Annotated in this window: 44 protein-coding genes and 4 pseudogenes (1 of these 48 running past the window's edge); 27 read left to right on the plus strand and 21 right to left on the minus strand. The window is 70.4% G+C overall.

Going from position 1 to position 57,671, the window contains the following annotated elements; all coding sequences use genetic code 11:
- Positions 1-3,797 (plus strand): SDR family NAD(P)-dependent oxidoreductase (locus tag ACIBVL_RS19550; RefSeq protein ID WP_399098454.1); only part of this gene is annotated, 3,797 nt, incomplete at its 5' end.
- A gap of 88 nt (positions 3,798-3,885) precedes the next feature.
- On the opposite strand, the gene ACIBVL_RS19555 is transcribed toward ACIBVL_RS19550, so the two are convergent.
- Positions 3,886-4,527 (minus strand): TetR/AcrR family transcriptional regulator, encoded by a 642-nt coding sequence (locus ACIBVL_RS19555; protein WP_399098455.1) that lies wholly within the window; start codon positions 4,525-4,527, stop codon positions 3,886-3,888.
- A gap of 136 nt (positions 4,528-4,663) precedes the next feature.
- On the opposite strand from ACIBVL_RS19555, the gene ACIBVL_RS19560 reads away from it, so the two are divergent.
- On the plus strand, positions 4,664-5,476 hold the full coding sequence (locus tag ACIBVL_RS19560; protein ID WP_399098456.1) for a DUF4097 family beta strand repeat-containing protein: 813 nt from the start codon (positions 4,664-4,666) through the stop codon (positions 5,474-5,476).
- A gap of 90 nt (positions 5,477-5,566) precedes the next feature.
- On the opposite strand, the gene ACIBVL_RS19565 is transcribed toward ACIBVL_RS19560, so the two are convergent.
- Both ACIBVL_RS19565 and ACIBVL_RS19570 read right to left on the minus strand, forming a co-directional pair.
- The gene (locus ACIBVL_RS19565) at positions 5,567-6,760 is read right to left on the minus strand and encodes an FAD-dependent monooxygenase (protein WP_399098457.1); all 1,194 of its coding nucleotides are present in this window, start codon (positions 6,758-6,760) and stop codon (positions 5,567-5,569) included.
- A 49-nt stretch (positions 6,761-6,809) separates the two neighbouring features.
- On the minus strand, positions 6,810-8,309 hold the full coding sequence (locus ACIBVL_RS19570) for a class I SAM-dependent methyltransferase (RefSeq protein ID WP_399098458.1): 1,500 nt from the start codon (positions 8,307-8,309) through the stop codon (positions 6,810-6,812).
- 266 nt (positions 8,310-8,575) lie between these two features.
- Between ACIBVL_RS19570 and ACIBVL_RS19575 the strand changes: the two genes are divergently transcribed.
- The gene (locus ACIBVL_RS19575) at positions 8,576-9,373 is read left to right on the plus strand and encodes a thioesterase II family protein (protein ID WP_399098459.1); all 798 of its coding nucleotides are present in this window, start codon (positions 8,576-8,578) and stop codon (positions 9,371-9,373) included.
- 21 nt (positions 9,374-9,394) lie between these two features.
- Here the strand turns inward: ACIBVL_RS19575 and ACIBVL_RS19580 are convergent, their stop codons facing one another.
- Together ACIBVL_RS19580 and ACIBVL_RS19585 are read right to left on the minus strand one after the other, a co-directional pair.
- Positions 9,395-10,081 carry a 4'-phosphopantetheinyl transferase gene (locus ACIBVL_RS19580; RefSeq protein ID WP_399098460.1) on the minus strand — a complete coding sequence of 229 codons (687 nt, stop codon included), beginning with the start codon at positions 10,079-10,081 and terminating at the stop codon, positions 9,395-9,397.
- A gap of 61 nt (positions 10,082-10,142) precedes the next feature.
- Entirely contained in the window at positions 10,143-12,914 is a 2,772-nt protein-coding gene (locus tag ACIBVL_RS19585) for an AAA family ATPase (protein ID WP_399098461.1), read from the minus strand.
- A gap of 533 nt (positions 12,915-13,447) precedes the next feature.
- Between ACIBVL_RS19585 and ACIBVL_RS19590 the strand changes: the two genes are divergently transcribed.
- From ACIBVL_RS19590 to ACIBVL_RS19610, 5 genes are all read left to right on the plus strand, one after another.
- Complete coding sequence (locus tag ACIBVL_RS19590; RefSeq protein WP_399098859.1) at positions 13,448-14,992, plus strand: acyl-CoA carboxylase subunit beta; 1,545 nt, start codon at positions 13,448-13,450, stop codon at positions 14,990-14,992.
- A complete protein-coding gene (locus ACIBVL_RS19595) occupies positions 14,989-15,222 on the plus strand; it encodes an acyl-CoA carboxylase epsilon subunit (RefSeq protein ID WP_399098462.1) in 234 nt (77 codons plus the stop codon). Before ACIBVL_RS19590 ends, ACIBVL_RS19595 begins: the two co-directional genes overlap by 4 nt.
- Positions 15,223-15,302: 80 nt before the next feature.
- Positions 15,303-17,063, plus strand: a complete 1,761-nt coding sequence (locus ACIBVL_RS19600; protein ID WP_399098860.1) for an acetyl/propionyl/methylcrotonyl-CoA carboxylase subunit alpha — start codon at positions 15,303-15,305, stop codon at positions 17,061-17,063.
- A gap of 259 nt (positions 17,064-17,322) precedes the next feature.
- On the plus strand, positions 17,323-18,111 hold the full coding sequence (dpgD, locus tag ACIBVL_RS19605) for an enoyl-CoA-hydratase DpgD (RefSeq protein WP_399098463.1): 789 nt from the start codon (positions 17,323-17,325) through the stop codon (positions 18,109-18,111).
- Between the two features lie 118 nt (positions 18,112-18,229).
- The gene (locus ACIBVL_RS19610) at positions 18,230-18,838 is read left to right on the plus strand and encodes an NAD(P)H-dependent oxidoreductase (RefSeq protein ID WP_399098464.1); all 609 of its coding nucleotides are present in this window, start codon (positions 18,230-18,232) and stop codon (positions 18,836-18,838) included.
- A gap of 79 nt (positions 18,839-18,917) precedes the next feature.
- On the opposite strand, the gene ACIBVL_RS19615 is transcribed toward ACIBVL_RS19610, so the two are convergent.
- From ACIBVL_RS19615 to ACIBVL_RS19630, 4 genes are all read right to left on the minus strand, one after another.
- Positions 18,918-20,192 (minus strand): sensor histidine kinase, encoded by a 1,275-nt coding sequence (locus ACIBVL_RS19615; protein WP_399098465.1) that lies wholly within the window; start codon positions 20,190-20,192, stop codon positions 18,918-18,920.
- Between the two features lie 192 nt (positions 20,193-20,384).
- The gene (locus tag ACIBVL_RS19620) at positions 20,385-21,722 is read right to left on the minus strand and encodes an FtsX-like permease family protein (protein ID WP_399098466.1); all 1,338 of its coding nucleotides are present in this window, start codon (positions 21,720-21,722) and stop codon (positions 20,385-20,387) included.
- A 3-nt stretch (positions 21,723-21,725) separates the two neighbouring features.
- A complete protein-coding gene (locus ACIBVL_RS19625) occupies positions 21,726-22,517 on the minus strand; it encodes an ABC transporter ATP-binding protein (protein ID WP_399098467.1) in 792 nt (263 codons plus the stop codon).
- A gap of 244 nt (positions 22,518-22,761) precedes the next feature.
- Positions 22,762-23,007 (minus strand): hypothetical protein, encoded by a 246-nt coding sequence (locus ACIBVL_RS19630; RefSeq protein WP_399098468.1) that lies wholly within the window; start codon positions 23,005-23,007, stop codon positions 22,762-22,764.
- A gap of 32 nt (positions 23,008-23,039) precedes the next feature.
- Here ACIBVL_RS19630 and ACIBVL_RS19635 point away from each other — a divergent pair.
- The 3 genes and pseudogenes from ACIBVL_RS19635 to ACIBVL_RS19645 all read left to right on the plus strand — a co-directional run.
- Positions 23,040-23,582 (plus strand): annotated as a pseudogene (locus ACIBVL_RS19635) (Gfo/Idh/MocA family oxidoreductase); the annotation flags it as partial.
- A 13-nt stretch (positions 23,583-23,595) separates the two neighbouring features.
- The gene (locus tag ACIBVL_RS19640) at positions 23,596-24,594 is read left to right on the plus strand and encodes a sugar phosphate isomerase/epimerase family protein (protein ID WP_399098469.1); all 999 of its coding nucleotides are present in this window, start codon (positions 23,596-23,598) and stop codon (positions 24,592-24,594) included.
- Positions 24,595-24,749: 155 nt separating this feature from the next.
- A pseudogene (locus ACIBVL_RS19645) lies at positions 24,750-25,770 on the plus strand (sugar phosphate isomerase/epimerase family protein).
- 51 nt (positions 25,771-25,821) lie between these two features.
- Here the strand turns inward: ACIBVL_RS19645 and ACIBVL_RS19650 are convergent.
- Positions 25,822-28,242: an Orn/Lys/Arg decarboxylase N-terminal domain-containing protein gene (locus ACIBVL_RS19650; RefSeq protein WP_399098470.1), complete on the minus strand. Its 2,421-nt coding sequence runs from the start codon at positions 28,240-28,242 to the stop codon at positions 25,822-25,824.
- A gap of 442 nt (positions 28,243-28,684) precedes the next feature.
- Here ACIBVL_RS19650 and ACIBVL_RS19655 point away from each other — a divergent pair, with 442 nt between their 5' ends.
- From ACIBVL_RS19655 to ACIBVL_RS19670, 4 genes are all read left to right on the plus strand, one after another.
- Positions 28,685-29,026, plus strand: a complete 342-nt coding sequence (locus ACIBVL_RS19655) for an ArsR/SmtB family transcription factor (RefSeq protein ID WP_399098471.1) — start codon at positions 28,685-28,687, stop codon at positions 29,024-29,026.
- Complete coding sequence (locus tag ACIBVL_RS19660; RefSeq protein WP_399098472.1) at positions 29,023-30,723, plus strand: SulP family inorganic anion transporter; 1,701 nt, start codon at positions 29,023-29,025, stop codon at positions 30,721-30,723. Before ACIBVL_RS19655 ends, ACIBVL_RS19660 begins: the two co-directional genes overlap by 4 nt.
- 399 nt (positions 30,724-31,122) lie before the next feature.
- Positions 31,123-32,187, plus strand: a complete 1,065-nt coding sequence (locus tag ACIBVL_RS19665) for a LacI family DNA-binding transcriptional regulator (RefSeq protein ID WP_399098473.1) — start codon at positions 31,123-31,125, stop codon at positions 32,185-32,187.
- A 222-nt stretch (positions 32,188-32,409) separates the two neighbouring features.
- Positions 32,410-34,461: an RICIN domain-containing protein gene (locus ACIBVL_RS19670; RefSeq protein WP_399098474.1), complete on the plus strand. Its 2,052-nt coding sequence runs from the start codon at positions 32,410-32,412 to the stop codon at positions 34,459-34,461.
- Here ACIBVL_RS19670 and ACIBVL_RS19675 read toward each other — a convergent pair.
- Together ACIBVL_RS19675 and ACIBVL_RS19680 are read right to left on the minus strand one after the other, a co-directional pair.
- Positions 34,454-34,837: a hypothetical protein gene (locus ACIBVL_RS19675; protein WP_399098861.1), complete on the minus strand. Its 384-nt coding sequence runs from the start codon at positions 34,835-34,837 to the stop codon at positions 34,454-34,456. The two genes, ACIBVL_RS19670 and ACIBVL_RS19675, sit on opposite strands and share 8 nt — an antisense overlap.
- A complete protein-coding gene (locus tag ACIBVL_RS19680; RefSeq protein WP_399098475.1) occupies positions 34,741-35,292 on the minus strand; it encodes a X2-like carbohydrate binding domain-containing protein in 552 nt (183 codons plus the stop codon). Before ACIBVL_RS19680 ends, ACIBVL_RS19675 begins: the two co-directional genes overlap by 97 nt.
- On the opposite strand from ACIBVL_RS19680, the gene ACIBVL_RS19685 reads away from it, so the two are divergent.
- Positions 35,181-35,864, plus strand: a complete 684-nt coding sequence (locus ACIBVL_RS19685) for a hypothetical protein (protein WP_399098887.1) — start codon at positions 35,181-35,183, stop codon at positions 35,862-35,864. The genes ACIBVL_RS19680 and ACIBVL_RS19685 overlap by 112 nt on opposite strands.
- A 253-nt stretch (positions 35,865-36,117) precedes the next feature.
- Here ACIBVL_RS19685 and ACIBVL_RS19690 read toward each other — a convergent pair whose 3' ends face one another.
- From ACIBVL_RS19690 to ACIBVL_RS19700, 3 genes and pseudogenes are all read right to left on the minus strand, one after another.
- Positions 36,118-37,656 carry a glycoside hydrolase family 43 protein gene (locus ACIBVL_RS19690; RefSeq protein WP_399098476.1) on the minus strand — a complete coding sequence of 513 codons (1,539 nt, stop codon included), beginning with the start codon at positions 37,654-37,656 and terminating at the stop codon, positions 36,118-36,120.
- A gap of 83 nt (positions 37,657-37,739) precedes the next feature.
- On the minus strand, positions 37,740-38,450 hold the full coding sequence (locus tag ACIBVL_RS19695) for a fibronectin type III-like domain-contianing protein (RefSeq protein WP_399098862.1): 711 nt from the start codon (positions 38,448-38,450) through the stop codon (positions 37,740-37,742).
- A 162-nt stretch (positions 38,451-38,612) separates the two neighbouring features.
- Positions 38,613-38,798, minus strand: a pseudogene (locus ACIBVL_RS19700) (hypothetical protein); the annotation flags it as partial.
- A 411-nt stretch (positions 38,799-39,209) separates the two neighbouring features.
- Here ACIBVL_RS19700 and ACIBVL_RS19705 point away from each other — a divergent pair.
- Genes ACIBVL_RS19705 through ACIBVL_RS19715 form a run of 3 tightly spaced genes read left to right on the plus strand, consistent with a single transcriptional unit; the run spans position 39,210 to position 41,087 of the window.
- Complete coding sequence (locus tag ACIBVL_RS19705) at positions 39,210-39,818, plus strand: DsbA family protein (RefSeq protein WP_399098477.1); 609 nt, start codon at positions 39,210-39,212, stop codon at positions 39,816-39,818.
- A 46-nt stretch (positions 39,819-39,864) separates the two neighbouring features.
- Positions 39,865-40,674: an MBL fold metallo-hydrolase gene (locus ACIBVL_RS19710; RefSeq protein WP_399098478.1), complete on the plus strand. Its 810-nt coding sequence runs from the start codon at positions 39,865-39,867 to the stop codon at positions 40,672-40,674.
- A 2-nt stretch (positions 40,675-40,676) separates the two neighbouring features.
- Positions 40,677-41,087, plus strand: coding sequence for a nuclear transport factor 2 family protein (locus tag ACIBVL_RS19715; RefSeq protein ID WP_399098863.1), 411 nt, complete (start codon positions 40,677-40,679; stop codon positions 41,085-41,087).
- A gap of 261 nt (positions 41,088-41,348) precedes the next feature.
- On the opposite strand, the gene ACIBVL_RS19720 is transcribed toward ACIBVL_RS19715, so the two are convergent.
- On the minus strand, positions 41,349-42,158 hold the full coding sequence (locus ACIBVL_RS19720) for an IclR family transcriptional regulator C-terminal domain-containing protein (RefSeq protein WP_399098479.1): 810 nt from the start codon (positions 42,156-42,158) through the stop codon (positions 41,349-41,351).
- A gap of 661 nt (positions 42,159-42,819) precedes the next feature.
- On the opposite strand from ACIBVL_RS19720, the gene ACIBVL_RS19725 reads away from it, so the two are divergent.
- A complete protein-coding gene (locus tag ACIBVL_RS19725) occupies positions 42,820-43,254 on the plus strand; it encodes a hypothetical protein (protein WP_399098480.1) in 435 nt (144 codons plus the stop codon).
- Here the strand turns inward: ACIBVL_RS19725 and ACIBVL_RS19730 are convergent.
- A complete protein-coding gene (locus ACIBVL_RS19730; protein WP_399098481.1) occupies positions 43,181-44,299 on the minus strand; it encodes a LacI family DNA-binding transcriptional regulator in 1,119 nt (372 codons plus the stop codon). The genes ACIBVL_RS19725 and ACIBVL_RS19730 overlap by 74 nt on opposite strands.
- Before the next feature lie 559 nt (positions 44,300-44,858).
- Here ACIBVL_RS19730 and ACIBVL_RS19735 point away from each other — a divergent pair.
- Positions 44,859-46,940 (plus strand): HelD family protein, encoded by a 2,082-nt coding sequence (locus ACIBVL_RS19735; RefSeq protein ID WP_399098482.1) that lies wholly within the window; start codon positions 44,859-44,861, stop codon positions 46,938-46,940.
- Between the two features lie 911 nt (positions 46,941-47,851).
- Positions 47,852-48,117 (plus strand): annotated as a pseudogene (locus tag ACIBVL_RS19740) (transposase); the annotation flags it as partial.
- 357 nt (positions 48,118-48,474) lie between these two features.
- Here the strand turns inward: ACIBVL_RS19740 and ACIBVL_RS19745 are convergent.
- The 3 genes from ACIBVL_RS19745 to ACIBVL_RS19755 form a co-directional block, all read right to left on the minus strand.
- Positions 48,475-48,651 carry a hypothetical protein gene (locus ACIBVL_RS19745; protein ID WP_399098888.1) on the minus strand — a complete coding sequence of 59 codons (177 nt, stop codon included), beginning with the start codon at positions 48,649-48,651 and terminating at the stop codon, positions 48,475-48,477.
- Between the two features lie 573 nt (positions 48,652-49,224).
- On the minus strand, positions 49,225-49,512 hold the full coding sequence (locus ACIBVL_RS19750; protein WP_399098483.1) for a metal-sensitive transcriptional regulator: 288 nt from the start codon (positions 49,510-49,512) through the stop codon (positions 49,225-49,227).
- A 657-nt stretch (positions 49,513-50,169) separates the two neighbouring features.
- Positions 50,170-51,234 (minus strand): LacI family DNA-binding transcriptional regulator, encoded by a 1,065-nt coding sequence (locus ACIBVL_RS19755; protein WP_399098484.1) that lies wholly within the window; start codon positions 51,232-51,234, stop codon positions 50,170-50,172.
- A 574-nt stretch (positions 51,235-51,808) separates the two neighbouring features.
- Here ACIBVL_RS19755 and ACIBVL_RS19760 point away from each other — a divergent pair.
- From ACIBVL_RS19760 to ACIBVL_RS19780, 5 genes are all read left to right on the plus strand, one after another.
- Entirely contained in the window at positions 51,809-52,510 is a 702-nt protein-coding gene (locus ACIBVL_RS19760; protein WP_399097601.1) for an SDR family oxidoreductase, read from the plus strand.
- A gap of 19 nt (positions 52,511-52,529) precedes the next feature.
- Positions 52,530-53,408, plus strand: coding sequence for an alpha/beta fold hydrolase (locus ACIBVL_RS19765; RefSeq protein ID WP_399098485.1), 879 nt, complete (start codon positions 52,530-52,532; stop codon positions 53,406-53,408).
- A 249-nt stretch (positions 53,409-53,657) separates the two neighbouring features.
- Complete coding sequence (locus tag ACIBVL_RS19770) at positions 53,658-54,065, plus strand: winged helix-turn-helix transcriptional regulator (protein ID WP_399098486.1); 408 nt, start codon at positions 53,658-53,660, stop codon at positions 54,063-54,065.
- Between the two features lie 637 nt (positions 54,066-54,702).
- Complete coding sequence (locus tag ACIBVL_RS19775) at positions 54,703-56,046, plus strand: SCP2 sterol-binding domain-containing protein (protein ID WP_399098487.1); 1,344 nt, start codon at positions 54,703-54,705, stop codon at positions 56,044-56,046.
- 57 nt (positions 56,047-56,103) lie between these two features.
- On the plus strand, positions 56,104-57,066 hold the full coding sequence (locus ACIBVL_RS19780) for a PDR/VanB family oxidoreductase (RefSeq protein ID WP_399098488.1): 963 nt from the start codon (positions 56,104-56,106) through the stop codon (positions 57,064-57,066).
- 204 nt (positions 57,067-57,270) lie between these two features.
- Here the strand turns inward: ACIBVL_RS19780 and ACIBVL_RS19785 are convergent, their stop codons facing one another.
- Positions 57,271-57,671 carry the 3' portion of a CocE/NonD family hydrolase gene (locus ACIBVL_RS19785; RefSeq protein ID WP_399098489.1) on the minus strand. Its footprint extends 1,276 nt past the window's final position, so 401 of the gene's 1,677 nt are visible here — the last part of the coding sequence; its start codon lies beyond the right edge, outside the window — the gene reads right to left on this strand; it ends in the stop codon at positions 57,271-57,273.

Consider the following 57,671-nt stretch of genomic DNA (forward strand, 5'->3'; position numbering starts at 1 on the left):
AGGACCGGGTCGGCATCGCGGCCGTGAACGGGCCGTCGTCGGTGGTGGTCTCCGGCGACGAGGACACCATCGCCGTGCTGGAGGGGGACTGGCAGAAGGCAGCGGTCCGTACCAAGCGGCTGACGGTCAGCCATGCGTTCCACTCGCCGTTGATGGATCCGATGCTGGACGACTTCCGTGTCGTCGTCACTCAACTCGTCTTCAATGAGCCGAAGTTGGCAGGTCTGTCGCCGCAGGTGACGGATCCGGAGTACTGGGTGCAGCACGTCCGCCGTCCGGTCCGTTTCACCGACGCGATCACCGCCCTCAACGACGAGGGCGTCACCCGCTGGCTGGAGCTGGGCCCCGACGCTGTCCTCACGGCTCTCGCCCAGCAGATCCTGGACGACACCGAAGGCCACGTCTTCACCCCGTCCCTGCGCGCAGGCCGCCCGGAGACGGAGACCTTCTTCACCGCCCTGGCCCACCTCCACGTCCACGGCACGGACATCAACTGGACCCAGCTGTACACCACGTGGGGCGGCAAGCAGGTCGCGCTCCCCACCTACCCCTTCGAACACCGGCACTTCTGGCTGGAAGCGGGAATGGGCCGCGGCGGTGCCGACGTCGTCTCCGCCGGTCTCGGCAGCACCGACCACCCCCTGCTCGGAGCCGCGGTGCCGTTGGTCGACTCGGACGGCTACCTCTTCACAGGCCGGCTGTCGCTGTCGACCCACCCGTGGCTGGCGGATCACGCGGTCGCGGGAACCGTCCTGCTCCCCGGGACGGCCTTCGTCGATCTCGCGGTCCACGCGGGTGACGCCGTCGGCTTCTCCGTCGTGGAGGAGTTGATGCTGGAGGCCCCGCTCATCCTGGACAAGGACAGGGCGGTCCAGCTGCAACTGGTCGTCGCCGGCGCCGACGAGAAGGGCCGACGTGCCTTCACTGTCGCTTCACGCTGCGAGGACGAGCCGTGGGTGCGGCATGCGAGTGGTGTGTTGGTGGAGGGTGTGCCGTCGGTCGGTGTGGATGTGTCGGTGTGGCCGGTGGTGGGTGCGCGTGAGGTGGTGACGGAGGGGCTGTACGAGGGGTTGGCGGGTGCTGGTCTGGAGTATGGGCCGGTGTTCCGTGGGTTGCGGTCGGCGTGGCGGCTGGGGGAGGAGGTCTTCGCCGAGGTGGGGTTGCCGGAGGAGGCGGTTGTCGAGGCTGGGCGTTTCGGGGTGCATCCGGCGTTGTTGGACGCGGCGTTGCATGCGATCGGTCTGACGGGTGTGGGGGAGGGTGGCGAGGGTCCGTTGCTGCCGTTCGCCTGGTCCGGGGTCGGTTTGCTGGCGTCGGGTGCGTCGGTGTTGCGGGTGCGGTTGACGCCGGTGGGTTCGGGGGCGTTCCGGCTCGTGGCCACGGATCAGGCGGGCACACCGGTCGTGGTCGTCGAGTCCCTGATGCTGCGTGCCGCTCCCAAGGGCGGGATCGGCCGATCTCAGGCCTCCGACGCGTTGTTCGCCGTGGAGTGGGCGGCCGTGTCGGGTGCTGCCGTGGAGGCGGATGCCTCTGTGGCGGTGGTGCCTGTGGGGCTCGGGGTGCATGAGGCCACGGCGTGGGCGTTGGAGACGATGCAGAAGCATCTGGCCTCGGGCGCAGGGGTGCTGGCGGTCGTGACACGGGACGGTGTGTCGGCCGGTGGTGTTGTCGCTGATCCGGTGATGGCTGCGGTGTGGGGTCTGGTGGCTTCGGCGCAGGCGGAGAATCCGGGCCGGATCGTTCTGGTGGACGCGGACGGGGACGACGTTGTGGCCCTGGCTGTGCGGGCGGGTGAGCCGCAGGTGGCGGTGCGGGAGGGCGTTGTTCTGGCGCCGCGCTTGATCCGTGCCGGCGGTGTGACTGCCGAGTTCGGCGGTTTCGGTGGCGGAACGGTGCTGTTGACGGGTGCGACCGGCGCGTTGGGCGGTGTCTTCGCCCGGCATCTGGTGAGTGCTCATGGTGTACGTCGTCTGCTGCTGGTCTCGCGTCGGGGCGGGCAGGCCGCCGGTGCCGCCGACCTCGCCACAGTACTCATCGACTTGGGTGCCGAGGTGGAGTTCGTCGCGTGTGATGTGGCGGACCGTGAGGCGGTGGCTGCTCTGCTGGCGGGCCGGGATGACATCACGGCTGTGGTGCATGCGGCGGGTGTCCTGGACGACGGTGTGGTGTCGGGTCTGACCGCGTCCCGCGTGTCGGGGGTGCTGCGGGCGAAGGCTGACGCGGCCACGCATCTGCACGAGCTGACCGCCAACCTGGCGGCGTTCGTGGTGTTCTCCTCGGTGGCGGGTGTCTTCGGCGCTCCGGGTCAGGGTGCGTATGCGGCGGCCAACCGCTATCTGGACGCGCTGATGGAACAGCGCCGTGCCCAGGGGCTTCCGGCGCTCTCCCTGGCCTGGGGTCTGTGGCAGACCGAGGGCGAGATGACCGACGGCCTCTCTCAGGCGGACCAGGCTCGTATGGCGCGCGGTGGTGTCCTGCCGCTCACCGAGACCGACGGTCTGGCGCTGTTCGACGCGGCGCTGGCCGGGGAGGCTCCGGTCGCTGTTCCGGTACGGCTGGATCTGCGGGGGCTGCGGGCCGCGGACCCGGCGATGGTGCCACCCCTGCTGCGCCGACTGGTGCCCGCAACCCGCCGTAACGCCGCCACGGGCGGCATGACGGGCGCAGCCGCCCCATTGGCGCGGCTCCGCGAACTGCCGGTCGCCGAACGGGCTGCGGCCGTACTGGAGTTGGTGCGCGGTCAGGTGGCCGAGGTGTTGGGGCATGGTTCGGCGGAGTCGATCGACGCCGACCGTACCTTCCAGGACTTCGGGTTCGACTCGCTGACCGCCGTCGAACTCCGCAACCGACTCAACACCCTGACCGGGCTGCGGCTGCCCGCCACCCTCGTCTTCGACCACCGGACCTCGGCCGAGCTCGCCGTCCACGTCGACGAGCAGTTGGGCGACGCGGTGACGCAGGAGTCCTCCGGCGGGACCGGCGCGGGCAGCGGTGGGCCCGGGATGATCACGGAGCTGTTCCGGCGGGCGGTCGCGGACGGTCGTATCGACGAGGCGGGCGAGATGATCGCGGTCGCGTCCCGGCTGCGGCCCACGTTCACGGAGCCCGCGCAGGTGGAACGGCGCCCCGAGCCGGTGTGGTTCGCCTCCGGGCCCGCCCGGCCGGTGGTCGTGTGCTTCCCCGCGTTCAGCGCAATCTCGGGGATCCACGAGTACGCGCGGTTCGCCACCGGCTTCCAAGGGCTGCGCAGTGTCTGCGCGCTGCCGCACCCGGGGCTCGCCGCCGGTGAACCGCTGCCGGACTCCGTCGACGCGCTGGCCGCGCTGCACGCCGAGACGGTGCTCGAACTGGTCGGGGACGCGCCGGTGCTGCTCGTCGGACGGTCGGCGGGCGGCTGGGTCGCGCACGCCGTGGCCGGGGAACTGGAGCGGCAGGGCAGGCCGGCGGCCGGAGTCGTCCTCGTCGACACCTTCCCGAACGCCGGTGACCGGGCCGCCTACGAGGCCATGACGAACGGGATGCTGGAGCGCGACGGACTGTTCATGTCGGTCGACGACCACAGCCTGACCAGCATGGGCGGCTACACCCGGCTCTTCGTGGACTGGCAGGCCCGGCCCGTCGCGACGCCCGAGCTGTTCCTGAAGGCGGCGGACACCTACGCGGGCGGCGCGGGGGCGGGCTCCTGCTGGCTGCTGCCGCACGAGCTGGTCGAGGTGCCGGGCGACCACTTCACCATGCTGGAGGACCACTCCGCGACGACCGCCGAGGCAGTGGAGGCGTGGGCGGCCCGGCTGTAGCTCATCACCGCACGGCACGGCCGCCGTCGTACGGATCCGATCCGTACGACGGCGGCCGCCTCCCGTCGAACGTGCTCGCCGCCGTGCCTCAGGCCTTGTCCGCGCCGGCGATGCCGTGCAGGACGAACGCCGTGAGGGTGTCGATGGCCTCGTCGTCGTCCGGGACCCGGCCGGCCGGGGCGGCGTCCGTGATGAGCCAGCCCCGGGAGAACTCGTTGAGCAGGGCCATCATCGCGGCGGCCACCAGGTCCACCGCACCCGGCAGGGCCACGCCGTTGCGCTCCATGTCGTGCAGGTGCTCGCGCAGGACGCGGGTCTCGGCGAGCTGGAGTTCCGCGAGCCGGCGGGCGAAGTCCTCGTTGACGATGGCGGCTTCCTGCAGGGCCCGGATCTCGGGGCGGTGCTCCTTGTACATGTGCCAGACCACGGCCACGTGCCAGCGCAGGTGTTCCGGGTCGGACAGGTCGTGGCTGTCGCCGTGCCCGGCCAGGCTGCGGCCGGCCTCGCTGATCCAGTCGGTCAGCAGGGCCTCGAGGATGGACTCCTTGCTCGGGAAGTGGTTGTAGAACGAGCCCGACGCGCGGCCGGCCGCCGCCGAGATGTCGCTGATCTTGGCGTTGAGGAAGCCCTTCTCGGCGAACACCTTGCGGGCCGCGTCCTTCAGGGCCGTCTCGGTACGGGCGGCCTGCGCCTTGCGGGAAGTGGCGCCGGCGGGCGACTTGGCCGTCATGAGGGCTCCCTCGGGGTCCGGATCGGGCTTGACAGCGAATGACTCTAACCCCACAATGAATGAAAAGTCACTGAATCGCGAGTCACTGAAACTGAAGTCGCTGAATCGTGAGTCATCCAGGGGAAGGGCCCGCGCCATGTACGAGTTCACTGCGGGCGGGCCGGTCGCGGCCCGCATCAAGCTGCACGGCGGCAGCTGCTCGCTCACGGCCGGCGAGGGCGCCCGGGTGACCGTGCGCGTCGAGCCCGAGACGCCGGGCCGCGAGGCGGACCGCAAGGCCGCCTCCCGGGCGGCGGTCGCGTTCGAGGGCGGGCGGCTGACCGTGCGGGTGCCCAAGGGCGGCGGCGCGGGGCGGTTCGTCGGACTGCCGGGCGGCCGGGTCCGGGTGGCCGTCGAGGCCCCCGCCGGCTCCGCGCTCGACTTCGCGGCCGACTCCGCCGACCTGGCGGTGCACGGCGCGCTGGGCGCCCTCAAGGTGGACACCGGCTCCGGCGACTTCGTCGCCGACCGCGTCACCGGGGACGTCTCGGTCGACACCTCCTCGGGCACCCTCCGCCTCGGCCACGCCGAGGGCACCGTCGACTTCGGCAGCGGCTCCGGCGACCTCCAGGTCACCCACGCCGTCGGTGCGGTGCGGTTCCACTCCTCCAGCGGCGACCTCGTCCTCGGTACGACGGAGGGGGACGTCCGCGTCGACACCGCCTCCGGCGACCTGCGCATCGCCGGAGCCCGGGGCGGCTCCGTGCACGCCCGTACCTCCTCGGGGCGGATCGAGGTCGGCGTCGAGGAGGGTGTCGGGGTGCGCCGGCGCTCCACCTCCGGCGGCAGGTACCGCGGCGACCTCACCGAGGACACCCCCGCCGCGCCCGGCGCCCGCGAACTCCACCTCGACCTCAAGACCTCCGCCGGCGACATCGCCGTACACCGGACCACCACGACCCGAGCCTGACCGCGCTGCCGGGCGAGCCGGCCGTACTCATGGGCCCCGGACATCACCGTGCCCCGCCGGAAACCCGGCGGGGCACGGTGATGTGATCGGTCAACTCGCCGTCAGGAACTCGCTGAAGGTCCGTACCGTCCACGACGTCATCCGCGTGTACGGCACCAGCCCGGGGGCGAACCGCAGGAACCGCGGCGGTGCCGGGCGGTTCTCCGCGCCCTTGGCGATGGTGTGCAGCCGTTGGAGTTTGCGGGCCCGTACCGTCTCGTGCGCACGCAGCCGCTCCTCCGTCGTACCGCCGCCCGGGGCCGTCAGGGCCCGCTGCAGGCTCCACACGTCCTCCAGGGTCTGGTTCACGCCCTGGGCCAGCGTCGGCGGCACGGCGTGCACCGCGTCGCCGAGCAGGGTGACCCGGCCGCGCCCCCACCGGTCCGGGACCCGGTGCAGGATGTGCGGGAAGAGGCCGATCTCGTCGTCCGTGAGCTCCGCCAGCAGCTCCGGAACCGGAGACACCAGATGCCCGAACCGCTCCCGGAGATTGCGCGTGGCGGACACCTCCGAGGCCATGCCGAACTCGCCGGTGCGTTCGTCCCGCACCCCGCGCGGCACCCGGTCGCCCTCCGCCCACGGCGTCACGAACACCCACTGCACCTGGCCGTTGCCGGCGTTGAACATCGTGGCGAAGCCGGACTTGCCGTGGAAGACGAGCCCGTGGTTGCCGTCCGGCAGCGCGACCGGCACCCGGGTCAGACCGTGCCAGGTCGCATAGCCGGTGTACTGGGCGGGGGTCTCCCCGTGCAGGTGCCGCCGGATCGCCGAGCGGTGTCCGTCGGCGCCGATCAGCAGGTCGGCCTCCGCCTTCGTACCATCCTCGAACTCGGCGACGACCGGCCCCGAACTGCCCTCGGGCGGCTCGGTGATGCCGACACAGCGCTTGCCGTAGCGCAGGACCCCCTCCGGCAGCCCCGCGGCCAGTTCCTCCACGAGGCGGCCGCGCGGCACGACGACCGTGGGGTGCCCGAACCGCTTCGCCATCCGGTCCAGTTCGATCCTCAGCAGCGTGTGGCCGTCCTCGGAGAGCGTGTCCATGGCGTCCATACGGCTGCCGAACGACTCCGGCTCCAGGCCGAGATGACGCAGCACACCCGTGCCGTTGGGCCACAGGATCAGCGAGGCACCCTCCACGCGCAGCCGGTCGGCCTGCTCGTACACCTCGACCTCGTGGCCCGCTGCCACCAGATAGCGGGCGATGGCGAGGCCGCCGACGCCGACTCCGATGATCACAGTTCTCATTGGGACATCCCCCAGGCTCTCGCGCGGCGGGCCGCCGCGCAGGCGGTGGTCAGGGCCGGTTCTCGCGAACAGCCGTGATGAACAGGTAGGAGCCCGGACCGGTCTCCTCACGGATCGTCAGACCGGCCTCGGCCAGCCACTTGCGGATCACTTCGCGCGGGTACAGGTGCACACGCAGCGCCTTCTCCTGACGGGCCTGGAACTCCCGGTACAGCGGGTCCTCGTCCGGCAGGAAGGTGAACAGGGTGAACGTTCCGCCAGACTGCAGCACCCGGCCGATCTCCGCGATGACCTGTCCCTGGTAGGGCAGGGTCTGCAGCGCGTTCCAGCAGCTGACGGCGGTCAGCGAGGCATCCGCGAACGGCAGGTTCACCGCGCTGCCGCGCACCGCCGGCAGCTGTGGTCCGGCCGCCTGGAGCGCCGCCAGCATCGAGGTCGACAGGTCCAGCGCCACGACGCGGTCCGGGCCCAGTTCCTCGGCCAGCACCCGGGTGAACCGGCCCGAGCCGGCGGCCAGATCGAGCACGGGGCCCTCGGTGGGGCGCGCGTTGGTGGTGAGGAAGCGGATCTCGTCGTCCACATCGAGCAGATCGTCGAAGTCGCGGCCCATCACGCGCAGGAACGCCGGGCGCAGACCGCGCTCGTAGCGGGAGACCTGGGCGACGTCGTTGAGGATCATCGCCTCCATGCCCTGGCCCGCGGCCGACGACAGGTCCAGCCAGCCGTCGCCGGCCGGGTGCGCCTTGCCGCACGCCGCACAGCGGGCGCCGCCCTCGCCGAACGACAGGGCCCCGGTGCAGTCCGGGCAGGCCAACAGCTTCTCGAACGGGGCGAGCCGCTCGACGGCGTCCACGCCCTGCGAAGCGGCCCGGCCCTGTTCGCGCTCCGGCTCCACGTGGTCCGGCGCCGCCGTGTACGGGGCGGCCGGGGTGTCCAGCAGGGCGATCGCCTTCGAGGCGGCGTAGTCGCGCAGCGCCCGGGTGTCGCTCTGCCACATGGCCTCGAGCTGCTCCTCCGGCATCATGCCGTGCCACTGCCCGTCGGCGGCGCGCTCCGCCTCGGTGACCGCCCACATCGCCGGCGACGGCCACACCCGGGCCAGTACCGCGCCCGGCTGCCGTCGGCCGGCCAGCGAGCGCTCCAGCCGGGACCGGTCGTCCGGACTGAGGGCGAGACCGTCTGCGGCGGCCAGGATCCGCTCGGCGTCCTCGGGGAAGTGCCCGGCGAGGAAGAGCAGCGCCGCCACCGTGCGGCGGTCCCCGGCGGCAAGCTCGAACACCGGCAGGACGTCCGCGAGTCCGTCGCGTACCGCGTCGTGCGCGTCGGTGTCGGCGAGCAGGCCGAGGAGGAGCAGCAGGTGCGGCAGCCGGGACGGCGAGGCCCCGGCCGCCGCTGCCACGAGGGCGGGCACGGCGGCGTGGCCGGCCTCCGTCGCCGTGGCCTGCCCCTCGCCCGCCGGAACGCTGCGGAAGGCCTGGTCGAGCTGCCGGAGGGCGGAGTGCAGATCGGAATCCGGCGCGCCGAGGAAGGCCTCGAGTGCGTCGGTCACTGGGGAAGAGGGCTCCGTGGTTGTCATGCCGGGACCGTAACCGCGCGAGGGACGCCATTTCAGGGGGGCGGAGCCCGGATAGGGGTGGATTCAGGGGGCACCGAGCCAGTAGGGGGTGGGGAGTTGGGTAAAGCGCTTGCGAGCAGGGGTTCAGCGGACCGGCGGACGTTGTTACCTTCAGCGGAACATTCGGAGGGGCGGCCGGACCGTGCGCTGTGCACGGGCTGTGCGACCGGGCCGCCACGGGGGGAACGGAGTGTCGCGGTATGACCGACTCTGCCGGTAGGTTCGACCAGTGGATCAAGTGCTTCCACCCCGGGCCGGACAGTGGAATGCAGCTGATCTGCCTGCCGTACGCCGGGGGTTCGGCGAGCGGCTGGTTCAGGTTGTCCGCCGCGCTGCCGCCGTCGATCCAGGTGTGGGCCGCACAGTATCCCGGCCGGCAGGAGCGGCGCCGGGAGCGACCCATCGAGGATGTACGGGAGTTGGCCGCCGCACTGGTGGACGTGGTGCGCGACCGGCTGGACGGGCCCTACGCTCTGCTCGGCCACAGCATGGGCGCCCTCGTCGCCTTCGAGATGGCGCGGCTGCTGGAGTCCGGACCCGGGCCCGGCCCCGCGGCGCTGGTGGCCTCCGGGCGGCGGGCGCCGTCCACCGTGCGCGACGAACGGGTGCACCAGCGGGACGACGCCGGGGTGGCCGAGGAGCTGCGGCTGCTCAGCGGCACCGACCCGGTCTTCCTGGACGACCCCGAACTACTCGGGATGATCATGCCGGCGCTGCGTGCCGACTACCGGGCGGTGGAGACGTACTCCTGTCCGCCGACGGCCGCCGTCAGCTGCCCGGTGACCGTGCTGGTCGGTGACGACGACCCGCGGACCACCATCGACGAGGCGCGGGCGTGGGAGCGGCACACCGACGGGGAGTGCGACCTGAGGATCTTCCCCGGCGGCCATTTCTTCCTCGACGACCGTGTGCCCGACGTCGCCAACACGCTCTCCGACATCCTGCTCCCGCACTACGCGGGCGGCACGACGGGCGGGCATCTGCGACTGGCGCCCTGACTGCCGTATTCCCCGAGGGAGTTACCCGCCGGCCGGTACCACCACCGCGGTGAGGGCGATACCGTCGCGCACCAGCCAGCGGCCGTCGAAAGCGGCGGGCGCGCCGGGGGCGGTACGCAGCAGACGGGCGCGGAAGACACCCCCTGGTACAGCCTCCGGTCCGGAACCGGGGGTGCCCCGGAACTCGATGTCGGCGTCCTCGAAGTCCAGCCGGGTCCCGGTCAGCGGATACCACGCCTTGTAGACGCTCTCCTTCGCACTGAACAGCAGCCGGTCCCAGTGGACCACCCGGTCCGCGCCGTTGCGCGAGGCGGACAGCACCCGGGCACGTTCGGCGGGCAGGGCGACGGCCGCCAGTACGTCGCCCGGCAGCGGCGCGTGCGGTTCCGCGTCGATACCGAGGGCCCGGACGTCGACCGTCCGGGCCACGGCGGCCGCCCGGTACCCGGCGCAGTGGGTCATGCTGCCCACGACCACGTCCGGCCACCGCGGCTCACCGCGAGGGCCGGACAGCACCGGCACCGCCGGCAGCCCGAGCGCGGCCATCGCCCGCCGCGCACATCCCCGCACCGCGGCGAACTCCCGTTGCCGCCCCACCACTGCCCCGCCGACCAGTGCCGCCTCCTCCGCGAACAACGCCCCGACCGGCGCGTCGTCGGCGGTGGTGTACGCACAGGCCACCGTCGAGGGAAGCAGGTCGGCGATCACGGGATCTCCTGTCGGTGCAGTGGGCACCGGGCCGCGGCGACGGCCCGGTGCCGGCGCCCGCTCAGACCGCGGTGAGGTCGGACTCCTGCAGCAGGAGACTGGTCGGGAGGTCCTGGCGATGGCGGACGTCGAGCTTGCGGTAGACGCGGGTCAGGTGCTGCTCGACGGTGCTGACGGTGATGAACAGCTTGGCGCCGATCTCCCGGTTGGTGTGCCCCTGCGTCGCCAGCGCGGCGACCCGCAGCTCGGCCTCGGTCAGCGAGCCGATGGCGTCGGCCTTGTCCTGCCCGCCCCGTTCCTGACGGGCCGCCTGCCCCGGGAACAGCGACTGGTACAGCGCCTCCGCCCCACAGTCCTTCGCCACCCGCCAGGCCCGCCGGGCGAACGTCCTGGCCTTCGCCGGTTCGCCCAGCTGGTGATGGAGGTGGCCCAGGTCGGCCAGGCCCCACGCCAGCTCGTAGCGGTTGCCACCGGCCTGCAGCAACTCCACCGCCTGGCCCAGCAGTTCGACCCGCCGCACCGGATCCTTGGTCGCCGCGAGGATCCGCAGCGCGACACCACGGGTGCCGGGCCGGCCCGACTCCGCCACCGCGAGATGCTCCTCGATGAGCTGGGCCGCACGCTCCGCGTTGTCGGTACGGAGCCAGATCTTCGCGGCGTTCACCCGCCACGGCACCAACTCGGCCGTGTCCATGCCCCATTCGCGCATCCGCTCGCCGCAGCTGAGGTGGTCGGCGAGCGCCGCGTGTGTACGGCCCTCCATCATGTGGTGGCGGGCCCGGGCGGACAGGTAGTGCAGCCCGAACCGGGTGTCGAGCATGTGCTCCGGCACGGGGCGGGCCACCAACTGGGCGGCCGTCTCGCTGTCGCCCATGCTCAACGCCGCGTTGATCGCGGTGGACAGCGGAATGCCCACCCCGACGCCCCACGCCTCGGCGGGCATGAGTTCCAGCGAGGTCTGGGCGAGCCGGGCGGCTGTCGGCAGGTCCCCCAGGCGCAGCGCGACCACCGCGCGCAGCGAGCCCAGCACCGCCCGCCAGGTGGGTGCCTGCCGTTCGGCGGCTTCGGCCTCCAGCCGTCTGCCCCACTCGGCGGCGACGGTGAGCCGGCCGCCGTAGATGAGCGCCGATACGGCGGCGGTGAGGACCTCCAGCGTGTGGTCGTGCAACCGCACACTCTGCAGTACCTGTTCCGCGGTGTCGGAGACCTCCTGGTGGTTGTGTCCGCGCAGCACCGAGGAGAGCGCCCACAGGGCGCGCCCCGCGGCGGCGGCGGTCGGGTCCGTCGCGGCCTGCGCGGGCGACGCACGCACCGGCAGCGGGGCGGGCTCGTGTCCGGTGCGCCGGGCGATGGCCGGATAGGTGCTGTCGATCCACATCCGCAGTGTGTCGAGCCCCCCGGCGACGGCCGGATCGGTACGGGCGGCGTCCTCGGCGGCACGCAGCGCGGCGACCGCCTCGTCGGCCATGCCGTGCCACAGCAGACCGGGCACGACCGACAGCGTGTGGCCGGCGGGGAGCCGGCCCTCCCCGGCAGGACCCGCGAGGGTACGCAGCTGCTGCGCGGCGACCCCCGGCCGGGTCCGCCAGACCGTGGCGGCCAGTTCGGCGCCGATGCACAGCCGCTCCGCCTCCTCCGCGGCCGTCTTCTCGGCGTGCCGCAGACAGCGCAGGGCCAGTTGGGTGCGGTCGATGCGCTGCGCCTGGCGGCCGGCCTCGGTGAGCACCCGGGTCGCCCACGGCTCGCCGGGCTGACCGGCGGTGAGCAGGTGGTCGGCGATGTCGAGGGCCGGCGCGCCCTCGCTGTAGAGCAGCGCGGCGGCCTGCTGGTGCAGATCGGCCCGTTCCTCGGGCGGCAGGTCGTCGAGTACGGCGTCCCGCACCGCCGTCTGCCGGAAGTGCCGGCCGGTGAGGAGGCCCGCGTCGGTGAGGACGCGCACCGTGCGCTCGACCGTCGCGAGCTCCAGACCGGCCAGCCGGGCGAGCGCGTCGACGGAGCCGTGCCCGTCCAGTACGGCCAGGGCCCGGGTGATCCGCAGCCCGTCCGGGCCGCTGCGGTGGATACAGGTGAGCGCCGCGTGGACGTAGGCGTCCCCGGCCAGCGGGGTGCCGTCGCCCTCGGCGCGCGGGCCGGCCGCCGCCCGGTCCTGCAGCAGCGCGTGCAGCAGGAGAGGGTTGCCGCCCGTGAGGGCGAAGACCTCGGCGGCCCGTGGCGCGTTGCCGGGCTCCGCGAGGGAATGGGTGAGCCGGGCGGTGCCGTTCTTGCTCAGCGGCCCCACCGTGACCCGGCGGACACGGGGCTGGTGGAGCAGTTCGCGCAGTGGCGCCGTCACGGGGATGCCGTACTGCGCTCCATGGCTGACGAGCAGGGACGCGGGTGCGTAGCGGGCCCGGCGGTGCAGGTAGAGCAGGACCCGGAGGGACTGCTCGTCGGCGTGGTGGATGTCGTCGACGGTCAGCAGCAGCGAGCCGCGTGCGCTGAGGGAGACCATCACCTCGTGGAAGAAGCGCAGCAGCGGCGGCGCCGGCACGGGCGCGCCCCTGGCCGCGCGTATCTCGTCCGGCATCAGCGGCAGTTCACCGGCGAGTGCCAGGCCCCGGAAGAGCTGGTCGACCATCGCGTACGGAATGGACTGTTCCATGGACGAGCACTGCGCGCTGAGCACGCGTATTCCGTCGTCTGTTGCGCGTTGTACCACTTCTTCCAGGAGTTCGGTTTTCCCGCAGGCCACAGGGCCGGTGATCACCCCGAGATGGGGACCCTGGGCGGGTTTCTGGTCAATTAGTGGGCACAGTTGTGCGAGTTGTACGTCACGTTCGATGAACAACCTCAATTCGCCTCTCCCCCGTGGGATGTGACGCCGACGGCAGCCGTTCGGGGCTCATAGCGCACTCCATCTTCACCAGCACCGTCAGTCGTTCACATGTTCCGCCGGACTCTAGCAACCTACTCAAAAGTAAGTGGGGCGCGGACTTCAAGAACCAGCAAAGCCGGGCCAACTCCCTTTGCAGTACCTCTAGTTGGGTGAACCTGGGACGAGGCGGGGTGTGGCATCGGTTCCGGGGCCCCGATAAACGCCTTGCGATTAAGGGGTTATAGGGGGTGCGGAACAGGGGGGAACACGCCCGGGACAGGGGCGGACATCGGTGGTGGCGGTATGCGGCCCGCGGCTTCAATGAGGCGCTGTGAGGACGTGGGGTCCTCCGGCCCAAGGGGCCGAACCAAGCGGAACCGGGGGTGACGCACGGCATGTCCATCGTTCACGAGGTTGCCGGAGATACGGGCGAACGAAACGGGCTGCCGCCCGCCGGGGCCGTACCCCAGCAGCGCACGGCGCCGCCGGCGACGGCCACCGCGGGGGTCGACATGCGCACAGCCGCGGCCCGGCTGACGGACATCCGCGAACGGGCCCGCTGCGGGCCCGGCGAGCGGGCCACGCAGGCGCAGCATGCCCGCGGCAAGCTCACCGTCCGCGAACGCATCGCCCTGCTCTTCGACGACGGCGCCTTCACCGAGGTGGACGGCCTGCGCCGGCACCGGGCCACCGGGTTCGGCCTCGAGGACCGCCGCCCCCACACCGACGGCGTCGTCACCGGCTGGGGCCCGGTCCACGGCCGTACCGTCTTCGTCTACGCCCATGACTTCCGCATCTTCGGCGGGGCGCTGGGCGAGGCCCACGCGGAGAAGATCCACAAACTGATGGACCTGGCCGAGGCGGCCGGCGCGCCCATCGTGGGACTGTGCGACGGCGCCGGGGCACGCATTCAGGAAGGCGTCTCGGCGCTGGCCGGCTACGGCGGCATCTTCCGCCGCAACGTGCGCAACTCCGGTGTGCTGCCCCAGATCAGCGTCATGCTCGGCCCCTGCGCCGGCGGCGCCGCCTACTCGCCCGCGCTCACCGACTTCGTGTTCATGGTGCGCGACACCTCGCAGATGTTCATCACCGGCCCCGACGTCGTCCAGGCCGTCACCGGCGAGTCCATCACCCAGGACGCCCTCGGGGGCGCCGACGCCCACGCCACCACCTCCGGCGTCGCGGCCTTCGCCTACGACACCGAGGCCGAGTGTCTGGAGGAGGTCCGCTGGCTGCTGTCGATGCTGCCGTCCAACAACCGTGAGACGCCGCCCGAACTGCCCGTCGAAGACCCGGTGGACCGCCGTACCGAGGCACTGCTCGACCTCGTGCCCGCCGACGTCCGCCAGGCGTACGACATGCGTCTGGTGATCGAGGAGATCGTCGACGACGGCGAGTTCACCGAGGTCCACGCGGGATGGGCGCAGAACATCGTCTGCGGCCTGGCCCGGCTCGGCGGCCGGGTCACCGGCATCGTCGCCAACCAGCCCGCACAGCTGGCCGGCGTCCTCGACATCCACGCCAGCGAGAAGGCCGCCCGCTTCGTGACCATGTGCGACGCCTTCAACATCCCCCTGGTGACGCTCGTCGACGTCCCCGGCTTCCTGCCCGGCGTCGACCAGGAGCACGGCGGCATCATCCGGCACGGCGCCAAACTGCTCTACGCCTACTGCAACGCCACCGTGCCCCGGGTCCAGCTCATCCTGCGCAAGGCCTACGGCGGCGCGTACATCGTCATGGACTCCCGGTCCATCGGCGCCGACATCTCGCTCGCCTGGCCCATCAACGAGATCGCCGTGATGGGAGCCGAGGGCGCCGCGGGCGTCATCTTCCGCCGGGAGATCGCCGCCGCCGACGACCCCGAGGCCGTGCGCAGCGCCCGGATCGAGGAATACCGCGAGCAGCTGATGCACCCTTATTACGCCGCCGAGCGTGGCCTGGTCGACGACGTCATCGACCCCGCCGAGACCCGCGCGCGGCTGATCGACGCCCTGGCGGTGCTGCACGCCAAGCACGCTGCGCTGCCCAGCCGCAAGCACGGGAACCAGCCGCAGTGAGCGCGCCGACCGAGCGTACCGGCGAGCGTCAACCGGTCATCCGTATCGAACGAGGTGTCCCCGACGCCACCGAGATGGCCGCGCTCGCCGTGGCCCTCCTCGCCGCCGACGAGGCACCGGCGCGGCCCGCGCCCCGGCGCAGGCCGGCCTGGCCCCGCCCCGAACAGGGCCATGAGACGGCCGGCTCCTGGTCCGGGCGGCGCCCTCCGCCATGGCGGCCGTCGTGGTGACCGGCGAGGCGGACATCGTGAACGAGACGAGGCAGAGCGTGGGAACCGGGCGTTCCCTCGCGGGAGGTGGACCCTTGTGCATCCGCAAGGTACTGATCGCCAACCGTGGCGAGATCGCCGTCCGGGTGGCCCGGGCATGCCGGGACGCCGGGATCACGAGCGTGGCCGTGTACGCCGAGCCGGACCGGCAGGCACTGCACGTCCGCGCGGCGGACGAGGCGTACGCCCTGGGCGGTGACACTCCCGCGACGAGCTACCTGGACATGGCGAAGGTGCTGCGGGCCGCCGCCGACTCCGGTGCGGACGCGGTGCATCCTGGCTACGGATTCCTGTCGGAGAACGCGGAGTTCGCCCAGGCGGTCCTCGACGCAGGTCTGGTCTGGATCGGTCCGCCCCCGCAGGCCGTCCGGGACCTGGGCGACAAGGTGGCGGCCCGGCGGATCGCGCAGCGTGCGGGGGCGCCGCTGGTGGCGGGCACCCCCGACCCGGTCGAGGGCGCGCACGAGGTCGTCGCCTTCGCCGAACAGCACGGGCTGCCCCTCGCCATCAAGGCGGCCTTCGGCGGTGGCGGCCGCGGCCTGAAGGTCGCCCGCACCCTCGAAGAGGTGCCCGAGCTCTACGAGTCGGCGGTCCGCGAGGCCGTCGCCGCGTTCGGGCGCGGCGAGTGCTTCGTCGAACGCTACCTGGACCGGCCCCGGCACGTGGAGACACAGTGCCTGGCCGACTCCCACGGCAACGTCGTCGTCGTGTCGACGCGTGACTGCTCGCTGCAGCGCCGCCACCAGAAGCTGGTGGAGGAGGCGCCGGCACCCTTCCTGAGCGAGACGCAGAACGCGGAGCTCTACCGGGCGTCCAAGGCCATCCTGAAGGAGGCAGGCTACGTCGGTGCCGGGACGGTGGAGTTCCTGGTCGCCTCGGACGGCACGATCTCCTTCCTGGAGGTGAACACGCGTCTGCAGGTGGAGCATCCGGTCACCGAGGAGGTCACCGGTATCGACCTGGTGCTCGAACAGTTCCGCATAGCCGCCGGCGAGGAACTCGGCTACGACGACCCCCCACCGCGCGGCCACTCCCTCGAGTTCCGCGTCAACGGCGAGGATCCGGGCCGGGGCTTCCTGCCCGCGCCGGGCACGGTCACCCTGTTCGCGCCGCCGGCCGGACCGGGCGTACGGCTGGACGCGGGCGTCGAGACCGGCAGCGTGATCGGGCCGGCCTGGGACTCCCTGCTCGCCAAGCTGATCGTGACCGGCGCGACCCGGGAGCAGGCCCTGCGGCGGGCGGAACGGGCCCTGGCGGAGTTCCGGGTCGAGGGCATGGCGACCGCCCTGCCCTTCCACCGGGCGGTGGTCACCGACCCCGCGTTCGCCGACGGCCCCCTGCGCGTCCACACCCGTTGGATCGAGACGGAGTTCGTCAACACGATTCCGGCTTTCGACACCCTGGCGGCGGACGAGGACGGCACGGACCGGCCCGCCCGCGAGACCGTGGTCGTCGAGGTCGGCGGCAGGCGCCTGGAGGTCTCCCTGCCCGCCGCGCTCGGTGGGCTGCGGACCCGTGGCGGCCCGGGGCCCGGCACCCGGCCCCGACGCAGGCCGGCCGGACGGGCCGCCACCGCCACCGCCACCGGCGACGCGCTTGCCTCGCCGATGCAGGGCACCGTCGTGAAGCTCGCCGTCGAGGAAGGACAGTCGGTCGAGAAGGGCGATCTGGTCCTGGTCCTGGAGGCCATGAAGATGGAACAACCCCTCAACGCCCACCGCTCCGGCACCGTCAAGAGCCTGGCCATCGAGGCCGGCGCCGCCGTGACGGCGGGCGCGCTCATCTGCGAGATCAAGGACTAGTGCCGGCAGGCGACGTCGTCCGGTGCGTGCTCCCGGCGTGCCGGGCGCAAGCCCTCGTACTGGACGTACTTGGGGTTGTGCCCGGTGCGGCGAGTGGGGCGCCCCCTCCGAGGGAGCGTGCCGGGCGTCGCGACGGGGCGAACGTTGCCCGCCGCGGCACTGGGGGACGCCTCACGGTCCCTTTCCCCCGGGAAGCGGCGGACGTGCCCACGCCGTCCGCCGTCCCGCTCTCAGGCGTGGGCGAGAAGGGAAAGCAGCAGTGGCCACCGAGGTCATCTACGAAAAGCGGGGGCACGTCGCCCATGTGACGCTCAACCGTCCCGACTGCCTGAACGCCATGAACCTGGCGATGCACGCCCGACTGGCCGAGGTCTGGGACGACTTCGAGGCCGACGACGACCTGTGGGTGGCCGTTCTGACCGGCGTCGGCGACCGTTCGTTCAGCGTCGGGCAGGACCTCAAGGAGACGGCGGCGCGTGCCGAGGCCAGACCGTCCACCTTCGGCGGCCGGGGCAAGGCGGGCCATCCCCGGCTGACCGAGAGGTTCGGACTGGCGAAACCGCTGATCGCCCGGGTCAACGGCTATGCCCTGGGCGGCGGCCTCGAACTGGCCCTGGCCTGCGACATCGTCGTCGCCGCGACCCACGCCACGTTCGCCCTGCCGGAAGCCCGGCACGGCATGGTTCCGGGCGCCGGCGGCGTCTTCCGGCTCACCCGCCAGCTTCCGCACCGTGCCGCCATGGGCATGCTCCTGACCGGCCGCCGGATCGACGCGGCGCGCGCCCTGGAGTACGGCCTCGTGAACGACGTGGTGCCGGGCGATGAACTGGACGTCTGTGTGCGGGGCTGGCTGGACGACATCCTCGCCTGCGCCCCGCTCTCGGTGCGGGCGGTGAAGGAGGCCGCCCGCGTCTCCGCTCACCTCTCCCTCGAGCAGGCCTTCGCCACTCGCTACGAGTGGGAGGAGCGGCGTATGTGGAGCGAGGACGCCAAGGAAGGCCCGCGCGCCTTCGCGGAGCGCAGGAGCCCGCGCTGGCAAGGCCGTTGACCTGTCCGGCTTGACAGCGGGGCCGTACGGGCAAGACACTGAATCCACATTCACTGAATCTGGAGTTATTGAATGTTGGTTCGCTGAACGAGGAGTCATCGAACCACCGTGTCGGCTGATGAAGGCGGAACAGCAGATGAAGACGATGGTGATCTTCAACCACCCCTACCAGGGCAGTTACTGCGCGGCGGTCCGGGAAGCCGTGGTGTCCGGCCTCAAGCGCGCCAACGCGGAGATCGACGTCCTCAACCTCGACCAGGACGGCTTCAACCCGGTGATGTCCACCGAGGAGCTGGCGGGCTTCAGCCAGGGCATCGCGAGCGACCCCAAGGTCCTCGACTACCAGGCGCGCATCGCCGACGCGGACCACCTGGTGTTCATCTTCCCGATCTGGTGGGAGCTGATGCCGGCGCTGACCAAGGGGTTCATGGACAAGGTCCTGCTCAAGGGCTTCGCGTACGACGAAGTGGGCCCCCCGCCACGGTTCGTGAGCCGGCTGCCGAAGGTCAAGAGCGTCACGCTCATCACGACCATGACCATCCCGCAGGCCATCTACCGCTTCTACTTCGGCAACGCCATCAAGAAGGCCTTCTTCACGGGCGGCTTCCGCAAGATCGGCATCAAGCGGACCAAGTGGATCAGCCTGCCGAGCGTGAAGTCCGTGTCCCAGGAGAAGCGCGAGAAGTGGCTCGCCGACATCGAAAACCGCTTCGCCCAACTGACCTGACCCCGCACACCACCACAAGCGCCGGCCCCTCCCCGCGTTCACGGGGGAGGGGCCGGCACTTGCGCGGGAACCTGCGGCGCTAGTGAGAACGCGTCCCCGAGGGCGTCAGGACACAGGGAATCTCCGCCGAGACCACCGTCGGACCGCCCACCGGGCTGCTGACGGCGAGGACTCCGTCGAAGGTGCCCAGGCGGCGTTCGATGCCGCGGAGGCCAGAGCCCTGGGCGACGGCTCCGCCTCGCCCGTCGTCCGTGACGGCGATGCGCAGCCTTCCCTCCCGGTGGTCGATGTCCAGCCACACCTGCTGCGCCCCCGAGTGCTTGGCCGCGTTCGTCAGCGCCTCGCTGATCGCGAAGTAGGCGGCCGTCTCGACCGACGCCGCGGCCCGCCCGGGCAACTCGATACGCGTCTCGACCCGCATCGGCATACGCAGCGCGAGCGCCTCGGCCGCGTCCGCGAGGCCGCGCTCGGCAAGAACCGGCGGATGGATGCCCCGTACCAGATCACGCAGTTCCTCCAGAGCCTCTGCGGAGTCCGTCCGGGCTTTGGCGAGCAGTTCCCTGGCCTGGGCCGGATCCTTCTCAAGAAGCGCCTCGATGGTGCCCAGGCTCATGCCCATGGCGACCAGCCGCGCCTGCGCGCCGTCGTGCAGATCCCGCTCGATACGGCGCAGTTCGGCGGCGGAGGCGTCCACGGCGTCGTGCCGCGTCCGGGTGAGCTCCTCGACCCGCCGCTCCAACTCCGCTCCCCCTGGGGCGAGTACGGCCCTCGTCACGTCGAAGTGGGCCCGCAGCAGACGCGGGTTGACGAACACGGCGAGGACGAGAAGGGCCGTACCGAGCGCGGCGGCACCGAAGGCGGACGCCTGGCCGGTGACGGGAACGAAGCCGTACCAGTAGCCGGAGTTCTCGCCGGCGTAGGCGCGCCACAGCCCGGCGGCGAGACCGTAGCCCTCCAGGGGATAGACGAGCAGGGCGGCCGGCAGGGCGGCGCTGACGCAGCCGACGGTCATGTCCGAGGCCAGCCACCCCAGGTCCCGCCAGGTCGCCCGGTCACGCAGCATGACCGAGGTCTTCTCCAGGTGCCCCAGCACACCGGGCCGCGGGTCGGCGGGGAAGGGCCGGTAGGCGGACGGGATGGGCACCCCGCCCCACCGCTCCGCCAACTCCCGCCGCCGGTCGGCGTACCAGCGCACCAGCTGGAGGATCCACGGGGTCGTCACCGCCCCGACGCCCAGCACGACGAACCCGATCGACATGACGGCCCCGATGAACAGGGCCATCGACGCGCCCAACGAGATCGCCGACAACACCAGCCCCCGCGACCCGGCCAGTACCGCGCTCCTGATACGCATCCCCGTAACCTCCGTGGTCCCTCGGCCCGTTCTCGCGGGCACGCTCAGAGTCTGCCGGTCCGCTCCCCGCCCGGTCACGGGTCCGAGGACCCCGTCCGCAGGGTGTACCTGGCACCACCCCCGTACCGGAGGGCACGGGAGGAGGCAGCCGCAGTGCGTACGGCCGCCCCTCCCGCATCCGGTGCGCCCGGGTCAGGCGGTCACCGCCGCCGCCTCCACCGCCGGGGCGCGCAGCGTCCGGCGGGCCGTGAGCAGGCTGGTGGCCGACGTCGCCAGGACGGCGACCGCCACGATGCCCAGCCATATCCCCGGCCCCTGGTCCGGCAGGAGTTCATCGGTGCGCACCGAGGTGAACGGCAGGATGCCGGCGACGGCGGCCACGGTGCCGAAGAACACCCCGGTCACCATGAGCACGAGCGCCTCCACACCGACCATGCCCAGCACCTGTCCCGGAGTCGCCCCCGCCAGGCGCTGCCGGCCGAACTCCTGACGGCGGTACGAGGTCGCGGCGTACAGGCTGTTGACGAGCATGACGCAGGAGAAGACCACGATGATGCCGACCACTGTGAGGTTCAGGGTCTCGAGGTTCTTGTCCTCGACGGACCGGGTGAGGCCAAAGGCCTCGATGGTGTCGTTCTCGATCGCCTGCATGTACAGCGTCGCGGTCGCCATGCCGGTGAAGAGGACCAGAGGCATCAGCATCCCGGACAACTCGGCCGCTCGCCGCCGCATGTGATGCACGGCCAGATAACCGCTCGCCCCGAACAGCGTGACCAGCGGCCGCCCCAGCCTGCCGAGGACGGCCCGCAGCAGCAGCGGCGAGAACACGGCCAGACCGACGGAGATCAGGATCGCGCCGTAGGCGGGAGCCGCCATCAGCGCGGGATCCGTCGCGTCGAAGGCGAACGTCGCGCACACCGCCGCCGTACCGAGGACGAGCGCCGCCGATCCGGCGGCCTTCCGGCCCAGCCCGGTGGGCCGTTCACCCACCGCCGCGGCCTTCGTCGCCCGGCGTACGGCGAGGAAGGCCGCGCCCGCCGAGGCCGTCAGGGTGACGCCGAATCCCGCCGCGAGCGCGACCGGCCCGAACACGTGGTCCACGTCCGCCGCGACCTGCCCGCTGTCCTGGAAGGCGTCGAGCAGGGCCCGTCCGCCGAACACCGCGGGCCCGACGGCCACCAGCGCCGCCACCAGGGCGACCACGACCGCCTCGCCCACGACCATCCGCCTCAGCTGTGCCGGGGTCGCGCCGACACTGCGCAGCAGGGCGATCTCCTCGCCCCGCTGCCGTACGTTCACGGTGAGCGTGGACGCGACGGCGAAGAACACCAGCAGCGTGCCGTACCCTCCCACCACTCCCGCGGCGAGACCGAGCGACTCGGCGCTGACGTCGTCCACACCGGGTGCGCCGGCGGTGTCGTGCATCGAGTTGAACGCCATGACGATGGTCGCGCCCAGGAACGCGGCCAGCAGCGTGGCGAGGAAACGTCCGGGACGGAGCCGGACGGAACACAGGGCCAGGGAGAACACTCCTCACACCCCCGACTCGGCATCGGCGCCCGCGCGATCGCCGAGATGCGCGAGCCGCTCGGCGACGGCGTCCACGGTGGGTTCGGCCATCCGCCCGGCCAGCCGGCCGTCGGCGAGGAACAGGACGGAGTCGGCGTACGAGGCCGCCACCGGGTCGTGCGTCACCATGACCACGGTCCGGCCGTGCAGCCGGGCGGCTTCCCGCAGCAGCCGCAGCACGTCCCGCGCACTGCGGGTGTCGAGCGCTCCGGTCGGCTCGTCCGCGAAGACCACCCCGGGTTCGGTGACCAGTGCCCGGGCGATGGCGACGCGCTGGCGCTGACCGCCGGAGAGCTGGTCCGGGAAGTGGCCCAGCCGGTCGCCGAGACCGACCTGGGCGAGGATCTCCCGGGCCCGCTCCCGGTCGACGCGCCGCCCGGCCAGCCTGAGCGGCAGCACCGTGTTCTGGGCCACGGTGAGCGTGGGCAGCAGGTTGTAGTGCTGGAAGACGAAACCGATGCGCCGCCGCCGGAACTTCGTCAGCGCCGTCTCGTCACCGCCCGTCATCTCCTCGCCGTCCACCACGACCGTCCCGCTGTCCGGCCGGTCGAGCCCGGCCGCACACCGCAGAAGGGTGGACTTGCCGGACCCCGACGGCCCCATCACGGCGGTGAAACTCCCCGCCGCCAGCCCCAGACTCACCCCGTCCAGCGCCGTCACCGCCGCCTCCCCGGTGCCGTGGACCTTGCGTACTCCGTCCAGGCGCAGGGCTTCGGCGTTCCGGGCGGGCTCGGGCCTGCCAGTTCGACGAGACATCGTCGGTCCCCTCCATCCGTCCCCGGGCGCTCGCTGCGCCACGTCCACGACGCTATGGCCCGCGGCCCGCCGGCACACTGGGCGTATCACCCGGGTACGGGGGTGGCCCCAGGTACACCCCGCTGCCTTCGGCAGGGCCTTCCCGTGCCCGGTTCGTGTCGCCGCCCGAGCCGCCGGAAGGCCCTGCCCTCTCGTCCGGTCCCTCAAGTGTTTCGGCCGGCGGGGCGCCACCTCGGTGCGTGACTCACGTCTGCTCCGCGAGCGGACGCGCGGTCCCGCCCGCGCCGCCGCGCCCCGGCACGGCCCCGGCGCGCGGCGCCCGGGGGACCAGCGTGATCAGTACGGTGCCGATGACACCGGGTACGGCGAGGGCGTACAAGTTCCACTGGAACGCCAGTCCGGCCTGGATGATGAGGCCGAGCAACGGCGGGGCGAGCATCGAGCCGAGGCGGCCGAAGCCCAGCATCCAGCCCAGAACCGTGGCGCCCATGCGGACCGGATAGTGCTTGGAGGCATGGGCGAGGAGTGTCCGCGCTGACGGAAACCTTCGTACGGGAACGCCCGCTGCCCGTCGGCGCCACCAGCGGCCTGTCCACCGCGTCGTCCGCCGGCAACGGCCAGGTCACCGTGGACGACGCCGCCGTGTTCACCGGCCGCTTCACCTCCGGAGCCCTCGCCTCCTTCGAGGCGACCCGTTACGCCACCGGGCGCAAGAACGCCCTGCGCATCGAACTCAACGGTGAGCACGGCTCGCTGGCCTTCGACCTGGAGCGGCTCAACGAGTTGTCGTACCACGACGGCAGGGAACCGAGCAGCCTTGCCGGCTTCCGCCGGGTCCTCGTCACCGAGGCCGACCACCCCTACCTGCACGCCTGGTGGCCGCCGGGCCACGGCCTCGGCTACGAGCACACCTTCGTCCACCAGGCCCGCGACCTCGTCCACGCGATCGCGGAGGGCCGTCGGCCCGAACCCTCCTTCGCCGACGGGCTGCAGGTGCAGCGTGTGCTGGCGGCGGTGGAGGAGAGCGCCGCGAAGAACTCCGTCTACACCCCCATCGTCGACTGAGAGGGTTTCCCCGATGCCGCGCAGGTTCACACTCTTCACCGGCCAGTGGGCCGACCTGCCGTTGGAGGAGGTCTGCCGCCTCGCCCGCGACTTCGGCTACGACGGTCTGGAACTCGCCTGCTGGGGAGACCACTTCGAGGTCGACAAAGCGCTGGCGGATGCGTCCTACCTCGACTCCCGCCACCAACTGCTGGACAGGTACGGCCTCAAGTGCTGGGCCGTCTCCAACCACCTTGTCGGCCAGGCCGTCTGTGACGCCATCATCGACGAACGACACCAGGCCATACTGCCCGCCCGCATCTGGGGCGACGGCGACGCGGAGGGCGTACGGCGCCGGGCCGCGGCCGAGATCGCCGACACCGCCCGCGCCGCGGCCGCCTTCGGCGTCGACACCGTGGTCGGCTTCACGGGCTCCGCGATCTGGCACCTCGTCGCCATGTTCCCGCCCGCCCCCGAGTCGATGATCGAGCGCGGTTACGAGGACTTCGCCGAACGCTGGAACCCGATCCTCGACGTCTTCGACGCCGAGGGCGTGCGGTTCGCGCACGAGGTCCACCCCAGCGAGATCGCCTACGACTACTGGACGACCCACCGGGCCCTGGAGGCCGTGGGCCACCGTCCGGCGTTCGGTCTCGACTTCGACCCCTCCCACTTCGTCTGGCAGGACCTCGATCCGGTCGGCTTCCTGTGGGACTTCCGCGACCGGATCTACCACGTCGACTGCAAGGAGGCCCGCAAGCGCCTCGACGGACGCAACGGCCGCCTGGGCTCGCACCTGCCCTGGGGCGACCCGCGCCGAGGCTGGGACTTCGTCTCCGCCGGCCACGGCGACGTCCCCTGGGAGGACGTCTTCCGCATGCTGTGCTCCATCGACTACCAAGGCCCCGTCTCGGTCGAGTGGGAGGACGCCGGCATGAACCGGCTCCAGGGCGCGCCCGAGGCCTTGACCCGTCTGAAGGCCTACGACTACGAGCCCCCGTCGGCCTCCTTCGACGCGGCTTTCTCCCACTGACCCACTGCGCCTTCTCCGGGCTGCCGGTCCATCCGGCCGCGCCCGGTTGCGCCTGCGGTCACGGGACGTGACCGCCCCCTCCCTTCGCCCGACTCACACGGCTGGACGTGATCCGCCACGCAGGCACAACGCCCTCCCCTCAAGGAGTTCCAGGAATGAGCCGCACCTGTCACACCGACCCTGAACTGACCCACCGCCTCACCCGGCGAGGCATGCTCGGCGTGGCCGCGGGCGCCTCCGCGGCCGCACTGCTCGGCGCGTCGGCAGCCTCCGCCCCCGCCGCCGGCCGCGGCCAGCCCCTCCTGCCGCCCGGCCGCCTGGGCATCCAGCTCTACAGCCTGCGCGACAAGGTCTCCACTCTCGGCTTCGCGCCGGTCTTCGCCGAGCTGGAGAAGTACGGCTACGACGAGATCGAGTTCGCCGGATACACCCAGGGCTCGGCCGGCCCGATCACCCTCGCACAGCTCCGGCGGCTCGCACGTAACCACGGCCTGACCCCGATCGGCAGCCACTTCGGCCACTACTCCGGCGACCCGAACGCCTACACCTTCGCCCAGAACCTCACCAAGGTCCTCGACGACGCCCAGGCCCTCGGCCTGAAGCACATCGGCACCGCCTCCGGCCCGTTCCGCTACGGCTCCACCGTCGACGCCGTCAAGCGCGCCGCCGAGGAGTTCAACACCTACGGCGCGGCGGCCAGGGCACGGGGCATGAAGTTCTACCAGCACAATCACTCCGAGGAGTTCTCCTTCGCCACCGACAACCCCGGGATCCGCCTCTACGACGTACTGCTCGCCGAGACCGACCCCGGCCTCGTGTACCTGGAGATGGACATCTTCTGGGCCCACGTCGGCCAGTTCCGCTTCTCCCGGCGGCCCGACGGGCACCCCCGCTCCCTTCGAGCCCCTGGACTACGTTCTCAAGCGGCCCCACCGCTACCCGCTCTTCCACGTGAAGGACGGAGTGACTGAGCCTTCCACCGAGTTCGGCTACCGCATGGTCGACGTAGGCGACGGCGACATCGACTACGAGCGGTTCATCTCCGCCGTGACCCGGCTGCGCGGCGAGCGCCTCACCCACCACTGGCAGACCGAGCTGGACAATCCGGCGGACTCCCTCAGCTTCGCCCGCCGCTCCAGCGCATACCTCCACTCACTCCGCGAGAGGTCCCCGTAGTCGTGCCGGCCGTGGGTGAGGATCACCCTGTTCGGTTCTGTGTGGCTTCCGTCAGGTCCGGTGGGACGGCAGTCGGCCGGCGGGGGTGCCCTCGGGTTCCTTCGGGTGACTTCGTTGGGCCGGTGTCAGGGCACGGTGCCGGGCGCTTGTCGCGTCGTCCGCCGTCGGGCGCAGGCATTCGATGAGGTAGTCGCCGGTGTCGGGGTCTGCGGTCACGCCGTGGGTCTCGCTGCGGAATCCAGGGAAGTGGCGGTCGAACGATTCCAGCGCGGTGAGGTAGCGCAGCAAGGGGCCGTCGGGGGCGCCGACGCTCTCGCCGGGCATGAGGACGGGAATGCCCGGAGGGGTGACGGTGACCATCGCGGCGGCCACCTGGCCCGGCGCGTCGGTCAGCCGCACGCGGTGCGTGCCGCCGCGGATCAGCCGCTGATAGCAGTGCTGCGGTGGGGTTACGGGTTCCGGCAACTCCCGGAAGGCGGTGTCCAGCAGGTCTACGAGGCGGGCCGAGCGCAGATGGTCGTGCATGTCCTGGCACAGTTCACGCAGGGTCCGGCCGGCGTAGCGCCTGGGGTGCTCGGCGACCAGCGCGGGCAGCACGCGGTCGAGGGGGGCGTCCTCGTCGTAGAGCGCCTTGAAGTCCATCAGGGCGTCGAGGAGTGTGCCCCACTTGCCCTTGGTGATGCCCATGGAGAAGAGCACGAGCGTGGTGTAACTGTCGGTCTTCTCCACGATGATGTGACGGGTGGCCAGATAGGCGGTGAGCACCCGGGCCGGGATGCCCCAGTCGGCCGTCTCACCGGTCGCGTCGATACCCGGACAGGTCAGGGTGACCTTGATCGGGTCGAGCATGCAGTAGCCCTCGGTCAGCGCGGGGAACCCGTGCCAGGCGGCGCCGGGTTCCAGGTGCCAGCAGGACGGCTGGGTGCGCAGCAGGTCCGCGGGCGCCTCGTCGAACGGCAGTCGCACGCCGGTGCCGGGGTCGGTGACCGTCTCGGGTTGCCACACGCCGAAGAACCATGGCGGCCGGTCGCCCGCCTCCTCGATACGGCGCCGGATGCGCACCATCTCCTGACGGAACCGGACCGCCTCGGTCACGGCCTCCTCCACCAGCCAGCGGCCCTGCGGACCGTCCATCATCGCGGTGGCCACGTCCAGCGAGGCGATCATCGGATAGAGCGGGGAGGTCGTGCCGTGCATCATCAACGCCTCGTTGAACCTGTCGTGTTCGACGGGCGCCCTGGGCGCGGACCTGACGTGGACCATGGCGCTCTGCGAGAGCGCGGCCAGCAGCTTGTGGGTCGACTGGGTCGTGAAGACCGTCGGCCGGTCCGGCCCGGGGAAGGTGTCCTCGTCCACCGACATGCCGTACCGGCCCGCGTACAGGGGGTGGAATCGGGCATAGGCGAACCACGCTTCGTCGAAGTGCAGTCGGGGTGTGCTGGCGGCGAGCGCCCGCGCTGCCACCGAGGCGTCATAACACAGGCCGTCGTAGGTGGAGTTGGTGAAGACTGCGTACTGGGCGTCCCGTGAGACGGCCTGCCCGGTGAGTGGGTTCGCCGCGATGCGGGCCGCGACCGAGTCCGCCGCGAGTTCCGCCGGAGGCAGCGGTCCGGCCAGGCCGTAGCCGTTGCGGGTGGGGATCAGATAGACCGGGCGTGCGCCCGACACGACCAGCCCGTGCAGCACCGACTTGTGGCAGTTGCGGTCCACCAGCGCGATCTCGTCCCGGGTGACGCTGAAGTGACCGACCACGCGGTTGCAGGTGGAGTCCCCGTGCAACACGAAGTACGTGAGGTCGGCGCCGAAGACCCGGGCCGCGTTGCGCTCCGCCTCGCCGATCGGGCCGGTGTGCTCGAACAGCGAGCCGAGTTCCTCGACGGAGATCGACAGGTCGCTGCGCAGCAGCCGTTCCCCGAAGTAGTCGTGGAACGCCCGGCCCACGGGTGACTTCAGCAGGGCGACACCGCCGGAGTGGGCCGGGGTGTGCCAGGAGTACTCGTGCGCGTCGTCGAAACGGCGCAGCGCCCGGAAGAAGGGCGGCAGGACGGCTTCCCGGTAGGCGCGGGCGGCGGTGGTGATCCGGCCCGCGATGAAGCCGGGAGTGTCCTCCATCGGCCACACGTACCCCACGATCAGTTCCGACACCCACAGCGGCAGGTCGCGTACACCGTCGTCCGTCATGACCAGGAAGACCGGCAGATCCTGGAACCGCCGGCCGATCGAGCGCAGCACCGTGGCGCCCCCGGGCTCGCCGTCCGGGCGGCCCCCGCCCGGAAGGTCCCAGGCGACCAGCGCCGCGGTCAGCCCCGCTTCCGTACGCAACACCGCTTCGGCGTCGGCCACACCGACCGCCCACCGGACGTCGAACCCCCGCGCTCCGATCGCCTCACCGATTCCGGCCCACTGTTCCGGGCCGGCCCCCTCGTCCCGAGGGTGTTCCCGCACCGCTACCAGGATCCTGCTGTCCGCCATGAGGTCCCCTTCCGGGCGGCCGTACCGCCGCCCCGGCCCAGTCTCCGAGAGACCCGCCGGTCTCGGCGGCGCGCGGCCGTAAACCACCCGCACGACGGAAAGGCGACGGCTCGTGCCGGTGCGAGGACGTGACAGCGAGCGCTGCGGGTGGGGTCGTGCGTGGCGGTGGCCGTACGCGGGAGGGTGACGCCGTCCCGGCCCCGGTGGTGAGCGCGCTGGACGTGGGCATGCCGTCGGAGCCTGTGACGCGTGAGGAGGCCCCTTCCAGGCGGTCGTGGCCGACGCGCGCGGGCGAACGGGGTGCGGGGTGCCGGTTCAGAGATGACGAATTGCAAAATTCTGCAATTAGTAAGAAGCTTAGGTTGCTGGGTCCGCTGATGATCGCGGGCGCAGCACCTCTGCACCGCCCCGGTGGGGCATTCATCGGGGAAGTCGAGGAGTCGTGTCGGTTCCGCTGTATCAGGCCAAGGCCGAGTTCTTCCGGATGCTGGGGCATCCCGTACGGATACGGGTACTGGAGCTCCTTCAGAACGGCCCGATGCCGGTGCGCGACCTGTTGTCCGCGATCGAGGTCGAACCGTCCAACCTGTCACAGCAGCTGGCGGTCCTGCGCCGCTCCGGGATCGTCACGTCGACGCGGGACGGCTCTACCGTCGTGTACGAGCTGGCCGGCGGGGACGTCGCCGACCTGATGAAGGCCGCGCGCCGGATCCTCACCGAGATGCTCGCCGGGCGCAACGAGCTGCTGGCCGAGTTGAACGACTCCGAGGTCGCCGCGCGATGACCTCGGTGATCAGCCGGGCCTGGACCCGGACCGCGGCACTGCTGCCCGGCCGTGCCGATCTGGCGGATGTGCGGCGTGACCCGCGCCGCGATCTGCTCGCCGGCCTGACCGTGGCGATCGTGGCGCTGCCGCTCGCGCTCGGCTTCGGGGTTTCCTCCGGGCTGGGCGCGGAGGCGGGGCTGGCCACGGCGGTCGTCGCGGGTGCGATGGCAGCGGTTTTCGGCGGGTCGAACCTGCAGGTGTCCGGGCCGACCGGCGCCATGACGGTCGTCCTGGTACCGATCGTCGGAGAGCACGGCCCGACCGGGGTCCTGACCGTGGGGCTGATGGCGGGGGTGATGCTGGTGGCTCTCGCGGCACTGCGGGCGGGGAAGTACATGCAGTACGTGCCCGCTCCCGTGGTCGAGGGTTTCACCCTCGGTATCGCCTGCGTGATCGGCCTGCAGCAGATTCCCGGTGCGCTCGGGGTGGCCAAGCCGGAAGGCGATCGCGTTCTCGTGGTCACCTGGCGGGCGGTCGAGGAGTTCGCCAAGTCGCCGAACTGGACGGCTGTCGGTTTCGCGGCGATGGTGGCGGCGGTCATGCTCGCCGGTGCCCGGTGGTGGCCGACGGTCCCCTTCTCCATCGTCGCGGTGATCGCCGCGACCGGCGTGGCCCAGGTGGCGGGTCTGGACGCGGCCAAGCCCATCGGCGACCTGCCGTCCGGGCTCTCCGCGCCCTCGCTGGCCTTTCTCGACCTCGGTGCGCTGGGCTCCCTGCTCGCCCCGGCGGTCGCGGTCGCGACCCTCGCTGCCCTGGAGTCGCTCCTCTCGGCGTCGGTCGCCGACGGCATGACGGTCGGGCAGAAACACGAACCGGACCGGGAGCTGTTCGGGCAGGGCCTCGCCAACATCGCCGCCCCGCTCTTCGGGGGCGTCCCCGCGACCGGCGCCATTGCGCGCACCGCCGTCAACGTCCGCACCGGCGCGACCTCCCGACTCGCCGCGCTCACCCACGCCGTGATCCTCGCCGTGATCGTCTTCGCGGCCGCCCCGCTGGTGTCGAAGATCCCGCTGGCGGCGCTGGCGGGGGTCCTGTTGGCGACCGCCGTCCGCATGGTCGAGGTCGGCTCGCTGCGGGCGATGGCCCGCGCCACCCGCTCCGACGCGCTGATCCTCGTCCTGACCGCGGTCGCCACCCTCGCCCTGGACCTGGTCTACGCCGTCATCATCGGTCTGCTCGTGGCCGGAGCGCTGGCGCTGCGGGCGGTGGCCAAGCAGGCCCGTTTCGACCAGGTGCCCCTCGACCGTGGCGACCACAGCGCCGAGGAGCACGCCCTGCTGGCCGAGCACATCGTGGCCTACCGCATCGACGGGCCCCTGTTCTTCGCCGCCGCCCACCGCTTCCTGCTGGAGCTGACCGAGGTCGCGGACGTGCGGGTGGTGATCCTGCGGATGTCGCGGGTGTCGACGGTGGACGCCACCGGCGCCCTCGTCCTGAAGGACGCGGTGGAGAAGCTGCGGCGGCGCGGCATCGTCGTGATGGCCTCCGGGATACGCTCCGGCCAGCGTCAGGTCCTGGACTCCGTGGGCGCCCTGGAGCTGCTGGGGCAGGACGGCAGGGAGTACGCCACGACGCCCGACGCGATCCGTGGCGCGCGCGAGCACCTTCAGCTGGCCGGAGTCCTGCCGCATTCGGCGGGCGCCACCCCGGCGTAGGAGCCGGCCCTCCTCGCCCAGTGTATGGAGCCAGGCGGCGGCACCGACCTGCTGTGGACGTTCAGGGCCCGCCGACCGACACGGGACGTGGGCCCCTCGTAGGCCTTCGACCAGAGACTGCGATCGGACAGATCCAATCGGCTGACGCGTCGAAGAGTGAACTTTCCGAAGAGTCGCTGTCAAGACTCTGCGGGGAACAAGCTGGGTGAACCGCTCCTTTTGACGCCGGACGCTCTGTCGGTGGAAGAAATGCTGCGCATGTTCTTGACGCGCCGCTGTCGGGCTGTCTAGATATGACCGCGCGGTCAGTGACCACGCGGTCATATCGCTGACCTCGTCTGATGCAGGCAGTGGGCGGCGAGACGGCAGACAGCGGGAATACGGCCGACAGGGGCTCTTATGACACCAGTGGTGCAGCGCGCTGCGGATACTCCCGCACCGCGCAGCGCGGACGTGGCCCGTGCGGCCGGAGTGTCGCGCAAGACGGTGTCGCGGGTCCTCAACAACGAGCCGTACGTCTCCGACACGGTCCGGCAACGCGTCCACGATGCCGCCGAGAAACTCGGGTACCGGCTGAATCACGCGGCCAGGGCGCTGGCGTCCGGGCGGAGTCGTTCCATCGGTGTCGTCGCTCTGGGGACGGCCGGGTACGGAACAGCCATGCTTCTCGTGGGCATCGAGAGGGCCGTACGCGACGCCGGTTACGCGTTGCGCGTGGTCAACACGGTGGACGGTGACCCCGAAGGCATCGCCGGCGCTGTGATGTCGCTTCTTGAACAGGGAGTTGACGGGATCGTCATCTCCGAGCCCGTCGTGGAGGGAGAGGTCTCCGTCAGGATCGACGTGCCTGTTCTGTTCCTGGGGGCACCGCCGTCCTTCCCCTCGGCCCTGACTCTGGCGGTGGGCGTTGGCGCCCATGCGCTGGCACGGGCGGCCACCGATCACCTGCTGGATCTGGGGCACACGACCGTTCACCACCTGGCCGGTCCGCAACGGTGGTACGCCTCCAAGGACCGTGTCGAGGGCTGGCGGGCGGCGTTGGCGGCACGGGGTGCGTATGAACCACCGGTGGTCCAGGGCGACTGGTCACCCGAATCCGGTTACGTGGCAGGCCGCGAGCTGGCCATGGACAGCTCTGTGACAGCGGTGTTCGCGGCGGGTGACGAGATGGCGATCGGCCTGATCCAAGCCCTGCGGGAGGCCGGCCGCCGGGTGCCGGAGGACGTCAGTGTGGTCGGATTCGACGGCAACCCCGTCTTCGCCTACGTCTCTCCGCCCCTGACCACCGTGCGTCAGCCCTTCGACGCCGCGTCGCGAGAGGGCATCAGGCTGCTCGTCCACGCCGTCGAGCAGCCGGAGAAGGATCTGTGTGCGGCGAGCGAGCCACCCGTCGAACTCGTCGTCCGAGGTTCCACCGCACCGCCGCCCTCCCACAACGGAGAGACGGTGCCTCGCACCATGTGAGCAACCGCCCCCGCCCGCTGCGCCTTGAGAAGTGCGCACGCGTGAGCACCACCTCTGTCGCCCGAGGACCCTCGTTCCGAGGGGCTCGTCGGAGCCGTCGCCGTGACATCGGCCGCTGTCGCGTCGGCTGACCTCTCATCGACTCCGCCGTTCCGCGTCCGGATCAGTCCGGCGTACGGCGGGCACCGAAACACACCTCCATCCCTTCCCCTGGGAGCCGCAATGTCCCCTGCGCAGACAGGCGCCAGACCCGGCGCCGCTCCGCGTTCCCGTCCCCTCTTCCTGCTGACGCTGGTGTTCGCCCTGCTGTCCGCGGTGGCGACGTTGGTCCTGCCGGCCGCGGGCCCCGCGGACGCTCTGGCCCGGGCGTCGCAGACGATGTACACGCCGCCGTCGGACGCGCCCTTGCCCGGGTCGTACTACCCGCGGGCGATGCGACTGCAGCACAACGGCTCGGCCAACGGCACGATCCTGGCGACGTTCGAGCAGTCCACCACGGGCACCCCGGTCTTCCCGATCTACCGCAGCACCGACGACGGCAACTCCTGGACGAAGATCTCCGACGTCGCCGACACCCAGAACGGCTGGGGCATGCGCTGGGAGCCCGAGCTCTTCGAACTGCCCGCGGCGGTGGGTGAGTTCCCGGCGGGCACCATCCTGGCGGCCGGAGCCTCCGTCCCCGCCGACCGCTCCGCCATCAAGATCGATGTCTACGCCAGCACCGACCGCGGGCTGACCTGGACGTTCGTCAGCAACATCGCCACCGGCGGGGCGGCGTTCGACACGAACGGCAACACCCCCGTCTGGGAGCCGTTCTTCCTCTACGCGGGCGGCAAGCTGATCGTCTACTACTCCGACCAGCGCGACCCCGACCACGGGCAGAAGATCGTGCACCAGGTCACCACGGACGTCCGCAACTGGGGGCCGGTCGTGGACGACGTGGCGATGCCCACGTACAGCCAGCGCCCGGGTATGGCCACCGTGGCGAAGCTGCCCAACGGCAACTACATCATGACGTACGAGTACGGCGGCTCCCCGGCCGGCAACTTCGCCGTCTACTACAAGATCTCCGCTGACCCGGAGGCGTTCAACTCCGTCACGGGCATCCCCCTGCGTTCGACGGACGGCGTGGTCCCGACCAGTACCCCCTACATCACCTGGCTGCCCACCGGCGGCCCGAACGGCACCCTGGTCGTCAGCGCCTACAGCACGGGCGACCTGTTCCTCAACACCGCCAACGGCGCCGCGGACACCTGGACGCGCATCAGCTCCAACGTCGCTCCCGGCTACAGCCGCGGCACGCTGCCCCTGCCCGACGGCCACAGCCTGCTGGTGCTCAGTGGAGGAAGCAGCAACGTCCGTAACCCTGTCACGTACGGCACCATCGATCTGGGCGGCGGCATCTCGGACGGTGCCACCTACACCCTGTCGAACGCCAACAGCGACCTGAAGCTCACCATCGCGGGCGGCTCCACCGTCAACGGCACTTTCGCCACCCAGCAGAGCGCCGACAACGCCACCGACCAGCAGTGGCGCTTCGCGGCGCAGCCCTCCGGCTTCTTCAAGATCTTCAACGTCGCCAGCGGCAAGGTCCTCGGCGTGCAGAGCCAGTCCACCGCCGACGGCGCCAGAATCCTCCAGTGGGACGACAACGGCACCCTCGACCACGAGTGGGCCGTCGCCCCGAACCCCGCCGGCGGCTACACCGTCACCAACCGCGTCACCGGCAAGCTCCTTGAGATCCCGGGCGCCTCCACCACCGCCGGCACCACCGCCGACCAGTGGAGCGACACGGGCTGCGCCTGTCAGCGCTGGAACCTCACCCAGACCGCCCTGCCCCCGTTGGGCACCGGACAATACATTCTCGTCAACAAGAACAGCGGCAAGTACCTCGACATCCCCCAAGGCTCGACGGCCACCAATACCGCCGCCCAGCAGTGGCAGAACTCCGCCTGCTTCTGCCAGCTGTACACCTTCCAGTCCGCCGGCGGCGGAGCCTGGACCATCAAGAACGCCAACAGCAACCTCAACCTCGACATCCGTAACGGCTCCACCACCGCGGGAGCCGCCGTCGTCCAGAACACCCCCTCCGCCGCCAACTCACAGAAGTGGACGCTCACCGACGCGGGCAACGGCTACTACGAACTCAAGAACGTCAACAGCGGCCTCAACGCCGGCGTCGCACAGTCCTCCACGGCCAATGGCGCAGCCGTCATCCAGTGGAACGACGTGAACATCGACGACCAACTCTGGAAGATCGTCCGTATCAACTGAGCGGCTCCGCCCAACCGTCGTCGACTCGCGCGAAGGGCCTCCCGGGACTCGGACTCGCGTTGCGAACCGAGTCCCGGGAGGCCCTGGTGACGGGTCTTCGCATCCGGCTTCCGAAGAAGGAGGCGCCCGGGAAGGGGGACGGCGGCCCGCAGCGGAGCGGTCCCAGTGTCGCTGCCCCCCTTGCCCGGAACACCGTTGAGGTCAGGCGGTCGTGCCGGTCGCCGAGGAAGGTGAGCGTCACCCGCGAGTCTTCCTTGAGCGACGTGAAGAAGTCAGGGGTCAGTTTGATGGCGTCGCCGGTGTAGGCGGAGAAGGCGGTGTCCCACTGTTGGTATGGGGCCAGTCGGCCGGACCCGCGTTGCTTCCGTCGTCGTATCTGGCTTCCATCGTCGCCGGCATGTCGCCGCGGAACTGTGTGGGGATGGCGAAGGAGCCGGTGCTCCCGTTGGCGTCCGACAGTAGGGGGTGTCGTACGAGATCACATCGATCGGCCACGGGGCACCCCGGGGAGAACCTGGCCTCCAGGTTCGCCCTGACACCGTACTCCCGGTCGCCCACCAGTCGCCCAAGGGTGCCGGCCGTCAAGGTCAGCCGGTTGCCGGAGAGCGTGTAGTCGGTGCCTCCGGTCAGGTCGCGGCCGTCGTACCAAAGTCCTTGGCAGTCGGTCGTGTTCGGGCTGAGGGTGAGCGTCTGGCCGGCCCGACGAGGCCGCGTCCTGGGTGCGGTACGCGAACGTGACCAAGGGCTACGGGGTGAAGTACTGGGAGATCGGCAACGAGGTCTACGGCAACGGGCACTACGGCGCCACCTGGGAGACCGACCACCACGCAAGCCTCAGCCCCGCCACGTACGCCAACTATGTGGTGCAGTACGCCTCCGCGATGAAGGCTGTCGACCCGAGCATCAAGATCGGTTCGGTGCTGACCACACCGGGATCCTGGCCGGACGGCATCGTCGGCTCCGGTGACTCGATGGACTGGAATCACACCGTTCTGTCGATCGCGGGTTCGAAGATCGACTTCGTGATCGTGCACCACTATCCGTACAGCACCAGCCAGGCGGACCTGCTGGGCAAGCCGCAGGCCGAGATTCCCGGCATGGCCGGCGCCCTGCGTTCGCTCATCAACCAGTACGCCGGCAGCACCGCACCCAACGTCGGCATCGCGGTGACCGAGGGCAACGCCGACGCCTACAAGGTGACCACGGTCGAGGGCGCCACCGACTACGACGACGGAGGCGTGCTGTCCAGGCGCTTCCTGCGAGCCGCCGCTGAACACGCCGTTCGCGCCGTATTACGGCACCCAGATGATCACCAAGCTGGGGTCGCCGGGGGACAGCCTGGTCCAGGCCGACAGTTCGACCTCGCTCATCTCCGGGCACGCGGTCCGACGGGCGAACGGTGATCTGAACGTCATGCTGATCAACAAAGATCCCGGCAACGACACCACGGTGAACCTGGTCCTACAGCGGCTTCACCCCGTCGACCGCCACGCCGAGCGTGTACTCGTACCGCAAGAACGCCACCTCGATCGGCTCGGCCACCACCGGAAGCGCGACCAGTCAGACGGTACCGGCGTATTCGATCGTGGTCGTCCGGCTGCGGCCCCGCACCGCCGGTTGACCTTGGCGAGCGGAGCCGCAGCGGGCGGCTGTCTGTCAGACGGCCCGCAACTCGAACCAGTCGAAGGCCGCGCTGCCCCGGGTGGCGTACAGGCCGAAGACGCGGCCGGTGAAACCGCCGGCGACCTCGGTGGTGAGATAGCGGCCGTCGAGTTCGGCGAGGATTTCGAAGCCGCCGCCCTCCGTCTCGTACCCCAGGCGGAGGGTGTCGGGACCGCCGCCCCGCAGGCCGGAGGCCGGGTCCTCCTCCGGGTCCGTGCTGCGGGCGGTGACCGTGGGCGGCAGCACGTCCGAGGTCCTGACATCGATTCTCAGAGTCAACGGCCCAGCCGATACGGCTCGTTCGGCGACGGCGTGACGGAGGGGGCCGATCCTCGCGACCGCGCGCACCACGCCGTCACCCACCTCGACCTCGTAGTGGTGCGCCTCGTCCAGCCGTACCGCCAGACCGCCCCGGCTGTCTTCAGCGACCTCGATCAGGGTGCGCGCGCTGCACTCGGCATAGCGCTGGCGCCGTCCCACGAAGAGTGCGCCGGGCCTGTCCAGACTGTCCGCGCGAGCGTGCAGCACCAGATGGCCGGGCTGCTCGTCGAGCCGTACGGCCTCGGGGTCCTGTCGCCTGAGGGAGACCCAGGAGGGTGCGAGGGCGGGGGAGTCGAAGTCGTCGCGGTCCGGCTCCTGCGGCCAAGGATGTGGTGGCAACTTCGGTGCGGGGGCGCGCAGTTCGAGCGGCCCGGGCAGCGGCCACCCGTCCTCCCACCGCACCGGTACCAGGAACGTCTCCCGGCCCATGCCGTGGTACATCGGTGTGTCGCCGCGGGGCCTGGTGCCCAGCAGCACCATCCACCAGGTGCCGTCGTGCGCCTGGACCATGTCGCCGTGCCCGGTGTTCTGCACCGGGTGACCGGTACTGCGATGGGAGAGCACCGGGTTGGCCGGGTGCGGTTCGAACGGGCCCGGCAGGGTCCGCGCCCGGGCGATCGACAGGGCGTGGCCGCGTTCGGTGCCGCCCTCCGACAGCAGCAGATACCACCAGTCGCCGACCCGGTACAGGTGCGGCCCCTCGGGGTACTGCAGCCCGCTGCCCGACCACATCGGCACCGGCTCGCCGAGCAGTTCGCCGGACTTCGGGTCGATGCGCACCCCGCGGATCCCGCCCGCCGAGAAGACGCACCAGCAGGTTCCGTCCTCTTCCCAGGACAGGGAGGGGTCGATACCGGGTATGTCGATACGCACCGGGTCCGACCACGGTCCCGCGGGGTCCTCGGCGGTCACCAGGATGTTGCCCGCCCCGGCGACCACGGTCGTGATCAGCCAGAACAGGCCGTCGTGGTAGCGCAGGGTGGGCGCGTACACGCCCGTGGAGGACGGGGCCGTGTCGGGCAGGGCCATCTGCGAGGGCCGGTCCAGAGCGTGCCCGATCAGCCGCCAGTGCACGAGGTCTCGACTGTGCCAGATCGGTACGCCGGGGACGTACTCGAAGCTGGACGTGGCCACGTAGTAGTCGTCGCCTGCCCGGCAGATGCTCGGGTCCGGGGTGAAGCCCGGGATCACGGGATTGTCGTAGAAGGCCATGTCCGTCCTGAGGAGTTCGGTGGTCGGGGGAAGTGCGCCGCGCGGAAGCGTCCGCGTTGGTCAGGGGGTCCGGCGGGCGCGTGTCAGGCTGTGAAGCCGAAGGAGGCCAAGCGGAGTTCGCCGGTGAGTACCACGAACAGATCGTGGGAACCGGCGAGTTGGGCCGCCAGGTCGGCGGTGACCGTGATCCAGGTGTAACGGTCGCCGGTACTCGGCACGGACAGGGCGGCCAGCAGGGTCCCGTCGGGACCGACCTCGCCCGCCCAGAACTCGAGGTGGCCCTCATCCGAGGCGGTGCGCGACATCTCGGCGGTGACGGCACGGGAGCCGGTCAGATCCACCGAGCGGTAGAGCAGGGTGCCGGTGTCCTTCGGGGCTGCCGGAGCCACCGCGTCGCCGTCCGTGCGTGTGGCGTCCACCAGCACGATGCCGTCGTAGTCGTCGAAGCCGGCAGAGGGCAGCATGCGCCCGACCGCTGCACGGGGCCCCGGTTCCGGGCCGGTGACCGTGAGCGGCGCGCTCAGCACCACATCGCCGGCCGAACGGGCGACCAGCACCTCGTACTCCCCGGGGTCGACGGCGAAGGCCTCGTCGGCGACCGACCAGTGGGCAAGCGCTTCGGACACGTCCAGGACGAACTCGACCTCCCGCGAAGCCCCGGAGTCCAGGCTCACCTTGGCGAAGCCGGCCAGTTTCAGCAGCGGTGCGTGGTAGCGGGCGCCGAGTGCGCGGACGTAGAGCTGGACCGTCTCCGTGCCGGGGCGGGCGCCGGTGTTGGTGACCCTGACGGACACCGTGACCGAGCCGTCCGGGGTGGTGCCGCTCGTACTCAGCCGCAGCGCGGTGTGGGCGAAGTGGGTGTAGGACAGTCCGTGACCGAACGGGAACAGCGCTCGTTCGCGGTGGTACTGGTAGGTCCAGCCCGCCTTGATGATGTCGTAGTCGAGGCCGTCCGGCAGCCGGTCGTCGCCGGTGCGGAACGCGGCGACGCCCAGGCGGGGGACGGCCGGAGCGTACTGGTGCAGCAATGCGATCCGCTCGCCCGGGGTGAGCCGCGACAGCAGGTCCTCCACCCGCTCGGCGAGCGGACGCCCGGGGTCGCGGAACGGCAGCCGGTCGGCAGGCGTGTAAGCGGCACTCACAGCAGGCAACCTCTCGGGCGTGCGCCGGTGCGGAGCTTGGCCGCACCGGCGAAGTCGTTGAAGCGCTTCGAAAGTCGCATGGTGGATCTCTGCATGTCAACTGCTCTTCAAGCACATGCTCATAGGCTGATTTACGATAACAAAAAGCTGTGACAGTCCTCTTGTGGAGGACGCTGTCCGTCGCTATGGTCGCCCGTCGCCCGGGGCGCCTGTCGAAGCGCTTCGACAGGCGCCCCAGGCGGTGTCGCCGTGACTGCCCCGATTGCGGACCGCGCCGGCACCGGGTCCATGGCATTGGCTGCGCGCAAGTGTCCCAGCTCACATAGGACCGAAATACCTGACAAGTCAGCTACTGTTTCATCAGGTGAATCGCTCGCAATCGGCGGGCGTTGCTCTCTGCTGAGGTCTTCGATGAAGCTCGTCTACGTCTTCGACGCCTATTGCGGCTGGTCGCATGGGTTCTCCGGCGCCCTGCGGGAGGTCGTCTCCCGTCATCCCGGACTTGCTGTCGAGGTGGTCTCCGGCGGTCTGTTCACCGGTCCGCGCCGGGTGCCGATCCGCGAGTTCGGCTACGTCCAGGACGCGAACGCCAAGATCGCCGAGCTGACCGGCGCCGAGTTCGGCGAGGCGTACGAGCGGCTTGTCGCCGACGGCTCGTTCGTGATGGACTCCGAGGCCGCCGCCCGTGGCGTCGCGGCCGTGCGTCAGGTGGCCCCCGACCGAGCGGTGGAGCTGGCGGCGGCTCTGCAGCACGCCTTCTACGTCGACGGACTGAGCCTGTCCGAGGCGGCCACCTACCGGACGGTCGCCCAGGCGGCCGGACTCGACACGGATGCCGTCGTCGCCGCCTTCGAAGCACCCGAGGCACAGACCGCGGCCCACGCCGACTTCCGCCGCGCAGCCCAGCTCGGGGTCACCGGATTCCCCACCCTGCTGGCCGTCGAAGGACACTCCGTCGCCCCGCTGGCCTACGGCCACGCCACCGCCGACGAGATGGACGAACGCCTCACCGCTCACTGAGCTTCCCCCCGTCCACACCCCCCTTCCCTTGCACAAGGAGCCCCGTATGAGCACTCTTTCCTTCAAGGTCCTCGACCTGGACTTCCCGGCCGGCAGCAAGAACAAGACCGCCACCCTCGTCACCGGCGAGAACGAGGCACTGCTGGTGGACGCCGGCTTCACCCGCGCCGACGGACACCGCCTGGCCGCCGAGATCCTCGACTCCGGCAAGAGCCTGACCACCGTCCTCGTCAGCCACGGCGACCCCGACTTCTACTTCGGCGCCGAAGTCCTCGCCGACGCCTTCCCCGACGCCGTCTTCGTCGCCACGCCGATCACCATCGAGCACATCCAGCACTCCTACGAGGGCAAGCTCAAGGCCTGGGCCGCGCTCGGCCCCAACCTCCCCTCCCGCCTGGTCGACCTCACCCCGCTGACCGGCGACGAACTGACCCTGGAGGGCCACCGCTTCGAACTCAAGGGCGGCCCGGCCGCACTGCCCGACCGCCACTACCTGTGGCAGGCAGAGCACCGCGCCCTCCTCGGCGGTGTACTGCTGTTCCAGCAGGAGCACGTCTGGGTCGCCGACACCCCCACCCCCGGCGACCGCGCCGCCTGGATCGACCTGCTGGACGAGATGGCCGCCCTCGACCCGCAGCTGGTCGTCCCCGGCCACCGCCTGCCGGGCACCCCCGCCGACGCCTCCGCCATCACCGCCACCCGCGACTACCTGACCGCCTTCGAGGAGGAGCTCGGCAAGGCGGCCGACGGCGCGGCCCTGACCGACGCGCTCGTCCGGCGTCACCCCGACCACGGCATGCTGATCGCCGCGCAGATCGGTGCGAAGGTCGCCAAGGGTGAGATGAAGTGGGGCTGACCATGGCCGAGTTCGCCGAATCCACCGCGCCTGCGGATGTCGTACGCCGCCAGTACCTCGCCTCCGCCGCCGGGGACCTGGAGGCCCTGCGCGCCACCCTCGCCCCCGACGTGGAGTGGACCGAGATGGCCGGCTTCCCCCTCGCCGGCACCTACCGCACCCCCGACGGCGTCACGACGAACGTGATGGAGAAGCTCGGCCAGGACTGGGACGGCTGGACCGCCCACGACGACACCTACGTCGTGGACGGCGAGAACGTCGTCGTCCTCGCCCGCTACACCGCCGCCAACAAGGCCACCGGCAAACCCGTCGACGTCCGCGTCGCCCACCACTTCGTCGTACGGGGCGGGCTCATCGTCCGCTTCGAACAGTTCGTCGACACCGCTCTCGTCCGCGAGGCCATGACCGGCTGACGCGTTTCCGGCCGACCACAAGTGCAGAAGATCCGCATGCCCGCTGACGACAACAAGCCGCGCGCGTGAGGCAGTCGATTGCGCCTGCCCCTTGAACGGCAGACCGACGTCGGTGCCACTGTTCGCGACCCAGTGACGCCGGCTCTGCGTCCGCTGGGAGTCGCGCACAGGGTGACGGCTGCCTCCCGATCCTGTCCTGCCCCGACAACAGCAGAGCCGACAACAGCAGAGCCGAAACCCGAGCGTCCCCCGTGGGCCGGTTCAGCCGGACCGGGGGGCGACCGTGGCTATGGGACGGGCCTCCCACGCGGCCCAGTCGGCGCTGATGTCCCCGGCGGCTCGCAGCAGCGGGGGCAGATAGTCCTCGAGGAGGTCGGAGACCGAGGTCTCGGCGGCGTGGGCGTTCACATTGACGGCCGCCACCGTCCGGCCCTGTCCGTTACGGATGGGCGCGGCGACGGAGCGGATGCCGAGGGCGAGTTCCTCATCACTCACGGCCCACCCCTTGGCCCGTACGTCACGCACCATCTCGTCGAGGTCGTCGCGCTGCGGATGATGCCGGGGTGTGATCCCCGACCGGCTGGGCAGGGCGAGCACACGGTCGAGCTCGGCTCCGTCCAGGGCCGCCAGCAGCACCTTTCCGAGAGATGTCCGCACCGCGGGGAAGCGGGTGCCGATGGTCACCGACAACGTCACCAGCTTGGGCATGACGACGCGGGAGACATGGACGATGTCGGAGCCGTCCAACTGCGCGACCGAACACGACTCCTCGGTACGGACGCTCAGTGCCCGTAGATGGGGCTCCGCAAGTTCCCAGATGTTCTGCGAGCCGATGTAGGCCATGCCGAGCTCGAGCACGCGGGGCGTGAGCGAGAAACCGATCTCGTCACTGCGCACGTATCCCAGTGCCTGGAGCGTGATCAGGATGCGGCGCGTCGTGGGCCTGGCCAACTGCGTTTCGGCGGCGATCTCGCTCAGCGTCATGTGCGGCCTGGCCGGCTGGAAGCTCCGCAGGACGTCTAGCCCCCTGGCGAGAGCCTCGATGAAATCCGGACCGGCGTCCCGACGCATCCCTCGTCCTCCACGCCTCTGAGATGGGCGGACGGGCCGATCGGCCGCCCACCGGATGGTTGTCCGACACTGTATCGCCGCTTCCTCCGGCGGCAGAAAACCCGCTCACGGCGTGACTGTGGGGCAGCCGGGCAGCGGGAAACGCTGCCCCACAGTCACGCCGCCGTCAGCGCTTCGGGCATGTGCCGGATCCAGGGCCCCTTCTGTTCCCGCGCCCATCGGATCGGCGACCCCGCAGAGGATGTGCCGCAGGTGCGGAGAGTCTGCAGGGTGGCCACGCTCGCTTGCCGACCTGGGCGACGGCGATGCGATCGACCGGCAGGCCGGAAAGCCCTCCCGCCGGTCCTCCACGTAGTCGAGGGCGTTCTTCACCGTGTTGGAGACCGTGCCGTGGTAGCCGGGGACGAGATCAGCAACGCGTTCGCGTCGGCAGTGCCGCCACCAACACCGCGGCCCGATCCGGCCTGTCGGGCTTCTCGGGGTCGTAGAGCGGAAGGACCGGATCGATCGACGGTTCGAGCCGCTTCCGGCACGCTCAGGCCGTTTCCGGCAACATGACCGGCCCACTGTGAGGATTGGAGTGGACAGGCGTCCGTACAACGGTCAGATTCTTTGACGCCACCACCTCGGCCTGCTGGGACACGACCTGGCGGAGGGGCTCATGAGCCACGTCGGCTTGGGGGAACTCGCCTTCTGGCTCGCCACCCGGCGTCGCCCCAGCCCGGGCGAGGTGCGGCTCTTCGAGACGGTGCTGGTCGCACTCGCCGACCACGGCTTCACTCCCACCGCCATAGCGGCCCGGCTGACCCTCCTGTCGGCGCCGGAGTCCATACAAGGGGCCATGGCCGCCGGGCTGCTCGGCGGAGGATCCCGCTTCCTCGGCGTCGCCGAGGACACCGGCCGGTTTCTCGCGGAGGTGATCGCCGCAGCGGGTGACCCCCTTCCCGCCGCCGACGCGGAATGGGACGCGTTGGCCGGCGAGGCACTACGGGCTCGTGAGCAGGGCCGACCGGCCTTACCGTCTACGGACGCGGGCGCCGTACGGACTGCCGGATCACCAGCTGCGTACTCAGGACGACGTGGTCGTCGCCGCTGACGCGCTCGCTGCGTTCCAGCGCGAGCCGGACCGCCGTTCGGCCGAGATCCTCGTAGGGCACCCGGACCGACGTGAGCGACGGGCTGAGGTCCGCGGCGAAGGGGACGTCGTCGAAGCCCACCAGGGAGATGTCCCGGGGGACATTCCGACCGGCGTCGCGGAGCGCGGCCAGCGCGCCGAGGGCCACCATGTCGGTACCCGCGACGACGCCCGTGAAGTCGACCCCCGCGTTCAGCGCGTCCCTCGTGCGCTGGTAGCCGGAGACGCGTGTGTACGGACCAGGGATGTCCAGCTCCTGCGTGTACTCCACGCCGTGCGCGCGCAGGGCGTGGAGATGGCCCTCCCGCCGTTGCTCCCCCGTACTGAGCCGGGGATCGCCGCCCAGGAAGAGGACGCGCCGGTGGCCTTGGACGAGCAGATGGTCAGCGGCCTGAAAGGCGCCCCCGCGGTTGTCGTACTCCACGACGGTCACCGGGAGATCCCCGGGCAGAGGCGGGCGGCCCACCAGCACAAGACGGGATCCGGCGGCGTGCAGGGCCCGCGCGTACTCGGCCATGCGCTGGAAGTACGCCTCGTCCTGCACCGCCCCGCCGACGAGGACGACCGCGGCCGCGTGCTGCTCACGCATCAACTGCACCAGGTCGTCCTCGCGTTCGGTGTCTCCGTGAGTGGCGCAGACCAGGCTGAGTCGGCCCCGCAGGGCTGCCTCCTGCTCGACCCCAGCGGCGACATGGGCCAGCGACGGCCCGGTGATGTCCTGCAGAACCAGGGCGATGGGACCGGCGACCCGCCCGGAGAGAGCTTTGGCGTGGACGTTCACCACGTAGTGCAGTGCCTCCACGGCATCCATGATGCGCTCCCGGGTGGCGGCTGACACGGGATAGTTGCCGGCCAGGGCCCTGGAAACGGTTGCTACCGACACGCCCGCCCGTTCGGCGACATCGCGAATCGTGCTGGGGCGCTCTTCACCTGCCTGGTTCTTCCGTCGACGCGTGGCGGCCTTGGGGCTGGGAGGCGCGGTAGAGCCATGTCCGTTCGCTGTCACGCCTTGACGTTACTGCACTCCGCATCCTCGCGGACCCTCAGAAGCGATTACCGGTCCGCCAACTACAGCAAACGTTTACTCTGTGCGGCACGGCGGTGGGAGCGTCGTCGACGGTGACCGTCGCCGTACCGTCCGCGGGTACGCCGTCGCCGCCCGAACGGTGAGGCCGCCAACGCCGTAGACGCCGGTGGCGTACCGGGGCGACCGCGGACCGCTGTCGTCGGTCGTGGCCATGTGGTGCGGGAGGCGGGTGTGCATCACGTCGGGCGGGCAGCGCGCGTAGCGGAACCAGGGCTGACGACCGTGCCGCCGAGGCGCGCCGGTTCGTTGCCGAGGGAGCCGGCGATGTGCGGCGTGAGGAATACGTTCGGAAGGCGGCTCGCCATAAGGCAGGCGGGCATCGGAAGCGCAGTTAGCGATATGCGGAACGGCGGAATGCGTGATACGCCGTACGGTCAGCGTCTGGATTCAGTCGTAGGGCCATGGCTCACCAAGTAAGTCAAGACTTATCTGTAGGGGGATTTGATCGTATGGTGTGGCTCCAATCGAAGGAGCCCCCTTGTCGAAAGTGAATGATCCCGCTGTGCGGGCGGTTGAATCGGAGCGGGATTATGTGTCCTCCTTATATGAGTTGCTCACCGAGCGGCTTTCCGAGGCGCGAGCACACCGAGCGAATGTGCTGAAGGCCCCGGCGGAAAGCCCCGGTGAGGCATACGAGAGAGAAATCGCCGCCGAGCGTCTGGCCAAGGAAATCGGCCGGCTGGAGGGCGCCGAAAAGGGGCTGGTCTTCGGGCGCATCGACTGGACGGATGGCACGGCCCTGCGCATTGGGCGGATCGGACTGCATACGGAGGAGGATGACCTGCCGCTGCTCGTGGACTGGCGCGCGAACGCGGCGCGGCCCTTCTACGAGGCGACACCGGTCCATCCGATGGATCTGCGGCGGCGCCGGCACCTGCGCCTCGAGGAGCGCACGGTCATCTCGGTGAGCGACGAACTGCTGGACGGGACCGCCCCGACCGACGAGGACGTCGTGGGGGACGGCCCGTTGACCGAGGCTCTGTCGGCACGGCGTACGGGCAGGATGCAGGCGGCCGTCGCGACGTTGCAGGCCGAGCAGGACGAGATCGTCCGCTCCGCCCACCGCGGGGTGACCGTGGTGCAGGGCGGACCCGGCACCGGCAAGACGGTGGTCGCCCTGCACCGGGCGGCCTATGTCCTGTACGCGTTCCCGCGCGCCGCGGAGGAGGGTGTCCTGGTGGTGGGCCCGAACGCCCGGTTCCTCGACTACATCTCCCAGGTTCTTCCCTCGCTCGGAGAGAACGACGTCGTTCTGGCGACCTGCCGGGAACTTGCCGGAGTGTCCACGGACACGGTGGACCCGTTCGAGACGGCGCGTCTCAAGGGCAGCTCCGACCTCGCCGACGCCTTGGCCGGCCTGCTGCGCGCCCATCAAGCCCCCGCCGGTGATTTCACCGTGCGGGTCGGACAGGAACTGGTTCACCTGTCCGGCGACGAAGTCGCCAGGGCACGCGACGCCGCCGTGGCAGCCGCACCGGGGCACAACCCCGCGCGCCAGGTGTTCAAGGAGCTCTTGGTCGACGCCGTCACCGACGCGATGCAACGAGACATGGGCGACCTCCTGGAGGAGATCGACGCCGATGCCGCCAGGATGACGGGCATGGACCTCGACCGGTTCACGGGAGCCACCCAGCGCCGCGCCGAAGGCGCGGCCGACTCGGGTCCGGTCCACGAGCTGGACCTGGACGCCATCCGAGCCGATCTCCTCGACGACGCCGGCGTCGACCGAGCGATCGAGGTGTTGTGGCCGCGGCTGGTACCCGGTGACCTCGTGAAGGCGCTCCTGACGAACGCCGGTGCTCTCGCCGAGCGCCTGCCCCGCCTGACCGCGCAGGAGCGGTCCCTTCTGCTGCGCGGTCCGGACGACCCGTGGACCGATGCCGATGTGCCGTTGCTGGACGAGGCGGCGAGCCTGGTCGACGGCCCCCCCGAGCAGACGTACGGGCACGTCGTCGTCGACGAGGCGCAGGAACTGACCGCAATGCAGTGGCGGATGATCGTCCGCCGCTGCCCGGCAAGGGCGATGACGCTGGTGGGTGACTTCGCCCAGGCAGGCCCGGTCGCGACAGCACGCGACTGGAAGGAAGCGCTGAGCCCCCACGTCGGACCGCGGTTCAAACTGCACAACCTGACCGTCAGCTACCGCACCACTCAGGAGATCCTGGAGAGTGTCCGGGACCTGCTCACGCGGATCGCTCCGGACCAGAAGCCCACACGGTCACTGCGAAGCGGTGAGAGCCCTCGCACCATGACCACAGTTCCGGACGGGTTGGTCACCGCCGTCGTTCAGGATCTCCGTGCCCAGAGCACCACGCACCCGGGCGAGCTTCTGGGAGTGATCTGCGCGGACACCAGGGTGCGCGAGCTGACGGCCCAAGGCATCGCCGACCACGCACGCATCGTGCCGGCGTCGGAAGCACGCGGCCTGGAATTCGACGGGGTCGTCGTCGTGAACCCCGAGGAGATCATCATGGCCCGCCCCGGTGGGGAGAGGGACTTGTACGTAGCCCTGACCCGGGCCACCAAGCGCCTCCGCACAATCACCGTCCAGCCCGCCTGACGACCCGGCGCCCGCGTCGTCACCGCGGGCGCACGCGGCGCGACACGGACACTGGCCCGCGCCGAGCTGCCCGTACACGGAAGTGTTGCCGAGAGGCAGTAAACGTATTCCACGCCAGAGCCGGGGAAGGACGGTCCATGGCTGACTGTCCCTCACTGCCGCATCAGGGGAGGGTTCTCAGGCATCGGGAGACGACTAGAATGGCGCAGGTCAACGGCTCGAAGGTAACGCTCTTGAGAGTGAGCCGACGCAGACCGGCGTCTTCCCCTCGTTGATCCCGCCCCTCCGGTCATACGGTCCACAACAGCAAACGCTTACGCCCGCCGCAGTGGCGCAGTAGCGGTTTCTCCGGTGACCGCCGCCGCTTCTCGCTCTCCCTGCTGCTGACCGCCTGCTCGGACGACTCCGGCTCCGAAGCCTCAGAGGTCGTTTTCTCACGATGTTTCATCCCGGAATTGGCGTTTGATCCTCTGGTGTGGGGTCGCGCCTGGTGGCGGTGTTGGCCGACGCTGAAAACGCCGACGGGTCCGGCACTGAAGGTGCCGATCACCGAGAACAAGATCACCCCACTGGGGTGGTCCCAGTGGGGCGATCTTCGGCGAGGTGTTGCGGTCGTCGGGAAGGTGCCGAGGCTCAATCAGTCGAACTTCATGCCGACGTATGGGTCGGGTTCGCCATGATGTCCAGCACCTTCGACAGGTATGACCGGGCAGCGGCCGACATGCCTGGCCCTTCTGCCCCCTCCGAACGATCCGTGCATCCTGTCCCCGCAGCAAGGACACTCACCAGCCCAGCGTAGGCAGCCCAGCGCAGCAACCGTCCCCGCCCCATCCATACCCCCAACTCTGCAATCACTGGCAACCCTGGGCTGCCGAGCAACTCGCGCTGGTGGCGGGTCAGTTGAGAAACGCGTCCCGGCCGCCGGGCAGGGCACGGACGCGGCGAAGAAGACATCGTCGGCCGCAAACGGAGCATCGTCACCGACACACTCGGACCACTCCTGGCAGTGCTGGTCACGGCCGCGAGCGTGCAGGACTCCGTCGTCGGCACCCACCTCATCGACCAGGTCGCCGCCACCCACCCCTCGATCCGCAAAGTCTGGGTCGACGGCGGCTACCGCCAGCACCTCGTCGAGCACGCCGCCACCCTCGGCATCGACATGGAAATCGTCCAACGCCACCCCGGCGATTCCCGGCTCGTAGGCAGGGGGACCAGTCGGGCCCGGTCCTGCGGGCAGAGCTTGGCAAGACGCGACTCATGTGGTGGCCGAGGGGGGCCTCGTCGGAGGTCAACCCCGGCCGAGGAGGCGCTTCCAGAGGTTTCCGGCCGGAGCTTCCTGCTGGGTGCAGGTGCAGCGTTGGGACCGGGGGACGCCGGCCAGTACCTGGTCGACGTGCATGCCACAGCCCCGGTAAGTGATGCCTTGGCACTTTCGGCAGACGGCTCGCTGGCACATGGGTCATTCTCCTTCGGTTGCGGTTCGGGACATGCAGGGTGTGGCGGCCCGGGCGCGCCGGGGACCGCCGTTATCGGGTCAGCTGTGGCTGCAGCGGATGTCGAGGTTCTCAACGGCTGCGCCACCCACGAGATCGCCACGGGGCAGGTCGCTGCGCAACTCCTCCACGGTCTTCGCCAAGGACGGGTCCACCTTGGGTACGGCCTTGAGGAGCGACAGGGAGTTGCCGTCTCCGGCCGACAGAGCCGGTGTCACGCCCGCGATGCGCTTGTTCGCGGCCAGTTCCTTCGCGGTCTGCTCGGCCCATGTCAGGTTCTTGTATACCTCCGGGGGTACTCTGTAGTGCGACCATATACCCCCGGGGGTAATTCTGCGAGCGAGGGAGGGCCTGCGTTCTGGATCTCCCGTGTGGTGGAGACTCGCGTCCGCAACGCTTGCGTCAGTGGTGGTCTCGAGTCGGCGAGCGTGGCGTGCGCCTACTACCCGGTATCGCCGGCCGCTCGCTGCTGATGGGCACCGTGGGCTGGCCTGACCTGGTCGAACTGCGGCTGACCGAGTAATGGCCGGCGCCGGTCGCGCGTCGCCGTACTGCCGACGCTGCGTCCGCGCTGCTTACCCGTGGCTTCGGTGAAGGGGCGTCAGTGCCGCGCTCACCACGGGGAGTGGGCGCTCATCGCCAGGTTGTCGGTCGGCCTGGCGGCGACAGGTGTCCGGCCTGGTGATTTTTCGGGGCAAACCGCTCGCATTGCATGTGTGTCGCCGGAGTAACCGTGCTCAGTTCACTGAGAGTTGGTCATCCCCCTCGGCAGCGCCCGTTGTGGGTGGTGGCTAGGCAAGGGAGAGGAAGAGCTTCTCCAGCCGGGTTCGCATCTGTTCCTTGGTCTCGTCGCGGTCCACCCCGTTGCCGGTCTCCACGATGCACTGCTGCAGACCGGTCGCAATGATCGCGAAACCCGCCCGGTCGAGGGCGCGCGACGCCGCGGCCAACTGCGTGATGACGTCCTCGCAGTCGCGCCCCTCTTCGATCATCCGAATCACCCCGGAGATCTGCCCCTGAGCTCGGCGTAGCCGGTTCAGCACCGAGCGCAACTCCGCGCCTGCCAGCTCAAGCTCCACAAACCCCTCCTCGTACATACCCCCACGGGTAATACTACGTGAAGCCCTTACCCAGGCCGGGAGTGTCTGAGCGGCGGGGGCCTTCACCATGGCGACGCCGCGGCGCAGGCCGAGATCGGTCCAGGTCCGGACGCGACGCCAGGCCGGGACCGGGACGGCGCAGTCGGCTGGTCGCCGACGAGACAGCGCTGGAGACCACCCTGATCGGAACGAGGACATGGTGCGCGAGCGGCTGCGGATGTGACGCGACGCCGCAGTCGCCGCCCGGGAAGTGTCGCGCCGAGGCGTGGTCTCGATGCGGTACCGCAGTGCGGTGAGACCCTCGTGCGAGTGGTGACGCGACTACACCCTGCGGATTCACTCCGGGTGCGCGTCCGCCCCGAGCGCAGTGCCGTGTGCCGAGTACCGCCTGCTTGGGGCGGCCGACGCGCCGGCCATCGACCCGTTGTGCCGGTCGCTCCCCTGGCCGTGGACTTTCCGGCCCGGGGCCAGGGGAGCGGGTGCGCCATGGTTGATCCGCTTGCCCTCCGGGGCGAGGCATCAGTTGACGCGGACGATCTTCCAGAGCTGGTTGTCGATACCGGCGTCGCCCCACTGGATGACGGCCGCTCCGTTGGCGGTGGACGACTGGGTCACGGCGTTTCTGCCGGGGCGCTGTCAGGTGGTGCGCTGTTCCGGTGTGTCGGTGTGGGACAGCGGAGGCGCGGTCGAGCGGCGCACGACGAGTTCGGCCGGTGGGTCGATCGCCTGCGGCAGGTCGGTGTCGGGCTTCTCGATCGCGTGCACGAGAAGGCGGATTCCTTCATGGGCCGCGGCTTCGAAGGGCTGGCGTGCGGTGGTCAGGGGAGGAGAGACGTAGGCGAACACCGGATTGCCGTCGAAGCCGACGACACTGATGTCCTCCGGCACGCGACGCCCTGCTTCTTGCAGGGCGTGGATGAGGCCGATGGCCATCTCGTCGCCCGCCGCGAACACAGCGGTCACGGACGGGTCCGAGGCCAGCGACAGGCCCACGGCATGGCCGGAGGCGGCCGACCAGTCACCGTTGAGCAGCGGCGGCTCGTGAGCGCCTCGCGCCGCGAGCGCCGCCCGCCATCCCTCGATGCGGTCCTTGGTTGCGTACCACCGTCGCGGACCGGCGAGGTGGTGCACGGTCGTGTGCCCCAGATCCAGCAGATGCTCGGTGGCGGCTCGAGCCAGCGCGTGGGCGCCCACACTCATGGTCACTGTCCGGACGGCGGAGAACGCGGGCGGCGCCCCCAGGAAAAGGACCGGCACGTCGACGCGGACACCGACCTCGCCCTCCACGATGGGCTCGGAGACGACGATGCCGTCCACCCCCTGCTCGAGCAGGGACTCCACGGCGCCGGCGATCCCGACCGGGTCGCCGTCCGGCGTGTTGACCACGCGGAGCGCGTAACCCGCGTCGCGCACGGCCCGCTCGATGTGCACGAGCAGTGAGGCGGTCCCGTACCCGGCGGTTCCCAGGGCGACCACGCCGATGGCGCCGGTACGTCCGGAGGCCAGAGCCCTGGCCGCCTGGTTCAACCGGTAACCGAGTTCCTCAGCGGCTGCGAGAACCCTTCTGCGGGCCTCCTCGGAGACGTACGGTTCGTTGTTCAGGACCCTGGACACCGTCTTGCGGGACACCCCGGCGACCCGGGCCACGTCCGCGCTGCGCGGCACGGAGGAGCCGTCGCTGCGCCCTACCCCTGGTGCCATGAAGTCTCCCGACGGCCCTGCGTTTGCAACGAATGTGGTCAACCGTGCGACCACTCGGTCTGACCGCGCGGTCATGTCTACGCAGCCGGGGCCCGGACGTCAAGGCTTCTCGCGGTATGGATTCCGCCGGACGGCAGGGGATCCGGAGCGAGGCGTGATGGACCGGGCGAGGTGGTGTCCTTGTCCGAGCTGTGACCTCTCGAGCGCGTATGGGAGCTGGTCACATGCTGCGTGCGCCACTAGGTCCGCCTCGCGGGCGCGGCTTGTCATCTCCGCCGGGCCGGCCGGCGCCCTCAATCCCGACCTGTGCGGCCGATTGCACGCGGCGGCCCGAGGGGGCTTGAGGGCGGCTTGCCGCAGCGGTCGGTCGTCCTCGGAGTCGCGTCTCACGCGGGAAGGCGGGGAAGGCCGGCAGGTCGTGCTGGGCGGCGTCGAGGGGGCTGAGGAAGTCGCCTTCCCGCCAGAGCTCGATGCCTCACCGACCCGCGGCGGTTCCCGCTTGTACTTGCGCTAGAAAACCGATCGGTTTACTGTGGTGGAAACCGAACGGTTTCCGATTTTAGTGGAGGCAGCCATGACCGCTTTGAAGGGCGCGAACGTCTTCGTCACCGGCGGCAGCCGGGGCATCGGCAAGGCGCTGGTGGAGGAGCTGTACGTGCGAGGTGCGGGCAAGGTCTACGCCACGGCCCGCGACCCGCGCACCGTGACGCACCCCGACGCGGTCCCGGTGGCGCTGGAGGTCACCGACCCGGCCTCCGTGGCGGCGGCCGCCGCACAGGCGCAGGACGTCACCGTGCTGATCAACAACGCGGGTGCCGCGGTCGGCGCCTCCTTCCTCGACTCCCCGGTCGACGACGTACGCCGGGAGTTCGAGACCAACTTCTACGGCCCGCTGCTGCTCACCCGGGCCTTCGCGCCGGTCATCGAGCGCAACGGCGGCGGCCACATCCTCAACGTGCACTCCGTGCTCTCCTGGCTGGCCCTCGGCGGCTCCTACAGCGCCTCCAAGGCCGCCCTGTGGTCGCAGACCAACTCCCTGCGCCTGGAGTTGCAGCCGCGCGGCATCGCCGTCACCGGACTGCACGTCGGATACGTCGACACGGACCTGGCAGCCGGCGTCGACGCGCCCAAGTCCGACCCGCGCGACGTGGCCGCACTCGCCCTCGACGGCGTCGAGACGGGCGCGTACGAGGTGCTCGCCGACGACCTCACGCGCCAGGTCAAGGCGGGCCTGGCCGGCGACCTGGCCGGGCTGTACGCCCAGCTGGCCAAGTAGGGGCGGGAGACACAGACAGATGCCCAGCCAGGAACCGCGCCCCACGATCCACGTCCCGGGGACCACCAGCCACACCATCGCCCCGCGGGCAGGACGTGACAGCCGCGAGGGGACGCTGCGCTACCTCAAGGCGGGCACCGGTGCCCCCCTGGTCCTGCTGCACACCGTGCGCACCCAGGCCGAGCACTTCCGCCACCTCATCCCCCTGATCGCGGACCACTACACCGTGTACGCCCTCGACCTGCCGGGGATGGGCTACTCCGAGATCGTGCCCGGCGCCTCCTACGACGAGCCGGCCATGCGCGCGGGCGTCGAACGGCTCCTCACCGAACTCGACCTGCACGACGTGACCTTGGTCGGTGAGTCCATGGGCGCGGTGCTCGCCCTGACCACCGCGGCCGATCTCCCGGAACGGGTACGACGCGTCGTCGCCGTGAACGCGTATGACTACCGCGACGGAATCGCCCGCTCCAGCCTCCTCGCCCGCGTGGTGATCGGCGGGATCACCACACCGGGAGTGGGTCCGGTGATCGCCCAGCAGGAGCCCAGGACCATTCTTCGCAGAATCCTGCAGGGCGGCGTGGGGGACAAGACTGCCTTCCGGGAGGACTACCTGGACGAGCTCCTCCGGGTGGGCAGGCGTCCCGGCTTCCCGACCGTTGCCCGCGCTCTGTACCGGAACATGCCCAGCCTCATCGCGGCCCGCAAGCGCTACCCCCAGGTCAAGGCCCCCGTCCACTTCGTCTACGGGGAGAACGACTGGTCCCGGCCCTCGGACCGGGAAGCGAACAGGAGGCTGCTGCCTGCCGCCGATTTCACCCAGGTGCCGGGAGCGGACCACTTCATGGCTCTCGAAAGCCCCGACGTGCTGGCCGACCTGTTGAACGCGGTGGCGTGACCGCCCCCCGGAGCGCCGTGGTCACCTCGTTCCGTTCCGGGGTGGTGCGGGATGAAGATTGATTCCACGACGCCGTCACGCGGCCCGGCGTACGCCGTCCACCGAGCCGCTGCGCTCGCCGCCCGCCCCGAGGGCGAGCGACCTCACGCTCGAAGTTATCAGTTGCTTGACGCAACGTGCTAAATTCGCAGCATGTTGGGCCGAACATACGACAGTCAGCTGTGCTCCATCGCCCGGACTCTCGAGGTTGTGGGCGAGCGCTGGACCTTGCTGATCATTCGCGACGCGCAGCTTGGCCTGCGCCGGTTCGAGGAATTCCAGGACAGCCTCGGTATCGCCCGCAATGTACTCACCAACCGCCTCTCCAAGCTGGTCGACGACGGGCTGCTGGAGCGGGTCTGTTACCAGGAGCGGCCTGCCCGCTACGAGTACCGGCCGACGGGCAAGGCCAAGGACTTGCTCACCGCGGTGCTTTCTTTGATGCACTGGGGCGATGAGCACGCCGAGGATCCGGCGGGCCCTCCGCGGATCACGAGCCACGTGGGATGCGGAGGCAACGTTCGGGAACGGCTCGTTTGCACCCGCTGCGGACAAGCGGTGGGCCCGGACGCGGTTCACCTGCTTCCCGGACCAGCACTCACCGACTCGTCGGCCTGACATCCGAAACGCTTCTCGGCCTTGAGCCTGTCGATCAGGCGCTCAATGCTGCTCCTCTCCTTGGAGAGATCTGTACCGCGGTTCACGGGCGGGGCCACCCGCGCTTTCTCCCCGCTGCGCACGCGGCATCACCGGTCCGACCGTCGTCCGTACCGAAGTAAGGACGGCCGACACGCCGGCCGACCCGCTCCTTTCTTGGGCAGGGTTGAACTGCGCGCTGTCGGTGACCTGTCTTTCCGTTCAGGACGAACGCCATCCCGGCGGGTGGCGTTTCCCGTCAGCGGCGAGGCGGATCTTGCTGGTCGTTTCGCCCTTGGAGCACGCGCAAGAGTCGGCCCGCAGTCGGAGTTCACCCCCGCGCCGCGATAAGAGCTCCGAACAAAAGCCGGCCTTCTGACTGCCAGAGCGCACCCTGCTACCGCTGTCGTAGCCGCTCGAAGTACGGACCGTTCCTGCGGTTCGGCAAAGGGAGACAGCCGAACTCCCCTCCTGCGTCGGGCAGTTGCACCCAAGGCCAGCAGAAGGCCCAACGGAATGATCACAAATCGACCACGAGTTGCTTCATGAAACTCACACGGCTAGGCTTCGAGTTGCTTCATGAAACTCGTATGTCCCCCGCCCCGTGAGGTGACGCTCGATGGCCAAGAACAAGCTCGAAGACCATCCCACCGTCGTCCAAGCCCGTCGGCGCGACCGCTCCGCCGCCCGGCCCGCCGAGCCACTGGACGCGTCGTGGCTACGTCAGTTGTGTCTCGACGCGGGCGCGGACGACGTCGGCTTCGTCGAGATCGACCGGCCGGACATCGCCGACCAGCGAGAGGACCTCAGCGCCGCGCTGCCGGGTGTCCGGACGTTGATCAGCTTCGTGACCCGAATGAACCGGGAGAACATCCGCACTCCCGCGCGCTCGGTCGCCAACCTGGAATTCCATCACACCGGCGACCACACCAACGAGATCGCCCGGCACGTGGTGGGCGAGCTGGAGGCGATGGGCGTGCGCGCCATCAACCCGGCGATGGGTTTTCCGATGGAGATGGACAAGTTCCCCAGAAAGGCGTGGGTCGTCTCGCACAAGCCGGTCGCCGTGGCGGCCGGGCTCGGCAAGATGGGTATCCACCGCAACGTCATCCACCCCAAATTCGGCAACTTCGTCCTGCTGGGCACCATCCTCATCGACGCCGAGGTCAGCGAATACACCCGGCCCATCGAGTACAACCCCTGCCTGGAATGCAAGTTGTGTGTGACGGCCTGCCCGACCGGAGCGATCGCCTCCGACGGTCACTTCAACTTCTCCGCCTGCTACACGCACAACTACCGCGAGTTCATGGGTGGTTTCGGTGACTGGGCCGAACAGGTCGCCGAAAGCCGTGACGCCCATGACTACCGATCGCGCGTGAGTGACAGCGAGAGCGCCTCGATGTGGCAGAGCCTGTCCTTCGGCGCCAACTACAAGGCGGCCTACTGCATGTCGGTGTGCCCGGCCGGCGAGGACGTCATCGGTCCCTGGCTGGACGATCGCAAGGCGCATCTGACCCAGGTCGTGCGCCCGCTGATGGACAAGGAAGAGACCGTCTACGTCGTCCCGGGTTCCGACGCCGAGCAGCACGTGGCCGACCGGTTCCCCAACAAGCGCACCAAGCATGTCGCGATGAGCCTGCGCGCGAACAGCATCGACGGTCTGGTGGAAGGCCTGCCGCTGATCTTTCAGCGCGAACAGGCCAAGGACATGTCCGCCACCTACCACTTCACGTTCACCGGCGACGAGTCCCGGCAGATCACCGTGACGATCCGCGACCGCGAACTCGATGTCGCCGACGGACATCACGGTGAGCCGGATCTCAGGATCACCGCCGACACGCGCACCTGGCTGCGTTTCCTCAGCAAGCCGTCGCTGCTGGCGTGGGCACTGGTGCGGCGCCAGATCAAGCTGCAGGGATCCCCCCGACTGCTGCGCGACTTCGGCCGTTGCTTCCCGTCCTGATCGGTCAGGGAAGAACCGCGTCACCACATCGTCACTGTGAGAATGGAAAGGCGGATAATGAGCACTCTCAGCACCGAAGTCGAGCTCGGTCTCGTGTTGGAACGCAAGGAAACGGTGGCCGAAGGTGTCGTGCTGCTGACGTTGCGCGACCCGGAGGGCCGTCCGCTGCCGGAATGGCAGCCGGGAGCGCATATCGATCTGGTACTGCGAGCCGGCTTGGTCCGGCAGTATTCACTGTGCGGGGACCCGGGGGACCGGTCCCGCCTTCAGGTCGCGGTGCTGCGTGAACCGGAGAGCCGCGGCGGGTCGAGCTACGTGCACGACGTTCTCGGTGAAGGTGAGGCGGTGCGCATTCGCGGGCCGCGCAACCACTTTCCGCTCCTGAAGGCCAAAAACTACCTTTTCATCGCAGGCGGAATCGGCATTACCCCCATCCTGCCCATGGTGGCAGCAGTCAATGCGACCCGCGCCGACTGGCGCCTCGTCTACGGGGGCCGCACCCGGGCTTCGATGGCGTTCGGTGAGACTCTGCAGCGGGCCTACGGAGAGCGGGTGAGCCTGCGGCCGCAGGATGAATACGGGCTGCTGGACCTGCCTTCGCTGCTCGGCAAGCCGCAACGGAAGACAGCCGTCTACAGTTGCGGTCCGGAACCACTGCTCGCGGCGGTCGAGGCCGGCTGCGAGAGGTGGCCGAGCGGATCTCTGCACCTGGAGCGCTTCGCCCCGAAGCAGGACCTCACCGCCGGGCCGCAGAGCAGCTTCGAGGTCGAGCTGGCCCAGTCCGGCAAGAAGCTGCTGGTCTCTGAGGACATGTCCATCCTCGAGGCCGTCGGGGACGCGGGTGTGTCGGTGATGACGTCGTGCGAGGAGGGAATCTGCGGAACCTGCGAGACCAAGGTGCTGGCCGGGGAGATCGACCACCGCGACTCGGTTCTGAACGACACGGAACGCGCCGCAGGCGACACCATGATGATCTGCGTCTCCCGAGCCAGGGGTGACCGCCTGGTCCTCGACCTCTGACAACTGGTTTCCCGGCCAGGTTTCGGCACCGCCGAGAATGCCCGAGGGCGAGGGGCTGTGCCTGGCGCGAGGCCAGGCACAGCCCGTCCTCCTGCCGGATCGTCACGGAGCGCAGCCTGCCGCCCTCCGAGCGAGCCAACGTGACGACTTCGGCCGTCTTGCCCACCGGCGCGTCGGATCGGTCGACCTTCTGCCCGCTTTTTGTCAGGCCGGAGCCACCACGGGCAGGACGATGCGGGAGGGCCGGGCGGGGTCGTGGAAGACTTGCTGGCGGGCCACTCGGGCCGTGGTCGCGCTCTCCTCGGGTTCGCCCGTGTTGAGATTGCGGTCCCAGCGGGGGAAGTTGCTGGAGGTGATCTGGAGTCGTATGCGGTGCCCTGCACGGAAGACGATGCTGGTCGACCACAGGTCCACGATGTGCTCGGCGGGCTCACCCGGTGTCGCCGCCCGTACCCGCACGATGCCGTCGGTCACATTGCGGGAGACGCCGTTCTCGTCGACGTCGCACAGGCGGGCCACCCAGTCGGTCGAGGGGCCGTCCGTGGCGGCGAAGAGCACCGCCTTGACACGGCCGGTCACCTCGACGTCCTTGGTGAGGGGTTCGG

This window comes from Streptomyces sp. NPDC049687 (assembly GCF_044465285.1).
In the GTDB taxonomy this organism is placed as follows: domain Bacteria; phylum Actinomycetota; class Actinomycetes; order Streptomycetales; family Streptomycetaceae; genus Streptomyces.

Excerpts from the sequence above, each read along its gene's own strand:
- ACIBVL_RS19590 (WP_399098859.1), top strand. The coding sequence starts at position 13,448 with ATGCGCACAGCCGCGGCCCGGCTGACGGACATCCGCGAACGGGCCCGC.
- ACIBVL_RS19625 (WP_399098467.1), bottom strand. The coding sequence starts at position 22,517 with ATGTCTCGTCGAACTGGCAGGCCCGAGCCCGCCCGGAACGCCGAAGCC.
- ACIBVL_RS19725 (WP_399098480.1), top strand. The coding sequence starts at position 42,820 with ATGAGCCACGTCGGCTTGGGGGAACTCGCCTTCTGGCTCGCCACCCGG.
- ACIBVL_RS19780 (WP_399098488.1), top strand. The coding sequence starts at position 56,104 with ATGAGCACTCTCAGCACCGAAGTCGAGCTCGGTCTCGTGTTGGAACGC.
- ACIBVL_RS19670 (WP_399098474.1), top strand. The coding sequence starts at position 32,410 with ATGTCCCCTGCGCAGACAGGCGCCAGACCCGGCGCCGCTCCGCGTTCC.
- ACIBVL_RS19705 (WP_399098477.1), top strand. The coding sequence starts at position 39,210 with ATGAAGCTCGTCTACGTCTTCGACGCCTATTGCGGCTGGTCGCATGGG.
- ACIBVL_RS19775 (WP_399098487.1), top strand. The coding sequence starts at position 54,703 with ATGGCCAAGAACAAGCTCGAAGACCATCCCACCGTCGTCCAAGCCCGT.
- ACIBVL_RS19650 (WP_399098470.1), bottom strand. The coding sequence starts at position 28,242 with ATGGCGGACAGCAGGATCCTGGTAGCGGTGCGGGAACACCCTCGGGAC.
- ACIBVL_RS19660 (WP_399098472.1), top strand. The coding sequence starts at position 29,023 with ATGACCTCGGTGATCAGCCGGGCCTGGACCCGGACCGCGGCACTGCTG.
- ACIBVL_RS19710 (WP_399098478.1), top strand. The coding sequence starts at position 39,865 with ATGAGCACTCTTTCCTTCAAGGTCCTCGACCTGGACTTCCCGGCCGGC.
- ACIBVL_RS19755 (WP_399098484.1), bottom strand. The coding sequence starts at position 51,234 with ATGGCACCAGGGGTAGGGCGCAGCGACGGCTCCTCCGTGCCGCGCAGC.
- ACIBVL_RS19565 (WP_399098457.1), bottom strand. The coding sequence starts at position 6,760 with ATGAGAACTGTGATCATCGGAGTCGGCGTCGGCGGCCTCGCCATCGCC.
- ACIBVL_RS19760 (WP_399097601.1), top strand. The coding sequence starts at position 51,809 with ATGACCGCTTTGAAGGGCGCGAACGTCTTCGTCACCGGCGGCAGCCGG.
- ACIBVL_RS19630 (WP_399098468.1), bottom strand. The coding sequence starts at position 23,007 with ATGGGCGCCACGGTTCTGGGCTGGATGCTGGGCTTCGGCCGCCTCGGC.
- ACIBVL_RS19575 (WP_399098459.1), top strand. The coding sequence starts at position 8,576 with ATGACCGACTCTGCCGGTAGGTTCGACCAGTGGATCAAGTGCTTCCAC.
- ACIBVL_RS19715 (WP_399098863.1), top strand. The coding sequence starts at position 40,677 with ATGGCCGAGTTCGCCGAATCCACCGCGCCTGCGGATGTCGTACGCCGC.
- ACIBVL_RS19765 (WP_399098485.1), top strand. The coding sequence starts at position 52,530 with ATGCCCAGCCAGGAACCGCGCCCCACGATCCACGTCCCGGGGACCACC.
- ACIBVL_RS19665 (WP_399098473.1), top strand. The coding sequence starts at position 31,123 with ATGACACCAGTGGTGCAGCGCGCTGCGGATACTCCCGCACCGCGCAGC.
- ACIBVL_RS19560 (WP_399098456.1), top strand. The coding sequence starts at position 4,664 with ATGTACGAGTTCACTGCGGGCGGGCCGGTCGCGGCCCGCATCAAGCTG.
- ACIBVL_RS19720 (WP_399098479.1), bottom strand. The coding sequence starts at position 42,158 with ATGCGTCGGGACGCCGGTCCGGATTTCATCGAGGCTCTCGCCAGGGGG.
- ACIBVL_RS19615 (WP_399098465.1), bottom strand. The coding sequence starts at position 20,192 with ATGCGTATCAGGAGCGCGGTACTGGCCGGGTCGCGGGGGCTGGTGTTG.
- ACIBVL_RS19555 (WP_399098455.1), bottom strand. The coding sequence starts at position 4,527 with ATGACGGCCAAGTCGCCCGCCGGCGCCACTTCCCGCAAGGCGCAGGCC.
- ACIBVL_RS19640 (WP_399098469.1), top strand. The coding sequence starts at position 23,596 with ATGCCGCGCAGGTTCACACTCTTCACCGGCCAGTGGGCCGACCTGCCG.
- ACIBVL_RS19690 (WP_399098476.1), bottom strand. The coding sequence starts at position 37,656 with ATGGCCTTCTACGACAATCCCGTGATCCCGGGCTTCACCCCGGACCCG.
- ACIBVL_RS19610 (WP_399098464.1), top strand. The coding sequence starts at position 18,230 with ATGAAGGCGGAACAGCAGATGAAGACGATGGTGATCTTCAACCACCCC.